Consider the following 57,671-nt stretch of genomic DNA (forward strand, 5'->3'; position numbering starts at 1 on the left):
GGCGCGTTGTTGCAGCTTCGACAATAATGGAGAAGATATCGCTTCACCGCCGCATAACACAGTAAAATTATTTTTAACTGCTAAATGGTCTGCAATCATCGACCACATTGTAGGTGTGGCCTGCATATGCGATGGCTGAATATCATTAATATAATTCACCAAGTACACAGGATTTCTAGCAATATCCTGATGGCAGATGACCAATTCAATTCCTGCCAACAGTGGGCAATATAATTCCAGACCAAAGATGTCAAAACTGATGGTCGTAATACTTAAAAAGCGGTCGGATGCGCCAAACGATAATCGATTAACAAAATCCATGCATAGATTAGCTAGATTTTGATGAGTCACCATTACCCCTTTAGGGCGACCGGTACTGCCTGATGTGTATAAGATATATGCTAATCTTTCGGGTTCGATGACCACGGGATTTAAATCTTGATGAACTCCTGCTTCTAACAAATCAGGTACTGAAAGGCAGGGAACTTCTTGAAATGTAAATTGAGCTTTTTCAGTAATCACCATAGAGACATCAGAGTCTTCCAACATTAATTGCACGCGCTCGCTAGGGTAATCTGGGTCAATAGGCACATAGGTATTTCCAGTTTTTAATGTGGCTAAGATCGCAAAAACCATATGCTCATTGCGATCCATTAAAATTCCGATACGGTGGCCGCTATCTTTTAGTTTTGACTGAATCCCTCGAGCTAATAGATCTACCTGATTTAGCAAAGATTGATAGGAATACGCATTATCACCAACACGTAATGCAACATGTTCAGGTGTTAGAACTGCTTGTTTCGCAATCTGATCTATCACTGACATGGAAGGTAACTGACATTTGGGACCATGTTCGAATTGACTAATGACCTGCCGCTCATACTCAGAAACAATAGGCAGCTCTTCAAATACAGTGTCTGCATGTTCAATGACATAGGTCAGCAAACTCTCAAAGTTAGCTACTTGTCTTACAATACTTGTCTGTTCGAAAAGTTCTGTAGAGTAATCCAATTCAAGAGTTAGCAGCTCACCGTCCTCGCAGAAATTCCATACTAAATCAAACATCGAAGTATGGGTTTGCACCGACCGTCGTTTTGGTTGCGCTGGACCAAATAAGGGGATTTGACCTTCATCAGCATTTTGTAAAACCACCATAATTTGGAACAAAGGGTTTTTATTGATGGAGCGTTCAGTCTTTGATGCCTCAACAATACTTTCAAACGGTAGATTTTGGTGCTCATACGCTTCGATGCAGGTTAAGCGTGTGAGTTTTAATATTTCAGCAAAAGTGTCACAATTAGAAAAGGACGTTCTTAATGGCAGTGTATTTACAAAAAAGCCAGTCATCTGTTCTAAATCAGAAACATCGCGTCCAGCTAATGCAGTACCTAATGTGATATCTGTCTGACCAGAGTATTTTGCCATAAAGACATTCAACACGCTCACCAATAGCATAAATGGAGTCGCTAGATTCGACTGGGCTAATCGTCTTAATTTTTTAAGATTAACCTTAGTAAACGCATAATGATACCGATAACCAACCCCTTTTAGATAAGTGGGTCTTGCCTTATCGGCAGGAAAATCAAAGGATTGGGCGTGTTCTAACTTCTTGGCCCAATAACTAATGCTTTTATCTAATGATTTAGAGCTCAAATTTTCATGAATGACATAGGCTGCATCGATAATTTGAGGCGTTGGCTGAGGTTCAACTATAGGCTCATTTCGCAATAGTTTTTCATAGGTAGTTGCTAACTCAGAAATAATGATTCCTTCTGACCACGCATCTGTAATGATATTGTGCTTTAAGAAAAAGAATACATGCTTTTGTTCATCTAACTTAAATAAGGCAGCAAAAAAGGGTGGTTTATCTTTTAGAGAGAACCTGAGTTGGCAATACTGGCTTAAAGTTGCATCAATATTGCCATAATCAATTGAAATTAGAGGAATTTCATAAGAAAAATAAGCTAGAGCCTCTTGATAAGGTATTCCATTTTCTTGATTAAATATCAATCTAAACGACTCATGCTTTTGAACGATGGCATCAAATGCTTGATTAAATAATCCGATATCAAGTGTTCCGTTTAATTCAATCGCAAATGGTAGATTATAGCTTGTATTATTGGGATTTAATTCATGCAAAAACCATAATCGCTTTTGTGAAGGCGTTAATGGGCCTTTTCGTTTAGAAGCCAGGGGAATGGTCAAATCATCGTTGGTTGTTGAGTGGGATTGAACCATTAAGGCTAGATCGTAAGCCGTTGGTTTTTCAAACACATCACGCGTTGAGCATTTTATTTTGAATTGCTCATTAATTCGGGCAGCAATTTGCGCGGCGATTAATGAATGAACACCAATTTCAAATATATTTTGTTTGATTGAAATGGTGCGTTGCTGCAGAAGCGATTGGATAATCGCTAAAATCGTTTTCTCCTGAAAGGTACTTGGCTCTTCAAAATTTTGTCCCTCAAATACATCATATACCGGCTCAGGTAATTTCTTACGATCTATCTTGCCATTGGCATTGATTGGAAATGCCTCTACGATCATAATGGATTGAGGCAGCACAGAAGCATGAAAATAATGTTTTAAATAATCCAGCAGATGTCTTTTCGTTGTTTGCATTTCAGCATTGAGGGTAACGTAAGCAATGAGGTGTTTATTCCCACCTTCACCGCCAGTTATCACCAGTGCTTGTCGTACCTCTGGTGCTTTTTCTAAGACAATCTCAACTTCTCCAAGCTCAAGGCGAATCCCTCTAATTTTGACTTGATAATCCTTTCTACCGACAAACTCTAGTTCTCCATCAGCATTCCAAAAGGCTAAATCACCTGTTTTATATAATCGAGTGGGGGTTAAATCGCCTTTGAATTGGTGATATATGAAGCGTTCTTCAGTGAGTTCGGGATTATTAAAATATCCGCGAGACAGTCCATCCCCTGCGATATAAAGCTCACCTTTGATGCCCACAGGTTGCATGTTTAAATGATCATCAAGCACATAAGCTTCGTAATTCAACATGGGTTTGCCAATGCAGGTCGATTGTTTATTAGGGTTAAACTCCGACATGGTAGCACCGATGGTTGCTTCTGTAGGACCGTAACCATTAAAAAGTCGAACGGTACTAGCCCAGAATTCCATGACATCCCGAGGACAAACATCTCCCATAACCACTAAAGTCTGCAATGAGTCAATGGATTCACGAGGCATCAATGCCAGCACTGCGGGTGTTAATGTTGCGAAGGAAATCTGCTCATCTTTAATAAATTGGTGCAGTTCATCAGGTGATGTGTGAATTTCTTTAGGAGCAATGTATAAGGTGCCTCCATTGAGCAATGCGCCATAAATATCCCAGCCAGCAGCATCAAAACCCAGTGATGCGACATTTAGAATTCGGCTGGATGCTGATAACTGGCATACTTCTGTTTCAGCACGAACGAGATTAACCACGTTTCCATGTTCAATCATCACGCCTTTAGGGGCGCCTGTGCTTCCTGATGTGTAGATAATGTATGCTAAATCTGATGCTTTGGGCTGCGTTTGTTTTATATTAAATTCATATGAATGTTCCGACTCAAGTAGCTCATCGATATAAATGATTTTTGTTAGTGCTGGATCCACGTTGAAATAATTTATCTCTGATGTAGTACTCAAGCAATATAAAGCATGAGTGTCTTTAACCATAGCTGCAACACGTTCACCAGGATAAGATGGGTCGATAGGTACATAACAATAGTTTGTTTTTAGAACGGCCAAGATGGTTGCAATCACAAGAGGAGAGCGGTCCATAGCGATAAGCACAGGACTATCTATGGGTAAATTTAATGAGCTTAAGTACAGCGAAATTCTCTCCGATAAACCATCAAGCTCTTTATAAGTCCATTGTTCGTCTTTAAATACAATAGCGATGTTGTCTGGATATTGTAATCTTATTTGTTCAAATTGATCTATGATAGAGATTTTTGGCACTTCTAATCTAGACGGGTTAAAACTGCGAATCTCCCGTTGCTCATCTTCTGATAGAATATCAATAGTAGTGCAATCCGCTTCAACCAAGACTGCAAGGTGTTCCAACAAATACTGGAATCGAATATCATTGGAATATAAGTCGAGTTCGGTTCCTGACGAAGTTTTTTTTAAAAATAATAGAGCATCTGGCTTTTCAATCCGGTCTGTTGCCGTGCTTGTATTCACATGGATAAGAAATAAATTCGCTTCTTCAAAGTCTTCGAGTTTAGGTTGACCGACATCATAAGTGCCATCTAAATCCGCCCAACTCAAGGCATGTTTTGCTCGCATCAAACAGGCGCTATCATTAAAGTAGCGTTGCATTAACGATGTTAACAAGCCATGCAAGTTGGCTTTAGATTCAAAAAGATATTTAGTATTTATATCTGCAACAGCAGCGGTATGTTGTTGAGAAGAGAGGCTTGATTCGCCTCTGGCCCAGTCAACAATCAGCTCAACAAGTGATTCTTGCAGGGAATGAATAATCTTCGCAGGCTCACATGTTTCCTTCGCAATTAGATGTCCGCACGTTAGTGCGTCACATTGCCGGGCCTATGAATGGTCCAGTGCGCTAAAGATCCTGCTGCTATTGGTAAACTAAAATCACCAGCACTCAGCGAAGGGGTGATAACATATGAGTTATGACTTAAAACATCATTTGAAAACGAGCTTGAGATGATAAAATCATAGGATCTGCTATGGATTTTATTCACGCAATCGATAAGCTCATTGTCGCAAAAATTAATAATCTCTTCTGATTGAGTACAAACGGTAACTCTGTGGCCTAATGCATTGACTTCAAATAGGATAGGAGTAAATATTGGATCATTTGTCTGGATTAAGATATTAAAATTTTGCATTGTACATCCCTACAAAAAGAGAATATTTATAAAACTGTATCCTGCCTGTCCTACGTATGAACCCCTTCTCCTGCTGGCGGGAGAAGGGATTCTTTAAACCATCAAAAATGGCTTAAAGGCCTCTTGAACACACGGAGTTTCAAAAACCTGAGTGCGTTTTAAAAGATTTATCATTTGCTTGGCAACGATATTTTCTTGATTGATGAAATGGTCTGACCATCCGTCATGCGTATCATTAAGTATGATTTGAATCTGATCGGGAGCGATATTGAGTAAGTTCAGAATTTGTTCATCGTAGGCTCGTTGAAATGATGGATTAAAATACTGATGAATTAATTTGGGCAAAAACGGGCCTATGATTTCTTTTTGTTCAATAGGCAACGCTTCCCAGAAAACGGCCAGCAGATGTTCAAAATAGCGCGCATGCCTACCTTCATCTTGAGCATGGTCTTGCATGACGTAGTAGAATGTTCGCGACATGTTTTTTGCTTTCGATACAGCAATCAAATCATTCGTTAGCGCATGTTCTGCAATACAGGTAGCTATTAATTCAAAATTATCGATGCATTCTGTAGGAAGTTCGGCTTTTATGTTTTTAATCGCATGAGATAACGCAGTTTCTTTTGGCAATTCAAAAGCCGATATGGACGTTTTTTCTTCTACCTGGTGCAAAAAATCCAGTGCGACATAGGCGTGATAACTTTCATCAATGATTACCGACAAGGCATCGTGTCTTATGTCTCTTGAGAACTCGATAAAATAATCATTTTTGGTAATTTTATAGGCTGTTTGATTAATGATATCTTTTTCGATGTTAGCGATGTCATTGAGATATTTATAAAGTGAATGAATTAAAATCGTTTTTTTCACTTCTGCGCCCATCTTTTCAATAAGAGGATGAACACATAACGTTTGTTGTTCTGGTGGAAAATAAAACTCGGGGTTTTCCTCATCTGTTAATAAGCGTCTGGGCTTCGAACGTACAGATGCTGTTCTTTCCCATTGGGGCTGATTTGATTGATAAGATTGAATTTTTTGGTTCCATGCTGGCTGGCTCATAAACATCATCCTAGTAAGTAAAATCCATTTTAGGTTTTGTTGGTGATCTTCTATTTTACATGGTAATAAGAAAAAAAGCAGCGTGTACAATAAGAAGGATTTCTTGTCCATTGACTCAAATAGTTTGATGTAGGTTATGCTCTTATAGATGCCATTCTTGACAGACTCCCGCATAAGCCATCCGTCTGGAGCTTAGCGGTGAATCATTGAGAAAGAGAAAAAGTTCTTTACAGACTTCTCCCTGCCTTAAAGATAATCTTCCGTGTGAATCGATGGGGTGATTAAATACCCCGGAATCACTGATCAAATCGCTGGCTCGATACACAATTATTTATAGGGTCAAACATTCTTTGAATTCGATGGCTTGCTTTCTTGGCATTCATCTTTATATTCTTCTATAAGTTTTTTGTGTAAATTCCTTAATCTATTTTGGCTGTTTGTACCAGAGAAAAATACAGCCTGTCCCGTTTTTTTATAGTTAATATAGTGCGCAACTCCAAAAGTTAATGCGGCAATGAAATTCACAGCAGCTTTTAAAATGTATCGCATAGCTTTTGAGCCAGTACTTCTGTCTTTTCCCAGGACATCCTTACAATAGACATCTTTTGCCTGGTTTAGTTCATCAATTAATTTATTTTTATCACCGGCAAGCTTTGATGCTTCATCATGAAAATTCTCTAGTGCCTTAAAAGAAGTCGCGAAATATTTTTTTGAAAAATATTTCGCCTTTTGGTATTTATCTGGGGCATTATCCAGACTTAAAAATATTTCTTCAACTGCATTATGCATTTTGACAATACTGGCACAGAATTTTTTATTATTTGCCATCATTTTTGCTTGCTTATCAGTGAGAGAATCATTGGCCAGATTAAGTATGGCTACAATTGCATCATTCGACAAATCTTCATGATTTTCCAAAATTATCTTACTTACAACAGCATTAGAAGATAAAATTTTTAAGTGTCTATCTTCTAATTCAATGTTTTTATTGTAAAGAATTTGCGTCAATGTAAAAAAATATTTCGGGTTTTTCACGTCATATTTCTGGATTATCCTTTGTCTTAACTCAAAATAATTTTTAGTAATTTTATTGTAATATTGTCTTCCCTTTAAAGAATCACAGTGTTCCATTAAATTACCAAGAGCAAACATTAAGGGTATTGATTTTGATGGATTGACCACCTTCACGATGTTTATGATATTATTTGCTAACGCTGCGGCAATAATTTGTTCTGAAATCGATAATTTTTCACTTTTTTTAGTATTTTGAACAAGCAATTCCAAAGCATGATTTGGTTTAAAATAATGAGCCAGATAAATTTGTGCTGTTTGAATCAAACAATCTATATCATCTGACGCATCAGGACTTAATCGGAATTGATCAGCAACCCTTGCTTTAACTGTCCCAAAATGGCCAAAGCTATCTCTTGCTTCAATGATGCCTTTTGAAGCTTCTTTAAGTTCCTTATGAGAAGACGTGACAAAATACAGCTCTTCAAGATTGGATAACATGTCCTCATGCTTAACAATTTTGCTGGATGCCAAGGATGCCTGGATAAGTATATTTCTTAATAAGGCTCCATTTGTGAAGTGCTGTTGTTTTATTTCCTCAAGCACCTTACCGCATGAGGTACTGATATATGCGCCAATCCGTAAATCTAAATGTTTTGAATAATCTTCTTTGGCGTTTGATTGCATTTCATCAATTATCTCACTGCCAAATTGTTCTTTTGAACATAAGGCAAACATCCGTCCATATTGCGCCTGATCAGCATGAATCATGCCAAATTTTTGGTGGCTTTCGTGAATAATTATGGATAACTTTCCTTGATAAATTAACTCTTTAACTTCTTCGTCTAAAGCAAGATTTTTATATAGGGTGGTTGTGGCATCAATAATTAATGTTGTTGGTTTAGTCCTTTTCTTATCAATAACATTGCGCTTAATAAACTGATTAATATCTACCCCAGGCGTTAAGCCTTCTGGATTGACAATAGGACCTCCAGATAGCACAAAAATATCTGCATCAGATTTATTGGTCGTTTTCGTAATATAATCAAACTCAAAATAACTCGGTTTTAATACTTTTACAGGTGGAGGATTACCTGAGGTTTTCGTCATTTTCAAGGCTAGTTTCATTGCTAGCGCATACGCATTGGTTCCTGACATGGTAGGGCACGCAATAAACGAAGTTTTATCTAGTTTTTTTGGGTCTAACCCTGATGATTGAAGCATTGTATCCTGGGATTCTTCTAAAAAAGCATCAAATCCCTGATTTAAACCCTCTTTATTATTCTGCTCTAGCAAAGATAAACTGACTTCATGGAGTATCGCATAAACAGCAAATGCGAATTTAGGATAATCATACTCGTAAAAAGTATTTGCCATATCAACCATGCAACTAATACGTTGCACCGCTGCAGGTTTTAAGTTTTTTGGCATTTTTTTTAAAATCTTTACTAAACTTTTGGCAATTTTTTGCGTAGGATAGCGTTTGTTTTCTGCTATTCGAGATAATTTATGGATTATGTTGCTTTTAAATAATTCTTCTGTAGTTTTAGGGAGATTTTCATCTAATTTAGTCGTTTTTATGGGTGATATATTATCTTTATTCTTTTTAATATTAACTGCAATTTCCCAGGGAGAAGCAATTAAACCAGAGGCTCTCAATATGCGGACAATATGATTTTTGTTTGGATTATTTCTTGGAATGGCAATAATCCCAATTGCATGTTCATTATCCTTAATTAATTTTGGTTCCTTTGTCATTCCTGATTTAGGGAAAAAATTCTTTGCTATTTCCTCAACCGGTGTATTCTTTAGTAGAGTGACTGGAATTAAAATATTTTCATCTTTTTGTAATTGAGAAATCTTGAATTCTGACAAAAGTTTTTCTAACAATGCGCCAGAAAGATTGTCATCTCGATGATAAAATGCTTTTTTATGGATATATGGATTTTGAATTCTTTGTTCTGATGCTCCTTGTAATTCAGCAACATGCCTTCCAAACATGATACTGGAGAGAAGGCGTTGCTCATCCTGTGGCTCAATTAGAGAAAGATAGGTTTCGTACGGACTTTTGACAAATGCTTGCTTGATTTTTCTTTTTCGCCAAAGACGTTGAATAGCAGTCGCTGCGCGGTTTTTTTTAAAACTCTCCTGCCCTATTGTGAGTTTATCCTTGCTTCCGAGGTTATTGCGTTCTTTTTGCTCCCTGATTTTTTCTTCTTTTATTAATTCGGCTAGTTTTTTTTCAATAAAGCCATTTAAATCATGAAGAGCAGAGCTGTTTTTGATTAATTTCATGGCTTAAGCAAAATAATCTGTATATTTTTTATATTACTAGATTATTATTAAGCAAATATTAACTTACTAAGCACCTTTGGAAGCACCTTGATTGAATTTGAAGGTGAGTTTCCCAAAGAACCAGCAGTAAAATATCCTAGATGCATTGACGGAAAAAATACTTGTCCGCCTGAAGATATAGGCGGCATACCTGGTTATGAAAACTTGAAGGCAATTGTAGCGAATCCCAATCACCCAGAGTACGAATCAACCCTTAAGTGGCTAGGGCTTGCTCATTTTGACCCATTTGCGTTTGCCCCGAAATCAAGCAGATTTGACAGCCCCCCGAATGTGCTTAAGTATGGCGCAGCGGACATAATAAATTTAAATCATTACCCGACAGACTGAATTTGACCTGACAGACACTTCTGAAAAACCGGCAACTGTCAGATCAAGTTTGAACCACTGCAATTATTCTATTAATTCGCTATTCCCAAACAGCGAACAAGTGATTAACTACAAACCAGTCATCCTGGCTAACAAGACCAAGTCCTTTTTTGGATTAAAGATTTCTCATAATACATTGAAACTTTCTTTATTCTCGTCTTCTTTAGTAATGATAACGATATCTTCTTCGCTATCATTTATTTTTATTTGATTTTTCAAATCCCCAAACTGGTATGGTGTTTCATTGGATTTAATTTGTTGAGTTTTGAAAAAAGAGCTGATATAACTTGTAACCTTAGCCATTGCTGTATAAGTATATTTGCCAAAATAATATTCCTGCTGGCGACGTATTTCCTCATTGATTTCCTTCAGATTATCTGCAATTGATTTAGCAAATTCCGTCAGATATTTCAAAGTTTCCTCATCAATATGTTCTTTGGATTTTGCCAGTTCAGAAATTAATAATTGATAGCGCATCCCACGCTGTATGGGCATAATTAAATGAGAATGAAGGTTCAATTTATTTTTATTTTCTTTATGATTAATAATATAAATATTGATGTCCTTAAAATCCTTTGTTTTATTGATTAATTCTTCGCTATAGGTTTTAAACAATGGCTCATACTGGAGGTAGTTAATATAAAAATTTTTTTTAAGCTTTTCTCTTTCATCTCGCAGAGATAATAACTCTTCTTTATTTACTTCATCTTGTGAAAACAAATCACCCAATTTTTTTAAGTGCGTGATTAAATCATTAGATGTTTTTTGTAGATTTAAAATGACAGGCTTTATTTTTTGTAAAGTCGAATTTTGTTTAATATTTTCCTCAACATTAAGAGAAGCATATAGAATAGTTAATGATTTATTATAAGTCTCTTCAGTACTGATGATTTCTTTAAAGGCAGGGAGATCATTCATTTTAAATTTTTTCTCTTCAGACTTCATGCTTACCTCTGTTATGATCAAAAAATATCTTAATTTATAATAAAATGACCATATTTTAGCATTGTCTATGATTAAAATGAACTATAGTTGCCTATATTGGCTAATTTTGGAGAATATCAGCGCTCTCCACCATGCGCCTTGCGCTACAATAATCCTCATGCCGGCGGTTGGATTTTGCTTCTGGTCACTATTAAAATCAATAAGTTGCCCCCACTTTTCAATTGCCGTTGACAATTCATATAGACACGCTTACTGTTCCAATGTCATCTAAAGGGGCGGAACATCATTAATGAATCATACTCTTCCACTCATTACCACAGTAGAAAAAATGCCAAAAGGAATCGCCCCGCTTTATTGGATGCATGGTTTTTCAACCTTTACTTATGCTGTTCTCTATTCATCGCTAACATTGTTTCTCACTAAACAGCTAGGCTTATCGAATACGCTATCAAACAGTATTGTGGCTCTATTCCTGGTCTTTAATTATGTGCTGCGCTTGCTAGGCGGTGTAATCGGCGGGCGTTTTTTAAGTAACCGGGCTGTATTTCTTATTACCACAGTCCTGCAGGCAGCCGGTATCCTGTTACTGGCATTATCCATGCAATCGTTTCTTTATCTGGGGTTGAGCCTTTTTTTGGTCGGCTGCGGGTTAAATGTCACTGTATACAACAGCATACTGACTCAACAGTTCTCACCAACCGATCCTAAAAGAGACAAAGCCTTTTTTTTAAGTTATGCCGCAACGAATGCGGGCTTTCTCGCAGGATATGTTGTAAGCGGTTTTTTTGATAGCTCGAACCAATATCAAAACCTGTTCTATCTCAACATTATCCCAAGCTTAATTGCGCTGATTTTAATTTGGGCTTATTGGCCGAATCTGCAAGACAGCAATACGCCATTCATGAAAATCAAGAACAATAAAATACGGCATCTGAAAAGCGCTATCGGTTGGGGCATCATATTGTTGCTTATCCCATTTACCTTGCTCTGCTTTCAAACGGCCAACCTGAGCAATAGCGTCGTGATTGGCCTAAGTATCATCATGTTTTTTGTGATTCTATACCTGGGTTTCCAGCAAAAATCCGTTCACGATAAGAAAAAAGTCATGACCTTTTTAATCTTGGCCATTACTTCCATCCTGTTTTGGATGAATTATTTCACAGGCCCAATGGGAGTCACCATATTCATTAAAAATAACGTTGACAGGCAACTATTCCATTATGAAATGGCAACACAATGGATTTTAAATATCAATGCCATTGTCATCATAATTGGGGCACCATTGGTATCAATGCTTCTGAATAAACTAAAAGAGAAAGGATACAAAATTTCAGTTTCCACACAATTTATCTGCGCTTTTCTAATGCTTGCCCTTTCCTTTTTCATTTTATCTGCCGGTATTATTTCAGCCAATAGCCATGGATACATCAGCATCTATTGGGTGATGTGTCATTTTACTGTGCAAGCTTTGGCTGAGTTGCTTATTGGTCCTGTAGGTTATGCCATGATCGGCAGGATTTCACCGCCCCAATTGCAAGGCGTGCTCATGGGCACCTGGATGATGGTATCAGGCGTCGCCGCATCCCTGTCTCATTACTTTTCAAACGCCATGACCAAAACGGAATCCACAAACCCCTTGCTATCCAATAGCGATTATCTCCATGTATTTAACCAATTGGGATTATGGGCATTATTGGGTGCGTTTTTCCTCTATCTGATAGCCAGAAAAATCAAACCTGTTATCGAGCAAACGGTAGATTCTGATGTACCTGAAGCCGTTATTTTTTCCACTATCCCGAAATAACCTATTTGCCGGCCTTTAATCAAGCTAACATCTATTTTAAGGTTTTGCCATAAAATTGTGCTATTATTAAACAACAAAAGGATTTGCTACTGTGATAAAGAAAATACAGTTGTGGCTATACGCCAGCATCGTCTTTTCATGCTTGACAATCATTCTTGGCGCCTCAGTGATGATTGGGTGGCATTCAGGGATCACCTTGTTGCTGCAGTATCAAACCGGCAGCATAGCCATGGTTTATAACACTGCTTTATCCTTCGCGGTACTTGGAATTTGCATCATATTGTTGCTCTTTCATTATTATAAGGCTAGCCGGTTTCTTGCCATATTCATTATTGTCCTCTCCTCCCTGGCGCTTCTTCAAACTATTTTTGATATTGATTTGCACGTAGATGAGCTGTTTTTGAAACATTATTATAACGTCGCTAACCACTTCCCCGGGCGAATGGCTCCAAATACCACTGTTTCGTTTATTATGGCAGGAACAGTTATCCTGATTATTGGGCGGGCTCACTGGACCTTCAAGATGGGTGTTCTGGCATCCGTTTTGACCATTTTTCTGCTGTTTATGTCATTGTTATTTGCAAGCGGCTATGCCTCTTCGCTTCAAAATGCTTATGAATGGAGTCGGTTTACCCCTATGGCACTTAATACAGCCTTGGGATTTATACTGATGTCTGTAGCCATGTTATTTGCTCTGTTATATAGGTGCCGATATCACGGTATGTCTGTATGGCCTGCAATGCCCGTGATACTTGGCCTTGGAATGTTTTTAATTAACAGCCTGCTGGCTTTGTCGGTACATAAGGAACAATATGCCAATCAGATAAGCTCATTGCTGCCATTTGTAATTTTTATACTTGGGACAATATTCACCTTGTTATTTACTTTATTGCTTTATTATGTGCAGCTCGAAAGGAAGCGGGCAAGAGAGGAACAAAAACTCAGGGCACTGACAGAAGCAACACTCGATGCGACAGGTGATGGCATTATTGCCTGGAATCATAAAGGGATTATCACCCATTGTAACCATAAATTTTCCGAGTTATGGCAATTGCCTATGGAACAAGTTCAAGGAAAAACCATTTTATATTTACTGAAGGAGATGTCTCACGAAGCAGAAGATGAGAACAGTTTTCGTGAAAATATGAATACGCTTATCCAACCCGCAAAAAACTATAGCCGCATGACCCTGAAACTCAAAGGAAGCCGATTTTTTGAGGCCCATATGCAAACCCAAAAGACGCCAGATCTACCGTTGGTTCAAGTATTAAGTTTTCATGACGTTTCTGATGCAAAAAATCTTGAAAAAGACATGATGCACCGCAATACGCATGATCTTTTAACAGGATTGCCGAATAAAGCCTTGATAGCGGATCTGTTAGAAATGGCCATTCAAGGCGTCTTACACAACAAACATCAAGTGGGTGTATTTATTATTGATATTCATAAATTTACACAAATCAATGACGTATTTGGCCGAAGCAAGGGCGATGAACTCATCCGTATGATTGCCGAAAGATTAAAAATCGGGATTGGCAAATTGGGCACCTTGTGCAGGCTTGGAGGAGATGAATTTGTCGTTATCGCTTCATTAAGCCATGACACCGACAGTCAAAAAATAATTGATCATATTCTGTCTGCATTAAAACCAAATATTGAATTCTACGACGCTCAACTGACCATATCCTGCTTTGTGGGCGTGTCAATTTGTCCTCAAGACAGTATCGACGCAGATGAACTGTTACGCTGCGCGGATATTGCCCTGATTCGCGCAAAAAAACAGGGAAGAAACTCCTTTGTATTTTATGCCAACGAGTTAGGGGAATATACCTATGAGCGTATGCTGCTGGAAAATGAACTTTATGTTGCATTGGAAAAAAAAGAATTTGAACAATATTATCAACCGTTGATTGAGTTGAAAACCAAAAAAATTTATGGCTTTGAGGCTTTATTGCGCTGGCAGCACCCAAGGTTGGGCTTGTTAACCCCGGATAAATTTATTTCCATCGCCGAAGAGTTAGGCTTGATGAATGATATCGGAACCTATGTCGTAAATCAGGTTTGCCATCAATTGAACCAGTGGCGGCAACAGAGGCTGCCGCCTGTCAAAATATCTATCAATGTTACGGCCCATCAATTTAAAAATAATCGTTTGCTTGACGACATCAATGAGGCTTTAATGCGTTATGATTTGCCGCCTTCATATCTTGAAATTGAATTGACTGAGCAAACGCTTCTCGATTGCTCCAGGGAAATATTACATACTTTAAAAATATTAAAAGCAAAAAACATCCTGATCGCTTTGGATGACTTTGGTACGGGGTATTCCAGCCTCAACTACATTAAAAAATTCCCTCTGGACAAGTTAAAAATTGATAAGTCTTTTATTCGAGATTTGTTGCATAGCGAAGATAATAAAAATCTGCTTAAAGCAATTATTCATTTAGCTGAAGCAATGGAGCTCTCAGTTTTATCTGAAGGAATAGAAAATCAGGAGCAGCTGGACTTTCTTATTTCCAATCGCTGCGTTTATGGCCAAGGTTTCTTGTTTGCCAAGCCCATGCCCTCATCTGCATGCTCTAATTTTCTAAAAAAATACAAACATGGAGTTATTGCTTTCAAACTCGATTGATCCATTTTTTGCTCAATTTGAATGAGAGATTTCGCATGAAATAGTCAAAGCGGCTATTGCTCATACTGGAAAACAAGGTAAGCTATGGGCAGCCTGTAACTGCAAGACAATTTGAAAAAGAAGCTTTCGCCTTATTTAAAAACAGGTTGAGTCAATCAGGAATTGCAAGAAAAGTGAGTATTAGTCAAACCCCAGTAAGGCCAGTTTTAGCGCCTCAATAAAATGTGATTGAATTAATTTTAGCAAAGGAAAATAAAGTGAATTCTTTTTTTCAAGAACCATTGTCTGGTGTCTATGAGGTTAAACAGGAGAACCTGATTTTTAGCAGCGATAAAAATAAACTGGATATCGCTTATTTACAAGAGCAGTTATCCTCTTTCTATTGGGCTGAAAATATTTCCTTACCGCGTTTGAAACGCTCATTACTTCAGTCTCTATGTTATGGATTATATGAGGACACCAGGCAATTAGGGTTTGCAAGAGTTGTAACAGATTTTTCTCAAGAAGCAATGCTATGTGATGTTTTTATTGATCGCAAGCACCAAAATCGAGGCCTCGGTACGTTTTTGATAAACAATGTTCTGGAAAGTCCAATCACTCAAGATTGTTTTCGATGGATTTTGTTGACTAAAGATGCCCATCTTTTTTATCAAAAATTTGGATTTGCCCAAAGTGAGTTAGCGATGCTTCGCTTAACAGAACCCAATTATTAGAATTAACAGCTTGGAAAAGACGCAGGAGTTAGACATGATTGCCCACGTTGGAATTTATGTTGAAAATTTGAAAGATAGCAGTGCCTTCTATACCATATTATTGGAAACAATCGGTTGGAGCGTCATATTTAAAAATGATTTTTGTGTTGCATTTGGTAAAGAAAATACACCTTTTTTTGAGATTTATACAGGGAAGGCTGCTTCATCACCGTTCCATATTGCTTTTGATTGCGCCTCGCAGGAAGAAGTGAACACATTTTATAATACAGCCATCAGCTTAAATGCCAGAGATAATGGGGAGCCAGGTTTTAGAGATTATTTTCCAAATTATTATGCCTGTTATGTGATTGATCCGAATGGCCATAACCTTGAGGGATTATATTTTGGAAAATGAGCAGCTCATTAAATTTGATTTAAACATTCACATGAAACGGTCTTTTTCATCAGAATCTGGACCGAATCTTTAAAGTATGAATTTTTACCCAAGAAGGACATGCAAGTAAAATCCCAAAAACAAAAAAATAAAAGGAGCTTGAGTTTTGCCTCCGATCAACAAAAAATCTTGTAGTCAAGACTGGCTTTTTACTTTTTCTCTGGTAACATTGGTAATTTTCTTCCTGTAATTTTCATTAAAATTATCCTGTGGATAATTTTTTAATCATATCGTCAATTTTTATGATTTCAAATAACGCGATTCATAAAAATCCAATGTTGACAAGGACTTTTGGCGATAATTTCTATTCTCTCTTCATTTAATTTATCCACAAAATCTGTGGATAAATCTGTGAACAGCCTATTAAAAGCCTTGAGAAACAAGCCCTTTTCATAGGTGGCTTGCGATTTTCCAGGGTTTCCATTTGGGGTACAAAGTGCCCGCAGCATAGAAGAACAAAATGAAAGATTGCCAGGAATACATTACACTTGATTATATAAATAAATGGAGTCGAATATCTAAAGCCAGGGAATCGGTTTATGAGCAGATCAGGAAAACAATATTGTCCCAGAGACATTATATTGACTCAACAGGAAGAATCTCATGGAGAGCCAAGCTTCTGTTGCATACCGGAGGCGGGGGCATCAAATGATTTTTTTTCGTTTTTGGGTCGCCTGTTCCGGTCAAATCTTGCCAAATGGACTGCAGGCTTAAGCCCTGCCGCGTTAGGATCCTCCTATTCTACCTGGCTTTGGCAGTTGGCACAGTCTCCTGAAGTGTTATGGGAGCTTGCTTTTTATCCTATTAACCATGCCCATGATTGCATGAATAATATCATCTGTGTTGAGCGCGCAGCTGGAGGCAAAGATGTCCGTTTTAAAAAAGACAGCTGGCAGCCTATGCCTTGGCGCTTGTTTGCAGAAGGGTTTTTGCAAGCCCAGGACTGGTGGGAGCGGGCCACGAATGTCCCAGGGTTGTCAGAGCCTGTGAAGCGCACTGTTTCTTTTTGGGCGCGCCAATGCCTTGACGCAGTCTCTCCGTCCAATTTTGTATTGACAAACCCTGACTTATTCCGTGAAACATTACATTCCGGCGGGCTTAATTTGCTTAAGGGCAGCCAAATTGCCTTTGAAGAGTGGCTTGAAAAGATAACTGGCGCGCCTCCTGCTGGTTCAGAACATTTCATCCCGGGAAAACAGGTGGCCGTTACTCCAGGAAGAGTGGTTTTTCAAAATCGCCTGATTGAACTGATTCAATACGAAGCCCAAACCAAAACTGTCTATAAGGAGCCGATATTGATCCTGCCGGCCTGGATTATGAAATATTATATCCTGGATTTATCGCCACATAATTCCCTGGTGAAGTGGCTTGTAAAGAAAGGACACACGGTATTTATCGTCTCCTGGCGTAATCCTGATAAAAAAGACTGCGATTTAGGGATGGATGATTACTATCGCCTCGGCGCTATGGCTGCAATCGATACAGTATCAGCCATTCTGCCTGAAGCCAAAATTAACCTGATGGGCTATTGTCTGGGTGGCACCTTGGCCATGATTACGGCTTCCGCGATGGAAAGAGATAAAGACCGGCGCATAAACAGCCTCACCCTGCTTGCGGCCCAAGGCGATTTTACAGAAGCTGGTGAATTAATGCTTTTTGTTACAGAAAGCCAGGTGGATTTTCTGAAAAATATGATGTGGGATCAGGGTTATCTTGATACCAAGCAAATGGCTGGGTCATTTCAGATGCTGCGTGCCTACGATTTAATCTGGTCTAAAATGGTACAAGATTACATGCATGGGATGCGGCGCGGAATGATTGATTTAACCGCATGGAATGCCGATGCTACCCGCATGCCGTATAAAATGCACAGTGAATACCTTGAAAAATTATTCTTAAACAATGATTTTGCAGAAGGACGTTTTATGGTTGAAGGTCAACCTGTAGCGGCTGAAAACATTCGGCTGCCAGTTTTTGCAGTGAGCACTGAAAAAGACCATGTCGCCCCCTGGCAATCGGTTTATAAAGTCCATCTGATGACAGAGGGAGATGTGACTTTTGTGCTCACCAAGGGGGGGCACAATGCAGGCATCATCAGCGAACCTGGCCATCCCGGACGTTTATATCGCATTCATCAACATTTGCAAAACGATGCCTACCTAAATCCGGAAGGCTGGCTTGAAATCGCAGAAAAACGGAATGGCTCCTGGTGGCCAGAGTGGCATGCCTGGCTTGTGAAGCAATCTTCTAAAAAACGCGTTCCCGCACCAGGCACAGATGCTTCCCTTCCCCTGGCGCCGGGAAGTTATGTGCTACAAAAATAAAAGGAACCGCCTCTGGGGTTCTTTGCAAAACCTAAATAAAATTAAATGCTAAACTGATAAAAAATTAATAGAGAGAATATCATGCAAGCAGGACATCATCACGCTGAAAATCAGCACCGCCCCCTCAAGGACCACAGCGGGCACCACCAACACATGGTAGCGGATTTTCGCAAGCGGTTCTGGATAGCGACGCTTATCACCATTCCCGTCCTTCTTCTCTCGCCCATGATCCAAGATTTCCTGGGCATCAGGGAGTACCTTGCTTTTACCGGCGACAGTTATGTCTTGTTTGGCCTGTCATCTTTCATTTTCTTTTACGGCGGCTGGCCTTTTCTCAAAGGCATATACAATGAACTTCGCGATTTCAAACCGGGAATGATGACTTTAATTGCCATCGCCATCACGGTGGCTTACGTTTATAGCTCCGCTGTGACATTTGGCGTGCAGGGCAAAATCTTTTTCTGGGAGCTTGCAACTTTAATTGACATCATGCTTTTAGGCCACTGGATTGAGATGCGCTCTATTTTGGGTGCAAGCCGGGCACTGAAAGCGTTGGTTAAACTCATGCCGTCCGAAGCACATAAGATCATGCCGGATGGAGAAGTGAAAGACGTCCTTATTGATGAGTTAGAAAAGGGCGATAAAGTTCTCATTAAACCAGGTGAAAAAATTCCGGCAGACGGTGAAGTGGTGAAAGGTGAAACCAGCGTCAATGAGTCGATGTTAACCGGTGAATCCAAGCCTGTTTACAAATCCAGGGGAGCCAATATTATCGGCGGCTCCATCAACGGCGAGGGGTCTATTCAAATTATAGTCAGGAAAACAGGAAAAGAATCATTCTTATCACAAGTCATTGAGCTGGTTCGTGAGGCGCAGGAAAGCAAATCAAAAACGCAGGATCTGGCTAATCGAGCCGCTCTTTGGCTAACCATTATTGCTTTAACAGGCGGCGCTATTACATTACTGGTTTGGTTGTTTTTTACCGCTGAGGATTTTGCGTTCGCGTTGGAACGGGCGGTCACTGTCATGGTCATTACCTGCCCGCATGCCCTGGGTTTGGCAGTGCCTTTGGTAGTCGCCGTATCCACAGCCATTGCAGCAAGCAACGGCCTTTTAATCCGAAATCGCGCAGCCTTTGAACGGGCACGTAAAATCAACGCAATTGTATTTGATAAGACAGGAACCTTAACAAAAGGTGAATTTGGCGTGACGGATGTTTTAGTCCTGGATACAGAATTTTCAAAAGAAGACCTGCTGAATTTTGCGGCAGCGGTTGAATCCCACTCAGAACACCCCATCGCAAAAGGCATTGTAAAATCCGCCAAAGAACAATGGGAGGTCGAGGCATTCAAATCCATTCCAGGCAAAGGAGCAGAGGGAATTGTTAAGAAAAAATCGGTTAAAGCCGTAAGCCCAGGTTATTTAAGGGAACAAGGTATCAAGATAAATAACAACGAGGTTCAAAAACTGACTGCGGAAGGAAAAACGGTTATCTATGTTCTCCTTGAAAATAAGTTAGCCGGTGCCATCGCTCTTGCCGATGTTATCCGTCCTGAATCCTTCGACGCCATAAAAAAACTTAAAGAAATGGGCATCAAGTGCCTGATGCTGACTGGCGATAATAAACAAGTCGCCGAATGGGTTGCAAAAGAAATTGGACTCGATGACTATTTTGCTGAAGTCCTGCCCCAGGAGAAAGTGAAAAAAATAAAAGAGGTACAAAGCCAGGGATTTCTTGTGGCCATGGCAGGAGACGGCGTCAATGACGCCCCGGCATTGGCGCAAGCCGATGTTGGCATTGCCATTGGCGCTGGAACAGATGTGGCCATTGAAACAGCAGACATTATTTTAGTGAAATCCAATCCCAAAGATGCCGTGGCCATATTGGCATTAGCCCGGGCAACCACCAATAAAATAATTCAAAATCTCATTTGGGCAACCGGATATAACGCCTTTGCCATTCCTGTCGCCGCCGGGGCACTCTATACCTATGGCATTTTGTTATCACCCGCAATGGCTGCGATTCTTATGTCATTAAGCACGGTCATTGTTGCCGTCAATGCAAAATTACTGCGAATCAAACAGGGAAGTTAAATTATCCTGCTTATGACTAATCATTACAATAAGCCCGAATAATGGACAATCAGCTAGAACATAGCCATAACAAAAAAGATATCAAGGAACGAATTGCATCTCCTCATCAGCAAAATTACCTGCGGGACTGGATATACGGCGGGATTGATGGAGCGGTCACCACGTTTGCCATTGTGTCTGGCGTCGTGGGCGGGCATCTGTCGGCGCTTGTGATATTGATTCTTGGGTTTGCTAACTTATTTGCGGATGGCTTCTCAATGGCTGTCAGCAATTATATTGGTACCAAATCAGAAGAAGACCAGTACTACAAATACAAATCTATTGAAGCAAAACACATAGATTTAGCGCCAGAGGGTGAAAAAGCAGAAATCAGAGAAATATTTAAGCAGAAAGGATTATCAGGAACCCTCCTGGATTTGGTGGTTGATGAAATTACTTCCAATAAAACCTTATGGATTAAAACCATGCTTCAGGAAGAGTACGGGCTGCCGCAAACGCCCCGCAATCCGGTCAAAGCTGGGATGTATACTTTTTTTGCCTTTCTTTTATTTGGATTAATTCCATTAGTTCCTTATGTTTTAAAACTTACAGATCCTTTTTTCTGGTCTTGTTTCAGCACTGGAGTTACTTTTTTTATCATTGGGTCAATAAAATCTCTTTGGTCCGTAAAGCCATGGTATTATTCCGGCATGCAAACATTGATGCTCGGCTCTGCAACCGCAACGCTTGCCTATCTCATAGGCCGGTTTCTTCATGCTTACCTTGCTTAACCTGAATGACAACAAACTGGCGGCATGGCTTATTCCGGATTGCGCTTCGGGCTTTTATTTCAGATTTTTCGCGATCGCGAAACACCACATAGAATGCATATAATTAACCAAAAATAGAATAATCATTGCGCAGGTAAAAGGATGAATAGCTATCAACAGACTCAACCGGGATTAAGGGCTTACAAACAAATTGAACTCAACAGCACGAAGAATCTTCAGTTTTTTCTGGATAAACACAGCACCAAGGAAGGAACCTGGGGACATCTGAACGTTCATGAAGGTACTGTTGACTTTGTTTTTCTCGATGGCCAGGGAAATGAGCTTTTGCGCCGTACCTTAAATCCTGAATCGCCAACCTTTGTGATACCGCCCGCATCATGGCATAAAATTGCCTCAACAAGCAAAGATTTCAGGGCTAACTTGCAGTTTTACTGCCAACCCCATCGATATTTTGAAAAAAAATATCGTCTTGCGCCTGTTCATCACGATTTATTGTATATCCTGCAAACCTACCTGCAGGAGCGAGAGGAAATGTCTATTTTGGACATTGGCTGCGGCTCGGGACGAAATCCTTTGTATCTTGCCTTATCCCGGCACAGTATTCTCGGTATAGATAAAAATGAGGGCCTGATTCAAAATATTCGGGATATTGCAGAACAAGAGCAATTATCGAATATGGACACCCTCGTTCATGATTTGAATCAACCGCTGCCCATTAGGGACAAGTGTTTTGACTTTATCTACTCGACCGTGGCCCTGCAATTTTTACACCCCGCCACCATTCAGCCGTTACTGACAAAACTGCAATCGCTGACCTTGACAGGAGGAATGCATTTTCTGGTTTTTCCAATTAAGGCTAAACCCTACAGTTACCCCGATAGTTTTACTTATTTGGCAGAAACAAATGAGCTCTATCATTTTTATCAAGACAGCGGCTGGTCTATTTTAGAATACAGAGAAAAACCAGGCCAATTGCATAAGCTGGATGAAAGCGGCAAGCCCAAACAAGGCATGTTTGGGCTGCTGCTCGCCAGGAAGCATTTATAAAACTTCCAAGGGTGCTGATGGCAAAAAGCCTTTCTTGAATCCGAAGATGCCAGGATGGGAGCAATCCCCTACCTCCCCTCTTCAATAGAAAGCAATTCTTTCAAGGCTATTTGGTTATCAAGAATATCCGCAAGCGTGTACCTCTTTAACACAGCCAAAAAACTTTCTTTTGCCTCAAATAAAATACGTTTTAACTTGCAAACAGGCGCGATGCAGCAGGTTGCTTTTTCCTGATTAAAACAAGGCACCAAATCAAAATTTGGTTCGAGCTTGATAACCAACTCCCCTAAATTAATTGTTGAGGGGTTTTGTGCAATCATAATCCCGCCGCTTTTGCCGCGAATGGTTTTAATCACACCCAACTTTGATAGATTGTGAATGATTTTTAGCAAATGATTGGATGATATTGCATAAGCATTGGCAATATCGTTAATGGTGCATAACTCTTTTCTCAATGCAACATAGATCAATGCTCTCAATGAATAATCGGTAAACTGGGTTAACTGCATATAAAATCACTCTAAATCATTTCTTGACTGGTATTATTTCTTTTTATAAGATGCATTTCAAATACATCTTTAAGGAGTATACCATGCCTGAATCATTATTTGAGCGCTTAGGCGGCCAAAATGCCGTCAATACTGCTGTTGATATCTTTTACCGCAAAATGTTAACTGACAATAGGGTCAGTCATTTTTTTGATGACGTCGATATGGAGCAGCAAATCCTCAAGCAAAAAGGTTTCTTAACTATGGTTTTCGGCGGGCCAAACAATTACAGCGGCAAAAACATGCGCGAAGGCCATCGCCATTTAATCAAGCGCGGGTTAAATGACACTCATGTGGATATTGTCATTGAGCACCTGGGAGCAACTTTGCGAGAGCTCGGCGCTAGTGAAAAAGATATTCAGGAAGTAGCCGCTATCGCCAACAGCGTGCGTGATGACGTATTAGACAGGTGATGCTATGACTGAACTGCATTACCATGAGCAAGTCCTCCATTCCCTGGAGGGAGAGTCCGTGCTTGATTGCCTGTTGCGGCATGAAATCGATTATCCTCATGCCTGCCGCTCGGGTGTTTGCCAGGCCTGTTTGATAAAAACAAGTGAAAGCCCAATCGACTCACAATGGCAGCAAGGCCTGCCTGATACTTTAAAATCTCAAGGATACTTTCTTGCTTGTCAGGCCAAACCGGCGAACAAAATCCATTTGAAAGACCCGGATGCCGCGGAATGTGAACAACAAGCCCTGATTACGGAGCTCTCTCCCCTCACTCATAATGTCATTCGAGTCAAACTGCTAGCGGAACACCTGGAAAGCTGGATCCCGGGGCAATACCTCAATCTAATCAATCCTGACGGCATATCGCGAAGCTATTCCATCGCCAATATACCGGCTAAAGAAGGATATATTGAACTGCATATCAAGCTTCAGGAAAACGGAGCGATGAGCGGATGGTTGCGGAAAACAGCGGTTGTTGATATGGCGATTCATATTCGCGGCCCTTTTGGCAAATGCTATTATATGAATCCTGAAAAATCATCATTTGACATGCTGCTGGCCGGAACCGGTACAGGATTAGCCCCTTTATTAGCCATCGCCAAAACTGCTTTAAGCGAAAAGCATCAAGGCAAAATCAGCCTAATCCACGGAGGATGCCAGGACAGTGACATCTATTATGCTGAAGAGCTGCAAACACTGGAGCTATTTTATGAAAATTTCAAATACATTCCCTGTGTTTTAAAATCCAGTGGGCTTTATCCTGAGGCTGATATTTTCGATAAAACGCTCTCTTGCCTGTCTCCTGACATCAACAATATGCAGATATATGTGTGCGGGCCAAAAGAAACTGTAAATAAATTAAAAACAAAGGTGTTTCTGGCGGGTATTCCTTCTGCAAAAATTTTTAGTGACCCGTTTTTCTGAAACGAAAAACAACGAGGCATAGAAGAGATCTCATCATCCTAAACCATGGTTGCATAACTTGGCAGCAACCTCCCGGTAATGCGTTTTTGTTTTTGCTCTTTTATTTATATTGACTCGATTTTACTCAATCAAACATTCTATCGCTTTACAAGCAGCCATGGAGCCGAAGCAAATTTCCACATGTTTAAAGCTGCTTTGTTTCATTAAATAAGCAGATATCGTCAAAAAATCTAAAACTCAAGCCGAATGACTTGTTCTTTCAGGCAAGAAAATCTTGCAGTCAAGGCTGGTTTTTTACTTTTTCTCTGGTAATATTGACAATTCATTTCCGGCTAATTTCATTCAAAATATCCTGTGGATAATTTTTTACTCATCTCGCCAATTTTTCTAACTTCAAGTAATGCAGTTCATCAAAACCCAATATTGACAAGGGCTTCAGGCTATAATTTCTATTCCCTCGCCTTTTAATTTATCCACAAAATCTGTGGATAAAGCTGTGAACAGCCTATTAAAAGCCTTGAAAAACAAGCCCTTTTCAGGAGTGGTTTGCGATTTTCCAGGGTTTCCATTTGAAGTGCAATGTACCGTGCTACGGCTAGCTAGAGCATGTCTTAATCTGGTTCGGTATCGAATTCTGGCCCGCAAAATTATTTAGCCAGAAAGAATAACCAAAAACAATTCATAATAAAGCCATCATTTAAACACTTTGATTTTACCAAATCCAATCATTGTGTTATATTTTAAGCAATCAGGATTAATTTCTTTCTTTTTATTAAAATTAGAGTCAAACTATGGCAAATAAAGACATCAAAACCCAATCCGGTGAGCATTCTGAAACAGTCAGCATCCAACAAGAAAGCCTCAAAGAAGCTTTGAACAATCTTTATGCTAAAGAGGAGATTGTACGCTATCACATTGAGGGTGAATCCCCTGAAATTAAAAAATACAATGAGCTTTTGACGGATTTATTCTGGCTGAATCAACGACGAGCCAACATCAAAAACCTTACCGGAGAACTGGCGTTTAATCCTTCCCTGCTTTCCAGCAACGAGCCTAAAGAAGCCAAATTGCGTAAAGCCAAAGTGGATTTGGTTAAAGGCACAGGATCTGATTTTGGCTTGCAAATCCAGCAACAGCAGCAACAGCAACAGCAGCAACAACAACAGCAACAGACCACTGTGGCAGTCAAAAGAAAGGCCAGAAAAACCAAACCGGAGGATACGGATGCTGATCTTTTAAATAAAGAAAGCGGCAAAGAAGGGATCTATCAGCAATATCTAACCAGAAGTAATCTGATTGAACATATGGCAGCTTTTAATGCCAAAAGCCACCCTGATAAAAGGCCTGATCTATATAAAATTTGGGATAACCTGGTAGGCCAGGGTGTAGAGCGTATTGTTGATCCCAGAAGAAGAATCCATGGCGTTACCCCTGAGGCCATGGAAAAAATTATAGGACAGTATCATGAGTTTTCTTACGGCCTGGTGCTTGATAATTTACCACCGGGATTTTATATCGAAAGACAGGAAAATGAGGAAGGCAACATTAACCAGGTTTTATGTTACAGCGATAAGCCTGAATACCAACATCAAGACAAAACGACCCCACTGACAATTCAGGTGACCGTCCCGCCTGAGCCGCCTCTTCCCACTTATGCGCAATTAGTTTTACTTAAGCTTCAGCAAACTGAGCCTCAGGCAAATGCCGATCGAATTTTAAGCGTAATGTCCGAAAAGGATAAGCAATTCAAATACCCGGACAAAAAGCAATTGAATCTTTTGTTTGATCAAAAAGCAAAACCTGAGCAGAAAAAAGCTGCTTTCTGGCATTTCTATGCGGATTTGAATTCCACTGTCAGCAATGAAGAGGTTGATAATTTAAAAAAACAATGCGAAACGCTTGGTTTTGAAAAAAACCATTACCAAGGCCTGGCCGGCATTTTACTGAATCAAGGCGATGCGGGAGTAAAACAATTTTTGAATCAATTGGCAGGGCTTGAGTCAAAAGGCCTCTACAAAGAATTTAAGCGCATTTTTCTGGACCATACCGGCAATTATCAACAATTCATGAGCAAGGAAGGCCAGGAAAACCTCGAAAAATTCGCAAAGCTCGCCAGTGAAGAGAAGGTATGGTGGGAAGCTTTAGTCAAACAGCACCACGCCGCGGGCAATCGGGTTGATTTTAATGAATTATTTAATGCCTATCAGTATTTTCTGCAGGAAACAAAAAGCCTCGGAATAACGAGGTTAACCAATTCCTGCCCTTTAACCGATATAGGGCATATGAAAACAGCGCTCGACCGCTGCTTATACATTTTAAAAAATGCAGCTGACCCAAAAGAGCAGATGGCTTACCTGCATGCCCTCGATTTCGGACCCCATGGCGCCTATATGGCCAGCCGTTATGATAATTACGCCATCGTATCAAGCCAGATGGCATTAAGCCCACTGTCCGGGAGGCTCCCGCCTTATCAATTCCCTGAGAAAATTAAAGTTTCGGCTGATTTGGGGAAAGCCCCGCAAATCGGTTACTCAAAGTCCGTATTGACCTCAAATGCAGAAGCCGAGCTATTGGACCCTAATGATCCTAAAAATGCCAAAATATATGAGCAATTTCGAGATAAGAACATTCTAAGAAGTAAAGGACTTCAGGATTATAACTATGCAAGCGAGTTTAGAGTATACCGCTGCCCGTTCCTTGCCGGAACCCCTTATTTAAGGATTGGCCACAGGCAAATTGAAACTCAACATCCAGACTCCAAACAAAAAATACTGGCTCATGAGGAAGAATATCAGTTTTTCGAACCAGGCCGCCTCCCGCCTGCAACCTGGGGAGGTGTTACTTTAAATACCAAAGAATCTATTACCCTTGACCCCCACAAGGAAGACCCGCGCTTTCTCGATTATACCCCCCCTGCTCGTGACCAACTTTTTTATCTCGCTTCGAAATTATCTTATGAGGATATGGTTAAAAATTACTATCGCTTTGTCGGTAAACAGGAAGGTTCCTATCCTCTGGAAATTTATCAGGAAATTGAGAACTTGATTAAAAATGATAAAACCCTGACAGATGAGGATAGATGCAGGTTCCTGAGCGTTTGCGCTTTGGTGACCACCAATGATTCTCTCTCCGACAACCCAGCTCTTGAGGCCAAAGCGCTGCTTGAATCGCTTAAAAATATACAAAATCATGGCGGGGATCTGCTTGCCTATCTCGAAGATATCATCATGCCTCAGGGCCAGGAGCAACAATTTTCGCTCGGGGAATTGAAAAATATTGCTGATTTTATTGCTGCCGGGATAAAGAACGTTGAGCCTTCTGAAGCTTCAAATATAATAGGTAATTCCGTAATACAATTGATGAATTTATACGGAAATTTCCCTGGGAATAAAGAGTCTATCGGCATCATCCTTGACAACATCAAGAAGCAACAGGAGCGTAACCCTGCATTATCAATTGCGGATTATTTAGAGGTACATGCAAAAACAGCCATAGCTATACGCTATGGCTTCGACAACCGAAAAGAAGCGATTGATTTTTGCACCTTATTGTCTTCATTGGACCTGGAGCTTGATTCTAAAACAAAAGACACGACTTCTGTTATATACCTGGGCCTGGAACTGGATGAAAATTTCAGGAAATTAGAGTCCGAGGAAAGATCGCTTCTTGTCTCTCTCTTTAAAGAAATCAATATCGAAGAATCAAATAAATTGCTGTCTATCCCGCAGGTTCAGCAATTAATAGACGATATCAACGATAACAAAATTGTTATAAAAAAACCAATCAATGACGAAAGCCGCGAGGCTTTGCTGGAAACGCTGCGTAACCGCTTTGCCCCGGATACTGTCTTTGGTAAAGAGGAAGTGCAGCCCCATGATTCCCTGCAGGAGATAGTCAAAGTCCTCCAGGGCGCTGTACAAGGATTTGATTTAAAACCATCAGAACTGGTTAAAAACTCGCTTGGCGATAAAGAAAGCCCAATTGTGAAAGGCGTCTCAGACGTTCTTGGTCAGTTTGGTTTACCTGGTTTTTTAAGTAGTCAGTTAAAAAACATAGCACAGCAAGTAGTCAATAACTTAAAGGAGGCCGTTCAACCATCTGTTGAAACAATGGAAGAAATTCTGGCTCATTTGCAGGAAAAGAATCCAAAGATTGAAAAATTGATGGACCAGTATGACCGGCTTGAGAAACAATTATTTGAAGTACTTGATAAGCCGCTTTATTCATTCGGCATAAAAATAACTATTAATGGATTAATTAATAACAAACTGACAGGAGAAAGCTTAAAGAAATTACTGATTCAATATGGCGGTGATGATGTCGAGAAATATTATGATCAGGTCTTAAAAGAAAAATCTCTCCTGTTTCTTGTAGAAAAACCGCTCCAGGATAATTACCAGGGCAGATTGACTCACGCCCTGAACTCCTTACGTACAGGCAAGGACTCTTTTAATCAGTATCTCACCGATTATCTTGGCAAACTGGAATTAAAGCATCCCTTGAAAGAGTCTCTTGGGGAATATAATAAACGGTTTAATAGCGCATATGGCTTCATGAATGAGCTCATCAAGATAAAAAACCGCAGCGCAAAAGATTATGCCCAAGTGATTAACCTTTTATCTGAGAACGATAATTCCCGCACCAAACTGGTGCCATTAGATAAGCTTGGCAAATTGCTGGCAGCACTGAATCAACAAAATAAAGTTCCGATCGCGCATCAACTAACCATTGTTTTTGACGCTTTAAATGAAGTGGATGTTAAGAACATAGGACCCAAGCGTTTCAATGAAGTGATTGAACAGCTGACAGAACTGGCAAAACATAAAGACAGCTTAACCCCTGATGCCTATAAAATGTTGCTGAACCTCTCGTTTAGATATAATGTGAGCAACCAAACAGGGGTTTTCCCCATTGAGGAAATCGCGCAATTTAAAGCGATTAAATCCCTACCTGAGGATAAATCGCAAGCGCTCTTTGATAACTTAATGGGCGTTTTGAACCAGGTCAAATCCAGTACCAGCACTGACAAAGAGCTATCCCTGATGCTGCAAGGCATCACCACCGCCATTAAAGCCAATGTAAGCCAACATCCTCAAATTGCCGATTTGATCATTAACCTGCTAAAAGATTGCAAAGGGTCAGAGGAAGAATTAAAAGCCGTTCACTCATTATTAAGCAAAATACCGGACGAAAATAAAGCTTTGTGGTTTACGGTAATGACCGGAGTAAAAGAGTGCCCTGTGAGCAAGCTCATCCAATTAGAGCAAGGTTTAAGCGAGCAGAAAGAGCTGTTACCTGAAGTTGCTTCTTTATTCCAGTATCCCCCTTATCCGTCTGCAGACGCATTGATAGATAATTTGGCAAAAGGAAAAGAAGTAACAAGGCAATTCGTTAATCATTTTGATAAAGACCCGTTAGGAGGCCGCAAGGAAGAAGGCTCTCTTGACAAGCAATTTGCAACAGACCGTGTCCTCCCGGTCGTTACAGAAATCAAACAAATGCTTGAGGGCACAGCATTAAGTTCAGACGAACAATGCAAATTGGCCGAACAACTCGTCTATGTCAATGCCATTGGCAAAGATTATCCAATTCAGATAGGCAATAAAACCTGCCAAAATTTAACTGAAGCTTCCCGCGCTGAATTACGTCAATTTTCTGATTTTCTGATTCAATCATTACGTTCGCCGAATAAACTTCACGGCAAGGATTTTGAACAGAATCAGTTAAAACTCATTGCCGTTATGCGGGAAATGTATTTTCGCAGTACAGGTAAATTCCCCCGCACCACGCAAGTTCTCGCCATGATAATGTCAGTCAATGAAATCGATGACAATATCCTGATGCAAATTAACACAGGTGAAGGCAAGGGGATTACGACTGCCCTGCTTGCGGCCTTGCAATGGGTTAACGGTGGCACAGTGGATGTCTGCACGGCAAACCGAGGCTTGGTTGAACAGGATTATTACGGCAAAGGAAATGTGAATTTCTTTGATTCATTGGGTATTGCCTCATCGGTCGTTTATGCCGATTCGGAATATGGCACTTATAAGCCTGGCGGCATTAATTATACGACGGTCGCTGACTTGTCTTTATACCGCGCGCGGGCAAATTTGGAAAATGAACCCTTAAATATCGTAGATGGCAAAGAAGTCCACAATGATGTGGTACTTGATGAGTCTGATTATATTATTTTAGATGACCGCACCTTGTTTAATTATGCCATAGGCGCTGTAGGCGGCGGTGACAGCACTAAAAATCCCTATGCCTGGATTTACCCGCATATCAATGAATTTATTAATTCACAAGCATTCAAAAATTTGGAAGGTAAAGATGTCTGGACCCGCGAAGAGGATATCCAAAACCTGAAAATTTATCTCGATGAAAAAGCCGACACTTTAGAAAAGAAAACCCAGTTAAGTAACCTCACCGATAAGAAATTTGATAACTGGCTGAATGCGGCCTGTGCAGCGCAACAACTGTCACTCGGCAAAAATTTTATTATTGGAAAAGAAAAACGAATTATCGATGATCTCGAGCGCGACGTGTCAGTTGCCGTTCCTTTAATCAATAATATTCCCCAACAAGGCGCATCCTTTAGCGATGGCGTGCAACAATTCTTGCAAGCGCGACTGCAAAAAGAAAATCCAAATACTATATTCCCGATTGATGCGGAAATGTTGTTTGTTTCTACTGAATCCTGTAAGAATTTTATTGACCACTATCATCGCTCCGGTCGAATTGTGACCATGACAGGTACTGGAGGCACTAAAGAAGAATTAACCGAGCAGCGCTTTAAATTTGGCATTAAAGCATTCAGTATCCCGCCCTATGATGCCAATAAACGTTATGAATATGAGCCTCAGGTAAAAAAATCGGTTGATGCGCAAGTTCAGGCAATTAAGTCCGCAATCAGTGAAGTGACGAATTTAGATGCGGAACTCAGTACTCAACCCATACTCCTCATTACGAAAGACATTAATCAACTGCGTGAGATGCAAAACAGGATGCAGGATTTATCTCCGCCCTTTACCATCAATGTGGTAACTGGCGAGGAAACTACAGAAAAGCGTGAAGATCTAGTGAAGGCTGCAGGGAATCCAAATACAATCACCATCTCTACTTCTTTGCTTGGCCGAGGTACTGACTTCAGCCCCAAGCATCCAGACGGGCTCTTTGTTATCCAGACTTATTTGGATAAAGACCGGGATACGCAACAAATTGTAGGTCGCTGTGCCCGTAATGGGCAACTGGGTAAGTATCGCGCCATTTATGAGGAAAACGGGTTGCTGCGCGAATATCAAGCCAGTTCATTAACCAAGATGAGTAAAGAAGAGCGCATGGCAGCAATTAAAGGCATGCAGCGGCAGATGAATCAGGATGGGGCTATTGAACGTCATTACCTGCAGGAAGTCGATGCCATCAAACAGGTATTGTTGAAACAATTTGATCATTGGTACCATCTGATTCAAAATGAGTTCTCCCCTCAGGAAATGCCGCCTGACATTAGGCAAAATTTACTATCGCGTCGTGAAGAATTAATCAATGGCTTGGGCGATCAATGGAAGCTTCGCCTTGAGGCTTCCGATAAGGAAAAGAAATACCCCAATCCCTATATTCGCCGTGATGCAAAAGGTCAATTAATCACCCAAGATTTAGATACAGCAGTAAAAGAATTTGAACATGATGCCGTTGAATTTTGGAGCGACATTAAGAGCAAGCTTTTGGAAATTACCAGGGACAATTTAAAAAAAGAAATCAATCAGTTTCGCGCCCAATACTTGCATGACGTTGATATTTCTGCTGAATTAAAAGCCCATCATCTCAATATGCGGCAGGAAAGAAAAGACATTGAGAAAGACAAAAAAACATCTGTACAAAATGTAAAACATGCGTTGGATACAGACGGGATTTTTCTTGAAAGAACAGATGCAACAACACTGAACGAAGATCAAAGGAAAACCTTACAGGAACGGTCGAATCATTATCAATTGAATTTGATAAAAGACGAGTTCAACGAAGTTATCAATAAGTTACCTCTTAAACAAGCCGAACGGAATAAATTAGTCATAACATTTGATGAAAATGATGATTATCTTGCCAAGATAAAAAAAATCACTGCTGCTTTTGAAACATATCGAGGCATGTTCGCCAAAGACTTCAGCACTTCAGCTAAAATTCAAGCCGTTGCGATTCAATTTCTCGGTTTCTGTAAGAATTTAATTGACAAGACCCAATTACAACCGATGGAGCAGGACACCATTAAAAGCTCAATGGCTTTAGTGAACCCATATATTAAAGAAACAACAAATCAAATATGCAGCGATTTGGAACAAAGTTTATCCTGGGCCAAAAAAGAAAATCAAAGCTGGGATTATTGGCTGGAGCGCGGCGCTGTTAAAACCGCAGCAGCTGAAATTCTGAAAGCGACTGAGGCGCTTAAAAACGCAAAACCGGATGAGCAACAAGCAAGAATTAAAGACTTGTATAAGGTTTTACAAAAAGAACAAGTTAAATTAAATTCACTCTGGTGGTTTCCCTCTTTTGGCCATAAAGACACCAGAAAACTGATTGCAGAGAGCCTGAAAAAAATGAACTCCCTGCAAAAAACTGCCGCCATTGACCCGGCCTTCAGGTTGGCAGGGCGGGAAGAAGCAGTGCGCGAATTGTTTTTGGATAAATTCAACAGCTCCTTAAGGAAAATAACCCAAAAAGATTCCAGTCTTTTGGGCAATGAAGTGATGCGCATTATCAGCGAAAACAAAAGCCTGTATGTTGTCTACGAATTGCAGCATTGCATCAAGCGTTTTCAAGAACAGTACCCCAACAATAAGTCTTTGCAGGCCTTGCATAGGGATATAAGCAAAAACATTCACGAGATTGAGCAGAAACATCCTGATTTATTAAAGGAAAGCGGCTTTTTTGCAATGAAAGAAAAGCAATTACAAAAGCAGTTAAAAGCTTACCAGGGTGCGGCAATAGAAAACGTGAGCCTCGAACGAGGCCACAACGGTTTTGAGGGATTCTATCATTTAGTCATTAAAGGAACAGGTTTAAATGAGGCATTACTCGAAGGTTTTACACGCATAAATAACAATACACTGCAAAGGCTTGACGATCTTCTGAAAGAAATTAACAAACAAAGAGAAGAACTGGAAATAAAGAACAAAGAAATTCAAGAGATAAAACAAAATATTACAGAGATAATTCCAGGCGAGGGAAATATCAGTGCTTTAAGAGCCATTCATCTTTCCGAATCAACAAACATCAATCATGACATTCAAAACAAGATTAAGGAGTGTAACCAATATATCGAATTGATCAATCTTCAAGAGCCTTTAGCCAGGCAATCTTTCCCTGTAAATTTACCTGCAAAGGCAATTCAATTAAAAGAGCAATATGAAACACTTGAAACAATGAATTTTGCTGAAGTGACTCCTAAAAAAGCCCAGCAATTTTCAGGTTCAGTGCAGGAAAAAATTCATTCTATCGCCGAAGACAAGCAGAATCTGGAGCGTGAGCTTAAGCATCTTGGGGAACAAATCCATCTGTTAGAAACAAAACACAAGGAACTTCAGGAAACACAAAAACAAGAATCTAAAAAAACTGGCCTTTCATGGTTTTGGTCAGCAACTAAACAATTTATTAATGAGAAAGTTTTAGGTTCTGATACAGTAGAGTCTCTAACTCAAGAGATTGATGAACTTAAACAAAAACTCAAGAAAACCACAGAAGAATTAGAGATACTGGGTAAGGCGTTTAAAGATCAAAAACCACAGCTGCTGGATCAGATTAATCAAGAAATCAAGCAAGAAATAACAAATAAATTAGCCGACAAAGCCTCAGAAGTAAAAGAGGCGCTTTCTAAAGAAGAAAACAAAAACAATTCTTCCCTCTACACATTGAATAAAAAATCTGAATTTTTAGTCAATAAATTCGAGGCTGAAAAAGAAAAAACTGGCCTGGCCAGCAAAAAATTCAAAAGCATGGATGAGATTTTTGATTTTGAGGATAAAATTAGAAACGTACAAAAACCCAAACCGCAAAGAGAGCAAAAAAGTTCACTGCAAATAAACAAGCGACCAGAAGAGGTCGCGCTGCCTGAAAATACTAACCTCAATTTACATTAAATGCTGAATCCTGCTTTACTTGACAACCTGCGAATAGAAAATCCATACACGACAAAATTCTGCCATGTACAGAGCGCCTCCATTTGTTGAAAGAAAAAATAATTAAACGTCAAGACTGTTTTTTTAAAATTTCTCTGATAATATTTAACGGCTTGTCGTGTATCTGCCTTTTTGTAAGTTGTGGATATTTTTTTTACCCTCATGTTTATTTTTTAGGTTTTTTTTCAGAATATTAAAAAAACCTAATGAATACAATGACATAGCTAATAGTTTAATGCGTTTGCTTTCTGGTTTATCCACAAATTCTGTGGATAAGATTGTGGGTAGTCTAGTATAACGTATGGTAAATTTTCCCCCTTTTTTCTCATTCGCATGCGGGGGAAACCAAGAGAGGGTGCGATGCTCTAAAGTCATTTTTAAATTTCCAGCGCATGCGTATTAATCTAATGGCTATTATCTTTGAATCATATCAAAAGGAGAATTAAGACATGTTGGTTTGGATTGCTATCGCGCTTTTTATTACTGCCGCTCTTTTGGGTTTAAGAATATTACTTGCAATCCTTAAAGATAAACCGACCCCTAAGCCGTTTGTATTATCCCACGGACCTTTGGCGGCATTGGCTATCGTGCTGCTCATCATTGAAGTGGTTCGCGGCAATACGGATGGTTTGCTGATAACCAGTTTAATCATTTTTATTCTGGCAGCAATCGGCGGTTTTACTTTATATACATTAGACATGCTGAAAAAAGATATTCCCAAGCCCATCGCCATTGCCCATCCCATAGTTGCTGCCACAGGCCTGGCTGTTCTTATCTTTTATGCCTTGCAATAATAAGCAATCCTCACCCAGTGTAAATCTATTTTTTACCAGACGGCAGGTTCTGTATATTTTGTTCTAAGCAGAGAACAATTTAGTCAATTTGTTTGAAATAAAATCATTACATCGGTATACTATTCAATTTTTCTGACCAACAATTTGTTTAATAGTTGGTCATGTCAGACTTTATCAGAGGTTTTTCCATGACTTCCCAAAGCGAAACCGCTAAAAAATACTTATATGCAGGACATGAATATTATCAACAAGGGGAATATCAACTTGCCGAAAATCAATACAGCCTGGCAATTGATGAAGACCCAAATCATGCGGAGGCTTACTACAAACGTGCTTTTTGCCGCATCTGGCAGAAAAAATTTTCAGGCGTCAAGGAAGATGAAAATCAATTGATTCAATTAAAATCGGAATATATTAATAATCTAAGGCAGCTTTCTATCGCTTACCTGGCAGCCCTAGCAGCCCGGCTTTCCAACAATTATATGGCTGCTGAACAACATTTAACAACAATTCTTGGGCTGGATCCTGACAATGTGGGTTCTATTGCGAACCGAGCCGGATGCCGTTTAGCGCAAAAAAATTTCACAGGTTTTGAGGAAGACTGCATGCGGGTAATTAATCTAAATTGCCAAAACTCGCTTTATCAAAATGCGCTGAACATGCTTAGCCAATCCTGCACATACCTGCCAGAGAGCTTGCAGTGCACCAAAATTAAAATCATGGCTTTGATTCATTTTAAACTCAATCAACCCAGTGAAGAAAAAACCATTAAACGTTTGTTATCCGTTGTCAATGACAGCAAGGCAGTCGCGAAAGATGCCGTTGATATCTTTGCGTTTTTCTTGAAACATGGCTTAATGCAGGCCGCAAAGCAGGTCATGCATACCCTGGAGGTGAAAAAAGATGCGTTTTTTAGTCAGGATCCTGAACAGCAAGCCAGGTTCGCAAACCTAAAAGATCACTATTCAAGATTCACTTTTAAGTCCCCTCTTTATCAACAACAAGAAAAGCGCCATTATACAGATATCTGCATCATTGCCGAAAAAACTCAATTCGTGAAGCTAAGCTGATTATCGTCTGTACAACTACAAGTTAATGATAGATGCGAGAAAACAAGAATGTTGTCCGTTCCTTTTGTGATCTTCACTTTAGTGATACAGAAATAACACCAGATAAAAAAACCAGTGGTTATTTCCAATCATGATATCTAAACTAAAAAAAGATTTGGATTTCAGGCACTAAAAGGTGAAACCTGAAAAAAGACAGGAGTCAGCATGAATAACCACAGCTTTTTTACTCGCTCCATAGCAAGGCTTGAAAAAGCTGCGTCGTATATCAATATAGATAAAGATGCTTTAGAAAAACTAAAGCGCCCAAAAGCCAGTTTGCAAGTCAGCATTCCTATCAGAAAAGATGATGGGGAATTAAACATTTTTGATGGTTTTCGAGTCCAATATGAAAACGCAAGAGGGCCGGGAAAAGGCGGAATTCGTTACCATCCCTCCGTCAATATGGCTGAAATTCAGGCGCTTGCTTTGTTAATGACTTTAAAATGCGCTGTTGTGAATGTCCCATTTGGCGGCAGTAAAGGGGGAATTAATGTTTCAGCTAAAGAACTCAATCCCCGGGAACTGGAACGGCTGAGCCGAAAATACATTGAAATGATCGCCGATTTTATCGGACCTGAAAAGGACATTTTAGCGCCTGATCTTTATACCACGCCTAGAATTATGAGCTGGATGATGGATGAATATTCAACCATCGTGCGGCATTCATGCCCCAATATCGTTACTGGCAAGCCCATTGCCCTAAACGGCAGCGAGGGCCGCAGCACCGCTACCGGCAGAGGCGCTTATTACTGCATTAAGGAACTGGAAAAACAAAAAAAATGGTCGCCTGGGGAGATTGCCGTTGCGATACAGGGCTTTGGCAATGCCGCGCAACCCGTCGCTGAATTGTTATATGAAGACGGATATAAGATTGTAGCGGTTAGTGACTCAGGCGGCGGTGTATACAACTCAGACGGGATTGACATCAAGGACTTAATTCACAAGAAAAAGCAATTAGAATCCGTTCATGATGTGTACTGCAAAAAATCAGTCTGCGAATTGCACAATGCCTCAAGCATCAGCAATGAGGAATTGCTAACCCTGGATGTCGATATATTAATTCCTGCGGCAATTGAAGATCAAATCACTAAAAAGAATGCAAACGATATTCGGGCAAAAATCATCATCGAAATAGCAAACGGGCCAACCACCCTGGAAGCAGACGCTATCCTAAATTCCAGGAATATCCTGATTGTGCCAGATATTCTCGCCAACGCAGGAGGCGTTATTGCCAGTTATTTCGAATGGGCACAGAACAAATCAGGCTACTACTGGCAATTGGACACAGTGAATCATCGCTTAAACCATACCATCACTAAAGAATTCAATCATGTATATGATCTAATGAAGAAGCATAAAACAGATATGCGCAACGCAGCCCATATCCATGCTTTAAACCGTTATTATCAAGCCCTTGCCTGCGAAGATTCCTATCTGGATATTTCACCAAAAGATTAATTTTTAGCCTTGATTTAAATGACTCCGCTTCTTCCCTAATTTTGGATAATAATGGACAAAAGAATTAAAAATTGTTTTTTAACTGAAATTTTGGCATAATTTTTAACAAAATTATATATTGGGTGAACATCATGGCTAAAACAACTATTAAATCATCATCTCCAAAGAATCAATCGCCAAAAGAATCCACAGATGGCGAAATAGATAAAATTGAGAAAAGAAAAAGAAGAAATAGAATCACAGCTCAACAATCAAGAGATCGGAAAAAAGCGGAGCTTTTGCATCTTAAAGAACAAAATGAGCAAAAAGATATAATCATTCAGAATCTTCTGGCAGAAGTGGGAAGATTGTCGCAAGAAAACTGTATGTTAAAAGCAAAAGTTAGTGAGCTTAATTCTACATCAAATCAATCCCAACAATTCCAAACCACCCCCCAAAACACAAATCTTAGCCAATTCTCAATGTTTCAGCATTCCGTAAACCCGAAAGAAGAAGTGCTCATTGATCTGCTGACTGATGACGAAATGAAAGAGTTATTACAATATGCAGGTATTTCCGAGCCACCAAAACAAAACTAATTCAACTAATTCAATTCACCCCAGTGCTTTTCTTCCGCGCTTGCGGAAGAAAAGTTGGGGATGGGGATGCGCTCCTCGCTCTCTTTCAGAGCTCTCTAAAATAGAGCATTTTTTGTAAGAGTGGTTTGATCTTGCTCTGATTTGAGTTGTTTGTCCTGAAAAAATCCTAATCCCTTCTTATTCAAATAAACAATTCTCTTTTTACAGGCGCAAGAAGATTGCTGCTGGTGATTGATAAATTCATTAAGATAGCTGCAAACTGCTTCAAAACCTGCCTTTGAGGCCTTCCTTTGCGCGGATTTTAGGATCTCTATATCAAAACTCTCATGGTTTTTGCATAGATATTTAACAACATGCAAATGCCCTCTTTTTGCTGATAATAACAAGCCATTTTGAATTGAACCTTTACAGGGTTTATTGCTATCTAACGTCATTAAGAGAGTTATCGGGAAAAGCTGGCCAAGCGCGCATGCCCTTTCAAATATTTTTTCAATCGCCATCCTTGAAGGGCTATTTTTATTCAAATTCAAAAGAAGCGCCAGCTCCGTGTATTTTTTATTTTTTGCGGCAAGGTTTAAAAGCGATTCAATTTTACAGGCAATCAGATGACATTCTCGTAAATTGCCGATAAGCTTTACAGCATTATAATTTCCGGCACCAAAGGCATGCTCAAGACCCTTGATTAACACCGAATTACAGGGAGACAAAGTATTCAAATCAGCTAGAAACTGTAAAACTTCCAGCTGATTTTTTTCTGCGGCAGCCAGAAATGCTTTATCAATTATTTCCTGTTTCAACAGATCGCAATGTTTTTCATACATTTTTTTAAGAAAATTAGCTTGTCCGCAGGAGGCAGCTAAAATCATTACGGATTTAAATTTTTGCCTGTCAATGCGCTCAGGCTTGAAATTGATAAATAATTCTACCATTTGCCATTGTTTTTTGATGGCAGACAGCTCAAAAACATTACTCAGGCTTGTAGAAGAAATTTCGATTTTTTGATTGTTTAAAATCCATGCGACAAGACTTGTGTTATTTTCTTTCACTGCCGTAATAAATAAACTCGCAATTTTATTATCTAAAATGCCTTTCTCATGAGAATACTTTTCTTCCAATTTACCTATGATTTCACAGCGCGTCTTTTCATCATCAAGGCTTACTAAAATAGCAAACAAAATGCGTTCATACGCCGTTTCCTGATCTGTTTCGAGAGAAGGTTTCACCTCAAGCATATTGGTAAAACGATCGAGACGCCATGTTTCTCCTTGTTGAATCAATAAACATCGAGCAACATAACCCTGCAGCAAATACTTATCTTTAGGTATGTGATGAGAAAACCTGAATAAATTTTTTAAACATGAAACAGTATTTTTCGCCTTAACCCAGGCATCTTCAATGATATGATAATGTTGAATTAAAAAAGGATATTGGCTTGTTTGGCTGATTAAGCAATCATTAAAAGCGGTCTCTGCATCCTTGCATTTTTTTTCAATGACTTTAATTTTGCCTCTATATTTTTTCATGCATTTGTAGATAGCGTCATCATCCAACAATTGCGGCTGGGATATCAGGAGATCGAGAATATTTTCATAAATTAAATCAGCAATTTTTTGATTGCTTTTAGAAAATTCATCAAGCAGTGAAAGCAATGAAGGGAGAAGCTCATAATGCGAGCTCATTTCTTGGCTCATTTTCTGTAAATATTGCTGCACTTCGAGAAAGCCGATTTTATGACAAAGATCTTTTTTGTAAGGAATAAAATGAAGAATTTCCGGAACTTTGTTTTCTAATAATTTTTCAAACTGTTCGTCAGAAAGAAATCCACAAAAAATTGGAAGCAATTCAATGTGGCTTACAGCCAGTTTTCTAATAAGATGAACAAGCTCATCAACGGTTAGTTTTTCCCCAAAAATTTTCTTTAAAAAATTATTGCAAATTATATTTTTTTGTTGTGCATGGGATGCAATTGCAGCCACCAAAAAATCATTACCGAAGAGATGATATAAAGCATTAAAATTGTTAATACTGTATGAAAAGTCATAAACCGGTTTCTGCAAGGTTATTTCTTTTAAATTCTCTTCCCTCTCAAGAGAGCCAACCAACGAATATGCATTAAAGCCTTCCATGCCAGAGCTTATATCCTTTGCAATTTTTATAAGCTCTTTTCCTTCCGAATAGCAGCCCAAAAGTTCATAAAATCGTCTTAATTCGTTATGTTCCAAACCTATTTCCGGCAAGTTGTATAACAATAGATCATGAAGGATTCCAGATTCAATAAGCGCGTTGTTTTCTACCTTACGCTCTAAAAAATAAAGGGTGAACGCAGCATATTTCTCGATATTATCGATATATTGTTTGCAAAAAGGGACGATTCCCAAAGGATTCTTTTGCTCTTTTAAAAGAAGTTTAAGCTCGGTTAAATAGTAATGGGTTAAGGTCTCAGAAAATTTGAAAAAAATATTTTTAGCTAATTGACTGCTTTTATCTTGATATAATGATACGGCCTTTGCTTCGTTGTAGTTTAGATACGATAAAAATAATTTACAGGATTTCTCGTCATGGAACTTTGTTTGTGCCAGGCTTTTAATTGATGAAAAAAGAAAATCCAAACCTAACTCAACCTGGGTGCAACTGCCTTGCTTTTCCAGTTTTTCCAGAGAAAAATCAAGAAAGCGGATAAAGTCTTCTTGCTGGAGAATAGCGATTAAAAGTTCAGAGATTTCATTGATGTGATCGGAGGATATATATTTTGATGGCGCGTATTTTTGGGAACGGTATTTGTAAAGAAGTTGACGTAATACTGTCTCAGCTTGATTTTTTTCGTTTTGAACCTCCGAAAGCGATACTATTTCAGGGTGGATGTCTTTGTCGCCCTCACTCGTGCGCAACCAGGAAAATAATTCGTAGAGCATCATTATCGCTCACTTATAAAGCCCTGACATAATTTATTATTAAAAAAAGTTGGCTATAGAGTCAATCAATGTTCATGTTCTCTTAATGTTTTTTTTGTATAATCTTTTTTAAATCATTAATTGGAGGGCAATTATGGCAATTACCCGGGAATCTGAACATCTGAGCCTTGCCAGTTTACAAAGCATCCATCCAGATTTAACAGGGCATCAACATAGATTGCTTGCTTTGGTGAATCATCAGGCAGCTCAGGATAACATTGATCTCTCCCGCCAATCGCCGAATATGCTCTCTTTGCTCATGCAAAAAATTAAATCGAGCCCACCTCGCCAAGATAGTGAAGAGCAAGCCCTAAAGCTCTATGCATTATTGCGCGAAGAAATGCAAAAACAAACATACCTTAATCAAAAAATGCATCGAGAACAGGGCAACTATACAAATCTCCCCTTGCATCAACGCGCTTTAAAAGACGAGATGCAGGATCATGATATACAGCGCATGATGCCGGAATCTACTGCCGAGATTGAAGTATTTGCTCCTGTAAACCGCTTTGATTCATCTACGGAAGCAGTCCAGGAAGGCATTAAATCGGCCCTTGCCAAGCAAGCAATAACACACCTCTTTATTCCTGTAGGTCCCGGCCACTGGCGCGGCCTTTATGTGACCAAACCTTGTGACAATCAGGATCAGTTTCAGCTTGAAATATTTGACCCATATGGGCCTGCCAATGCTACAGCCATCACTGGATTTGCAAAAAAATTGCTCGAAAACTGCGGTATTGACGACAATAAATTGACCATAACTCACAAGGGCCCTATCCACCCTCAAAAAGATGGATATGCCTGCGGCGATTTCACCTGTGCCTACAGCCATAAAAAAATGAAAATACTGGGCGCTAAACATTATCACAATGAATTAATTTCTACTTTGGATACTTTCGGGAATAGCAATCATGCCCTGCGTAAAGTTACCCGCAGCCTGACAAGCAAATTGATGGGCGAAGAAAAACAACATTTATCTGAGCCGCATCAGTCTAAATCGCCTGAACAATGTCTCAAGCAAGAAATCACCCGGCTCAAAAAGAGCATGGACCCAGTTGAAAAACAAGTATATGAATCAACCATAGCTCTCCCAAAGAAAGCTGCTGTAAGTTACAGGCATGAGGTCGCATCGCTTATTAAATGCCGCGATACCATTTTTGATAAGGCCAATATGGCGATTCAAAAGGAACGGACGCAATCGTTAACTGATGAAGAATTAGCGGCCAAATTACAGGCCGAAGAGCTTGAAAAAGCAGGTTTTCGGCGTCAATAGATGCAGAGCATTAAATTTACGCTTTGAGTCAGCCTTGCAAATACCGCCAGCTGATAATTCCTGCAGGTATGTATTTTGCCTGTCCTTCCCTGCATTGCCCTTGCCCACTCCCCTCCCAAGCTATTCGTAGCTGTAAAAACTGCTGCTTTTCATTCATCACAGACAGCAACCAGTGGTGGCTGCTTCGTATTTTTCTTTCTAACCTGATATTCAGGCAAGAATATTCTTTAAGATCGTTAATATAATATTGATAATTTTCCTGCTTGAACAAAAATCTGCAGCCTTTGCCCTCCTTCAGTTTTTTTAATGCTGATGCAAAATCTGGCTCGGAACAAAAACAGCCTCGTTCTTTAAGAAATACCTTGGACTGAATTAACAAATGGGCAACAGTTTCCAGTGCATAAAACTCCTGGTGATTGCTCGTAAAATGACTGTTGGCTTTGGCATATAAAAATATGGACTGGAATAAAGATAGAACTAATAAAGACAATAAGGCCATCATGGTGACTGTCGAAAGGAGTATCATACCCTTGTCATGCCCGCAACTTCGTATCAAACTGGATGTTTTTGCCATGATTCAGATCCAAAATAATTCGAACCAGGATATTGTCTTTTTTGCGGAGAAGCTGTACCGCCAAGTCATCCACAAAAGGCGCTAATTCATCGAATCGATTCCGTCCATAATAGAGGGCATTTTGGTTTTTGACTTTCCGTATAAAATATTTTTCCTCTAGCCACTCGCCAATATATGCAGGCTGCTGGTAATTGAATATTAACGGGTTCATTAAATCCACAATCTGCCCGTTTCCAATAGCTTTTATACTTTTAACCACCGAAGTTTCAGCATGATAGCAATCAGCTATGAGGATTGTTTGGCCAGCTTTTAAAATCCTTGTTTTTGTTCGTACCTGATTGGAGTCTGAAATGGCACTTATTTCGTCGAACTCTTCATGCATGCGGTTAATAATAAGCATGGTGGCTGGCTTATGTTTTATTGCCAGAGAAAAAAGCGGTTTGCCTTGAACATCACTGGTCAGTAAATGCGGAATTGTAAGGCAGGGTGTAAACCCAGCACGACGAACACTGTCCCGCATCAAATCGATAAGAAGCTGAACTTCCGTATTTTGACCAAGCCATGCTTCAATTTGTTGATGTTCTTTTTTTATCCCAAGATACTGGTTCACCAGAGCCAATAGAATAAAGCTTGATAAAAAAAGACTAATGAGTATTTCAGGTAAGCCAAATCCTCTAGATCCTGCTGCAATTTTGGCAATTTTTTTGACGCGAGGGCTATGTCTCTCTTTCATAAAGCCTTAACTCGCGGCTTAATCGGCATTCATCAGGCAAAGAGAATTTACACTGAATACCAAGCTTTACAGTCGTTTTTAATTTTTTGCGGATAAGGGAAAAACCATTATCGATTTGCCGGTGATTGGCGTCATATAAATACTGTTCTGACGCATTATCCAGTTGCAAAAGCGTATTGGTTTGCCGGGTTATCTGATTCAACAGCTGGTTCGCTTGCCATTGTTGTTGAAGCAATGCCAAAGAAGCCGTGCTCATTAAAAGCAGTGAAATCAGAACTTCGGCCAATGAAAATCCTTTCTGGCGATCCATATACTAATCCTGAGGTTGGTTTCGGTTAAAGAGTATCTCTAATGATGAAGTTTCGCAATCATTATGGTTGCCCAAAAAAATTTATTTTGCCCTCATCAAAAGCATTGGCAAGCAAGGGCGAAGGTTGAATTTTTTTCCTGGGAAGATCAGTCAATAAAGTTGCTTTTGCCTGATGGTTCGTTAATATGATTACAGAATACCTGCTAATTGGATAGAACCATGCCATGTGATTTTCAATTGTTGCCGCACGAGGGGATAAAAACCTTATCGCCCTATATTCCTGGCAAATCCATCGAAGAATTGGCGCGCGAGCAAGGCATCAGCGATATTATCAAGCTCGCCAGCAATGAAAATCCATTAGGTTGCAGCCCGCGAGTTAAAGAGGCGCTTTCTTCTCTCACCAGCCAGAAAATTTCAGCTTATCCAGATCCCATGAACCATCCCCTCCTCGGCAACATTGCTGACAGATTGGGAATAGATCCCAACATGATTACGCTTGGCAATGGTTCTGATGCGCTTTTTCCATTGATTTTAATGTGTTTTGCGCTACATCGTGATAAAGAAGTTTTGGTACCTGACTACAGTTTTATTGCTTATCGTATTTATGCAAAATCATTAGGCATACCGGTTGTGAGCGTGCCAATTAAAACAAACTGGGAAGTCGATATTGATAAGCTGATTGCTGCCTGCCATCCCAATACAGCGCTCATTTTCCTGGCTAATCCCAATAACCCGACAGGTACTTTTGTTAAATTAAACAGCATACAAAAGCTTCTGGACAACATTCCAGAATCAACGATACTTGTTCTTGATGAGGCCTATCATGAATATATTGAGGCAGAAGAAAGCAAACACTCCATTAGATTACTGGAAAAATACTCCAATCTAATTATCACGCGCACATTTTCCAAAGCCTATGGACTTGCCGGCTTACGGGTTGGTTATGCAATAGCCCATCCGGATATTACATCCATTCTTTTACGGGCAACGCAGCCTTTTGCCCTGAACCAGGCGGGATTGGCTGCAGCCCTTGCAGCGCTTGGGGATGAGGCATTCATTGCGGATACAGTACAAACCAATGATCGGGGGCTAGAGCAATTAAAACAGGGCCTGGCCAAATTGCATGTGCCTTTTATCGAGCCATATGGCAATTTCATTACCATTAATTGCCAGCAGGACGCAAAAGGCATATATCAGCATTTATTGCGTCACGGGATCATTGTGCGTCCCCTGCATCCATACGGCATGGCTCATTTTTTGCGCGTGACAGTAGGTACAAGCGAACAAAATAAACGCTTCCTTGATAAGCTCGGCATATGTTTATCCAGCACACATAGCGCTTTACGCCTATAAAGCTTGCGGCTTGACTGCACCGCATCCATTTAGCCATTGCATTTAAGCTCAAAATAATGCCTAATTTCACTTTATATTTCCCTGTTATCCTGAACCTGGAGTGTGATACATGAAAAGCGATTTAAGCAGTAAACACTGCGAAGCCTGCGAAGGAATAGGAGAAGCATTAAACGCTTCGCAAATTCAAAATCTGCTGCCTCAGCTTAAAGAAGGCTGGCAGGTCTCAGATGATCAAAAAGCAATAAAAAAATCTTTTTCTTTCAAAAATTTTTACGAAACCATGGCTTTTGTCAATGCCATAGCCTGGATAGCCAATGCAGAAAACCATCATCCTGATTTGCAGCTAGGCTATAATTATTGCAAAGTGCTTTATACCACGCATGCCTTAAATGGCCTGACTCAAAATGATTTCATCTGCGCTGCAAAAATAGATAAATTGCTGGAAGCTTGAAACGTTACGGAAAATATGAATTGTAGAATCGTAGCCCGGATTAGACGCAGTCGTAATCCGGGATTAGGCATTCAATCTCTGAGATACTAGGGCCGCTCATCCGCTTCTTTACGCTGGGAGGGCAAGAAATCTTTGCGATCAAGGCCTAGCACCACAGCCAAAGCGCCAGCCACATAAATGGATGAGTAGGTTCCAACAACTATACCGATTATCAAAGCAAGCGAAAATCCATGGATAGCCTCGCCGCCATAAACAAACAGCGCCACCACGACAAACAAGGTCAATACAGAAGTCATAATGGTACGGGATAAAGTTTGATTAATGGAGATATTCATGATTTCAATGGGGCTTGCACGGCGGATTTTAATAAAATTTTCCCGTACCCTATCGAAGACTACAATGGTATCATTGAGCGAGTATCCTATGACTGCGAGCAATCCTGCCAATGCTTTTAAATCAAATTCAATGCCAAACATGGCAAAAACCCCGAGTATCAGCACGGGATCGTGCACCAGAGCAACAGCAGAGCTGATTGCCAGGCGATACTCAAAGCGCATGGCGATATAAATCATGGTGGCAAGCAATGAAACGATGATTGCCAAGGCGCCTTTGGTTGCCAATTCCTTTCCAACCTGCGGGCCTACAAAATCAACCCGTTTTTTCACGGCTCCCGGCAATACTGACATAATGCGTTCAACCAGGAGGGTCTGATCAATGTCATCATGGGGCGCGATACTGATTAACACATCCTTTGAAGTGCCATAACTCACAACCTGGGCTTCTTTAAACCCAAGATCATACAAGTGGTTGCGTATCGCAGGTAAATCGGCAGCCTTGGGAAAAGAGACTTCAATTTGAGTGCCGCCTGTAAAATCCAAACCCCATTTTAAACCATTGATGGCTAAAGCCGCGATTGAGCTCACAAAAATAAGCAGGGATAAAAGCGCAGTCCATTTGCGCGCGCCCATAAAGTCAACATTTGAATTTGGATTAAAAAACTCCATCTAGTATTCACCTCTTGTTTGGGAAAAGTTCATTCTCACCAATTGACTGTTTTTAATGATTTTAAATCCCGATTGATAATGTTTTAATTTTACGCCCGCCATAATACCAATTTACAATGGCGCGCGTGAAAGTAATTCCTGTCAGCATCGATGTTAATAAGCCCAGACTGAGCGTAATGGCAAACCCGCGTACAGGTCCTGTTCCCAAAGAAAAGAGCACCACACCGACGATTAAGGTTGTGATGTTTGCGTCGAGAATAGTTGCAAAAGCACGATCATAACCTGCATAAATCGCTGCCTGCGGCGATAAGCCATGGCGTAATTCCTCGCGGATTCGTTCATAAATCAGAACATTGGCATCCACAGCCATGCCAACCGTCAGCACAATGCCGGCAATACCGGGCAAAGTCAGCGTTGCATCAATAATAGATAACAGCGCGCACAATAAAACCAGATTAAGCAATAAGGCAATATTGGCCACCAGCCCGAAAAAGCGGTAGTAAACCAGCATGGTTATTAAAATTAACCCCATGCCCACTTCGAGCGAAATAATGCCGCGGCGAATATTTTCTTTGCCGAGCGTTGGCCCGACAGTCCGCTCTTCAACAGGGTAAATTGCGGCAGGCAATGCGCCAGCGCGCAACAACAAAGCAAGATTACTGGCTTCTTTACTGTCCTTAAGCCCTGTTATCTGGAAATTATTGCCCAGCGCGTTTTGAATCACAGGCGCGCTGATAACCCGCTCTTCACGAACAGTTACTCTCTTTTGAGCACCCTTTTCTTCAATGACGCTGGTTTTGCTTTCTACAAACACAATGGCCATTCGTTTGCCGATGTTTTCACGCGTCACTTTGGTAAAGAAGGATTCACCGCCTCCTCCGAGCTGAACCTGGACCGCGGGAGTTGCGGTCTGTTGATCAAAGCTCGATACCGCGCTGGTTATGGAATCGCCGCTTAAAACAACCTGGCGCTTCAACAAAATTGGCTCACCATCCATCATATAAAGTTTACTGTTAATAGGAACAGCGCCGGTTTGTTTCGCGAGGTAAGGATCATGTTCCTGATCTACGAGATGAAACTGGAGCGTTGCCGTGCCGCCAAGAATCTGCTTTGCCCGTGCCGCATCCTGGATGCCGGGCAGATCTACGGCTATGCGGGTTGCTCCCTGTTGTTGCACCACTGCTTCGCCAACGCCAAGCTCATTGACCCGATTGCGCAAAATGCTCATGGTTTGCTCAATGGTATTTTGGCGAATAGAATTGAGTTCACTGGCGGTTAAGGCTGCGGTCAAGGCATGAGTGGCCTGCGATTTTGTAAATGTTAAACCGGAATGTTTTTGCTTTAATGTTTCTGTGGCATTGTCCAAAGCCTGCGCATCGCGAAACCGGATAGAAATTCCTTTATCTACAATATAGCGAATGCCGGAATAGCGGATGCCTGCTTCCCGTAAATCCTGGCTAATGCTTTTCATTAACCCTTCATAGCGCCGGTTAACCACGCTGTCTATGTCCACTTCCAGAAGAAAATGCACGCCACCCCGCAAATCCAGACCCTGTTTCATCGGCTCTGCCCCTATTGCGCGCAACCAGCCAGGAGTCGATGGGGACAAATTCAGTGCAACAGTATAGTCTTTATCCAAACCATTGCGAATCACATCGCGAGCCAGCAATTGGGTATCGGTTGAGTTAAAACGCACTTCAATCCCATCATCGCCGACAGAAATAGAGCGATAGCTGAGACTTGCCTTATCCAGCAATTCCTTGACTTTTGCTTCTAGGTGATGCGCGTCAATCGGTGTTTGCGATGATACCTGGACAACCGGTTCTTCACTGTACAAATTAGGGATCGCATAGATCAAACCTAATATGGTTACAATAACCAACATCAGATTTTTCCACAGTGGATATTTATTTTGCATTTGTCTGGCTCTATGACTGGCTTATATTGATTTAAGAGTTCCTTTAGGTAATACGGCACTGACAGCATTCCGCTGAAATTTGACCTCAACACCTTCAGCGATAGAGACTTTAATATATTGCTCATCCAGATCAGTCACTTTCGCGAGCATGCCCCCTGACGTCACTACTTCATCCCCTTTTTGCAGCTTGCTGATTAATTCACGATGTTCCCTGGCCCGCTTGTTTTGCGGCCTTATCAACATGAAATAAAACAGCACAAAAATAGCAATAATCATAATCAGGGAAAAAGTCCCATCCGCCTGTGCCGAAGGTGCGCCAGGGGCTGCTGCCAATGCATCACTGATAAAAAAACTCATGATATACTCCTGATTTTATTAATGGCTTTATAGGAATGTCCTAGTGTGCGTGACATAATATCGGTATTTAAGGCTTACGTAAATCCAATTTGCCAATGCTTAACAAGCTTTCTACATAAAAAATATTGTGTTGAATTAAAAATCGTTGCGCCAGAAGAGGCGTATGCGCTAAAAGATGATGCAGATAGGCTCTGCTTAACCCCTGCCGGCAAGTGGGACAAGGACAATTTTTCAGAATGGTTTCAAACTGCCTGGCATATTCTTCCTCGCGGATATTGATGATTCCGGAAGAAGTGTAAACTAACCCAAGGCTTGCGTCCCTTGCCGGCTTATCCGATTCGATATATTGAACACCAAGCGAGTTTAATTTTTCCAATGTGCTTAAATCAAAATCTCCCACAACATAACAAGCTCTGTCTGAATGATTATCATTAGGAAGATTTAATGCATCATGGTAAATGCCATATGCCTTGTTCTCTTTTATTTTTGAATCTTCAAGCACATCGTTTTTGGGAAAAAAAGGGAATGTCGCCTCGGGAAGCCATTGCCAAACCAGGTCATTAGCCAAAAAAGCGCCATGCGGCAAAACCACCATGTCCGGCTCAAGCCTCAGAACAAGTGCCAAAATGTCTTTAAGCGAAAGGCTTACAAGTTTTCCATCCACCGGGGAACGAACTGTATACTCCTTATTTTTTTTATCAGGCACCAATGCGGCATTGAGGACAACCTGGCCTTGCCAACCAGCATAAGCCGCCAAACTGCCCAAGTTTTCAAGTAATTGATAACCAGGCCTTATGAGTAATGAATCCAAATGAAAAGAAACAGTTTTAACCCCGGCCTCAAGCCAGTTTTTTGCCGTCAGGCAACTTCCCGCGGATGTCGTTAAAACAGGTATCATTGGAAACCCTTACAATAATAAACAAGCATCGCCATAACTGAAAAAGCGATAACGTTCTTCAACAGCAATCCGATATAAATTCATCGTTTCTTTATAGCCGATAAAAGCTGAAACCAACATTAACAGGGTAGATTCAGGAAGATGAAAATTGGTGATTAAGCCATCGCAGATTTGAAATTGATACCCCGGGTAGATAAATATATCTGTATCACGGCTGGCCGGATACAAAATTCCATTTTCAGCGGCGCTTTCCAAACTGCGAAGCGCTGTGGTTCCAACAGCAATCACCCGTTTCTTTTTTGCTTTTGTCTGATTCACCAAATCACATAACTCGGGGGCAACAGAAAAATATTCCCGATGCATTTTATGATCTTTGATCTCTATGCTGCGCACTGGACGAAAAGTACCCGCGCCGACATGCAAAGTAGAAAATCCAATCTTTATGCCTTTGTTTTTCAGCACGCCCAGCAACTGATCATCAAAATGAAGTCCTGCTGTCGGCGCTGCAACCGAACCTTTGTGTTGCGCATATACAGTTTGATAACGGCTTTTATCCAGCATTTCATCCTGGCGGGAGATATAGGGTGGCAATGGGATATGGCCAATTTGCTCAAGCATTTCCTCCGCTTTCCCGTTGACCTTGCAATGAAACAAATCATCATCGCGAGAAAGCACTTCAAGTTGCCATTTATCCTGTAAGGTGACAATACTTCCTGCTTTTGGCGGTTTGCTTGCTTTAATGTGAGCTAAAAAACAATCCTCGCCAATCAACCGCTCAACCAGCAATTCAACTTTACCGCCGGAAACCTTTTGGCCGTATAGCCGTGCAGGAATCACCATGCTGTTATTCATGACCAGCAAATCACCGGGTTCGAGAAGATCGGTAATGGCGCTGAAGCCCAGGTGGGCAATTGTCCCTTTTTGCCTCTCATAGGCAAGCAGCCGCGAGTCGCTGCGGTTCGGTAACGGGTATTGGGCAATCAATTCCTCGGGTAATTCAAAATAAAAATCTTGTCTTTTCATTTTACAATCTGTTATAAAAACACAGGAATTATACATCAATAGGTTCGATAAGCGATCGTTTGTTCCGTGATTTTATTTTAAGAAAACAGTATCTATTGACCATCATCGGAATACAAGGAGCAAGCCATGATAAAAAATTGATTTTTATTCATGGCACCTATGCTAAGATGAAAACCTCTTTTACTAATCGTCATGGAGAAAAACATGGGTCGAATTTTAAAAACACTCAGTATTGGGACTCTAGGCCTCACCGCAACGCTTGCAATTGCTGCCCCCCAGAAGTTAATTACTCATAACACAACAGATTATGAATCCAATGCCTATGTTGCAGGCATTGTCCCTTCAACGCATCCTACAAAAGCGCACAGCAAAGGGGTTGTTTCCTGGGTTGAAGTCAGAATGGCATGCTTTGGCCATGATGCGGGCGGCAAATGTTCTGCCTTAATTAAAATGGAAACCAATACGTCCCATCCTGTCGATATCGGCTGGGTCACTCTGGATTTGAATACCGGTGAAATAACGCCCAAAGTCGTTACCGGAAACGGTTATCGCTTAACTGTGAATGGTATCGGCGAGACAACGCTCAGCAAGGATTAATCCTTTACCAGACAGGATATAATGCCCGGATTTGGGCATATATCTTTTTGGTTCGCCTGCCGCTATGATGTCACAAACCCTGCCATATACCAGACTCTTTTACATCCCACTGAAGCACCTTATCTTGTGCTTCCCATACAGTGTTTAAATATTGAATTTAAGGTAAAAATTAAATACAATAATGCTTTTATTTTTGCATTAAAGAGACTAGCCATTATGCCCAGAGTGGAAATCAACTATGTCACCGAAACTCAAACTGCGGTACAAACCCAGTTAGACACAAAAATAGCTGACGATGGGTCATTCACTCTGGTGGGGAAAACAGAATTTATCCGCTTGTTTAATGAGTTATATCCAAACACAAGTTATCAGACCAAAGATTTGGAACGGCTATGGCATCAAATCATTGGCAATCATCCGCGTGCCCCTGAAAGCGGTCAAAATCCAGATGTGCACTATCTGACAAAAGATTCTGCCGAACTCATCATCAAGCATTTTGCGCTTTTTAAATCAGGCCTTGATTATCAAAACCTGCCCAAAGGTTTTTTTCTGGCGAAAAATCCCAATGGCGCAGGCATCCGTGATGTGTTGCACTACAATGAGTTTGTGGCTAAGAATCAGACTCACATCAGCCCTTTAGCAATCACGGTAGGCCCCAAAGACAGTCAGGAAAAGGTTAAGCCTAAAAGTTTTCCAGAACCGCAGGCAGACTGGTATGCTTTTTTGCTTAAGAAAAGCAAAGACCAAAACAACGAGAAACTCTGCAGCCAAAAAGAATTAGATGACGCCTTTATTCATTTTTCTAATTTTATTAAGCATAAAAACCTTGAATTTCATAAATTTGATTTTAATACAATTCAAGGGGATGTTAATCCCATCGTTTTGCTGGGACGATGGTATGCCGTGCTTAACAATCCCAATTTGAAACGGGAGGATCTGGAAGTGCAGTGGCAATTATTGCCCAGGTTGCCGCTCGCCACAGGATATGAAGCCATTCGCGTTTTAACCGACCACCGCCGCTCTAAAAATCCCTGCGGGTTTCTTTTGCCTGAAATGGAACTGACCAATTTAACAGATTTTACCGGTACTTTTGCGGGAGCTAAAACAGTTTCTGATTACCACGACATTCAATCTGTTCGGGATTTCTGGAGATACATCAGTTTTCAGCCGAAAAGAAATACCTTGCGTTTTTACCAGGAGGCCCTCAAATTTATTGACAAGATGGCCGTAGATCATCAACGCCTCCCCATAATGCGTATGCTGGCTGGCGGCACCACAGGTGATAATCACCACCCGGAAACGCGCACGGAAGAAGATGAGCTTAAAATTTGGCACAATGTTTGCCAATTGATCGATAACATTGAAAACTTGACAATAGTTACAAAAGCGATAGCCAGGAAAAATCCAGGCAGTTTAAAAAACAATTTTATTCACCATATCACACGCCTCGCCGAACAGCCCAACATGGCCTTTCTCGAGGCGATGGCTCAGCACATCACCAATTACATCCAAAAACTTGGCGCATCCGACATCCCAAAGATTTTAATGGGCTTTGATCCCCTGAAAGGCCTGGAAGAGTTATCTGATAAGCTCAACCGGGTCATTGGACGTTACCATACTGATTTTTATCTCGGCTCGCGATTTTATCTGGTCAACCGCCAATGGCAGGGCGATATGACTATTAAAAAATACACTGAGCTGCAATCTGAAATCCAAGGCAATATGAAGTGGATAGTCCCTCACCTCAGTACCTTTACCATTCGCTCAAAAAATGATTTACAAGAAGTAGCAGAAGCGCTCGGTGATTTGCAAGAAACCGCACAGCTTAAATTTGTGATGACAGTTTTCAGGGATGCAACAGCCCCCATAGACAAAAAACAATTGCTGGAATTGATTCAAACGCTCAAACAAACCAATTTTACTGAACGTGACTTAACTACAGATAACTACATACAGTTGCTTGATATTTTATCGGGAAATTTTAAATCCTCTTTTCCAGAGAATTATTTTGAACAAAAAAAACAACAGGTGCTTGATGCCAAAGAAGGCTTAAATACTGAACAGGCCGCGCTGCTAGACCATTATGAATTCACCGAGACGCAAAAAAAATCTATTTCCCAGATCGAATCAGCCATGGTTCGGCATAACCATTTCGTTTCAACAGAAACCTTACAGAAACTTAATGATAAATTTTCCCTGCTGCAAGAATTGATTCTTCCGGATGAATATACCCTGTTTCTTAAGCGGCTAACCGATATACGTGAACATCATTTTTCAAGCGATGATCTGGATGACTTGCTGAGCACGCTGATTCAACAAAAATCATTGCAGAGCTTTAACACCGTTTTTCTACAGCAGGTTATCTCCCCCTGCACAAATGGCAACTTATTTGGCAAAATCATTGCGCACATGCGCTCTGCCGCTCATATCAGCGGCAAAGACTTGAACATTGATCCGATTAAACTTCATGAAACAATGGCGCGCATGTTTTTGAAATTGGCCAATGATGAACTCGAAAACACAGGGGACGCTGAAAAGCGCATTAAAGGATTTATCGATACCATGATTACCCTGATTGAAGAGCATCCTCATACGCAAAATCAGCTTCTTGAGGTATTGAATCAAGTCAAGCCGCATGAGATAAAAGGATTTTTGCCTGAAGCAGGCAACGCGCTAAAAGCACTTGAAACTTTGATCAAAATTTTCCCTGCAACAGCGAATTCTTCAGCCAATAAAGAGAATATGCTTATCTTTTATTCTCTTGTATCCCATAACACCCAAACACCTAAACGCCTGGTTGAAATCATCGACATGCTGAAGAAAGGAGAAGACGATTGCAAGCGCTTTTTCCTCACCTATATTTCAAGATTGCTTGACAGGGAAGAAAGCTTGGAAGACATCAGTGACTTGATAGATTTATGCATAGAGGATAGCAATCATCTCAAAACCCTGCAGGAATTTTGTTTTCTTCCTCCCTACCCAAGCATCCAAAGCGCCCTGGATTGGCTGGAAACTGATTCATTCAAGGAAAATTATGAAACCTTTAGCATCAAGCCTTATGGTGAGCGCGTTACGGAATACACTTTTAATTTTCGCCACTATAAAAATCAGCGTTTGAAATTTAAAGGCATCTCAGAAGATTTATTTACTGATCAGTTGGGCCAGGACTTAAATGAGGAGCTGAAAAAGAATCGTTCTAAATCAATGCAGAATTTACGAAACGAGCTGGAAAACTATCGCGGAAAAATTTTGACAAGCGCTGACGAAAAACGGAAAGCGCTCACGCTTTGTGTTGAATTTTTGGCAAGAACCGCCCACCAGGCAAAGCCAGGAAGCCGAGAAGGCGCTATCTCTCAAGAACTCAATACAACCCAAATCATGACGCTTTATGCCATGATGATGCAGGATAATCCGAAAGTATTGAACCAGATTGATACTGGTGAAGGAAAATCAAGAATCATGATGGTGCTGTCTGCCTTAAATGCCCTGCAAGGAAAAACTGTTGATTTTATCACCAGTGATTTGCAACTGGCGGAAAGAGATTATTTCGATTATAAACAGTTTTTTAATGCACTTGGCGTCAGAACTGGTCTGATTACGTTACAAACGCCACCTGCGCTCTACCAGAAAGGCGGCGTCAATTTTTCGGATAACGCCCAGCTGCTCTTGCTGCGCAACAAAAGCGATATTGATGGTTCACCTTATGATTACCTGGATGAAAACCGGGAAAATCGCTGCCTTCTACTCGATGAAGTGGATCATTTCAAACATGACAAAAATAAAGATGCATTCAACTATGCCAGTAAATCGAAACGGTTGTCGGGTTATTTATGGGTTTATCCGCTTTTAGTTGGCTTTATGAAAGCCGAGCTTGAAAATATGCCAAAAGATCAAAGCGAAAAACCTGACTTCAAGCCGCTCATCGAGAAGTTCATGAGTTATGTATCAATCCATGATAATGTGACGACTCACCAGGCAAGCCTTGCATACCTTAAGAAAAATGATCCAGACCAGCTTTTGATCTGGCTGCAGGCGGCTTTTACTGCATTGCGCATGCAGCCACAGAAAGATTATGTTGTAACGGACGCGGAAGATAAAAAACTATATGCGGTGCGCGATCATGAGGGATTCACCCGTTATACCCGTAAAGTTCTGGTATTGGACAATGGCAGGTCCGTGGAAGGAAGCACTTTTGCCGACGGCGTGCATCAATGCCTCTGTGCTATTGAGAATGAAAAAGCAGGCTCCGAGCAATTTATTATTTTGCCCGAGAATGAGACGCAACGCTCATCATATGCCAAAACTTTCATGGGCCAGTATGACAACCTGTTTGGCGTAAGCGGCACAACGCGCTCTGACGCCCCACTCTCTAACGAGTCAATCAATAAAGATAACTACCATTATCTCATCACACCCAGGGAAAAACCCCTGATTCGTGAAGATTTAAACATCTGGGCTGCAAAAGATGAGGCACAACAAATAAGCTTTATCAAGCGGGAAATCTTGAAAGCCGTTAAAGAGAATAAATCTGTTTTGCTGGCCTGCCGGGACGATAAGCAAAGCGAGCGAATATACAAGGCGCTTTCTTCTGATGAAAGCTTAAAAAAAGCGGTCAAACAATGGCAATATCTGCACAGCCTGACAGCGCCCGCTGATGAAAAAGCGATTATCCGGCAAGCCGGAACCCCTGGTTTCTTAACCGTGACCAGCATTGGCCTTTCGGGAAGGGGCGTGCACATCAATACTAAAAATATGGAAACCATAGCTGCATTTACGCCGCCTTTGCCAGATGAAATTCAACTGAAAGGACGCAGTGGACGATTTGGACAAGCTGGCTCTTATCGTATGATCGTCAATTTATCCGATCCGGAACAACCACTTAATGGCAAAACCTACAATATTGCCAACGAAGTCGATAAAGCTCAAAAAACCATGGCCATATCAGCAGCGCTTGAAGAAGAAGTATCAACAGTATATGCAGAATTTCTTGAAAAAATTCATCAGGCATTTTTGAGCGAATATGCGAAGACAGAAAAAGTCGATCAGTTACCCTTGTTAAATCAATGGCAAACTTACCTCGGCAAGCTCCAGAAAGACTGGGAAATCAATAGAATCAACCTATTGACCTTGATGAAAGAAGAAAAGAAAGATGAATTTATTTCGGAGTTTAAAAAATTTGCTACTAAATGGAAAAAAGAAATTCCAGTAAAAAAGAAAGGATTGATTCAAGTCGAAAAGAGCGCGGAAAAAGCCTATCAAAGTTATCTTGCCCAAAAAGGTTTTTTTAAGCATGAGCGTTTACCGATTAAAGTCCAGCGAGACTATGATCCAGCCGATGACGGCCAGGCACGCATTTATTCTTCTCTCTTTGCCCAAACAAGGGCTGTTTTAAGAGGCGAGCGTTCCATTTTCGCCGATTTTTATGCCTGGCGTGATGGGCGTGGCGAATTGTTTCCGGATTTTATGGCCACTTTACGGGGTGAGCGCCCAATATTTGCCAACTTGCGCGCAACGATTGCACGTCTGGTTGAAGAGTTAATCACCTGGTATCAGAATACGTTTCGCTCCGATGAGAATAATGAAGTTGAACCTATCCTGGCAGAGCAACCCCTATTTTAGGGGATTAATAGAGTAGCCCGGATTAGACGCCGTCTAATCCGGGCTCATTTGTGAAATGTCTCCCGCATTACGCTGCGCTAATGCGGGCTAAAGTAATTATTTAGTCGGAGCAATTTCTTTATCGATTGTCCAAACAGCCTGTATGCCGACTAAATGGGCATG

38 protein-coding genes (1 of these 38 only partly in view) are annotated in these 57,671 nt (G+C 40.5%); 21 read left to right on the forward strand and 17 right to left on the reverse strand.

The features are described from left to right. The 4 genes from Llon_RS05045 to Llon_RS05060 form a co-directional block, all read right to left on the reverse strand. A partial coding sequence (locus Llon_RS05045) for a non-ribosomal peptide synthetase (protein WP_193391624.1) occupies positions 1–4,329 on the reverse strand: 4,329 nt, incomplete at its 3' end. A 206-nt stretch (positions 4,330–4,535) separates the two neighbouring features. Continuing rightward, a complete protein-coding gene (locus Llon_RS05050; protein ID WP_058528964.1) occupies positions 4,536–4,865 on the reverse strand; it encodes a hypothetical protein in 330 nt (109 codons plus the stop codon). Positions 4,866–4,958: 93 nt separating this feature from the next. Further along, complete coding sequence (locus Llon_RS05055) at positions 4,959–6,035, reverse strand: diiron oxygenase (protein ID WP_162261941.1); 1,077 nt, start codon at positions 6,033–6,035, stop codon at positions 4,959–4,961. A 228-nt stretch (positions 6,036–6,263) separates the two neighbouring features. Further along, complete coding sequence (locus tag Llon_RS05060) at positions 6,264–9,230, reverse strand: hypothetical protein (RefSeq protein ID WP_058528966.1); 2,967 nt, start codon at positions 9,228–9,230, stop codon at positions 6,264–6,266. Between the two features lie 87 nt (positions 9,231–9,317). Here Llon_RS05060 and Llon_RS05065 point away from each other — a divergent pair, with 87 nt between their 5' ends. After that, positions 9,318–9,617, forward strand: coding sequence for a plasmid pRiA4b ORF-3 family protein (locus Llon_RS05065; RefSeq protein WP_058528967.1), 300 nt, complete (start codon positions 9,318–9,320; stop codon positions 9,615–9,617). A gap of 165 nt (positions 9,618–9,782) precedes the next feature. Here Llon_RS05065 and Llon_RS05070 read toward each other — a convergent pair whose 3' ends face one another. Continuing rightward, positions 9,783–10,601 (reverse strand): RhoGEF domain-containing protein, encoded by an 819-nt coding sequence (locus Llon_RS05070; RefSeq protein WP_058528968.1) that lies wholly within the window; start codon positions 10,599–10,601, stop codon positions 9,783–9,785. Positions 10,602–10,890: 289 nt separating this feature from the next. On the opposite strand from Llon_RS05070, the gene Llon_RS05075 reads away from it, so the two are divergent. The 8 genes from Llon_RS05075 to Llon_RS05115 all read left to right on the forward strand — a co-directional run bounded on the left by Llon_RS05075 (position 10,891) and on the right by Llon_RS05115 (position 22,418). After that, on the forward strand, positions 10,891–12,405 hold the full coding sequence (locus Llon_RS05075; protein WP_058528969.1) for a peptide MFS transporter: 1,515 nt from the start codon (positions 10,891–10,893) through the stop codon (positions 12,403–12,405). A gap of 91 nt (positions 12,406–12,496) precedes the next feature. Then, positions 12,497–15,037: a putative bifunctional diguanylate cyclase/phosphodiesterase gene (locus Llon_RS05080; protein WP_237758262.1), complete on the forward strand. Its 2,541-nt coding sequence runs from the start codon at positions 12,497–12,499 to the stop codon at positions 15,035–15,037. A gap of 257 nt (positions 15,038–15,294) precedes the next feature. Then, the gene (locus tag Llon_RS05085) at positions 15,295–15,750 is read left to right on the forward strand and encodes a GNAT family N-acetyltransferase (RefSeq protein ID WP_160149075.1); all 456 of its coding nucleotides are present in this window, start codon (positions 15,295–15,297) and stop codon (positions 15,748–15,750) included. Between the two features lie 34 nt (positions 15,751–15,784). Then, positions 15,785–16,144, forward strand: coding sequence for a VOC family protein (locus Llon_RS05090; RefSeq protein WP_058528971.1), 360 nt, complete (start codon positions 15,785–15,787; stop codon positions 16,142–16,144). A gap of 578 nt (positions 16,145–16,722) precedes the next feature. Further along, complete coding sequence (locus Llon_RS05100; RefSeq protein WP_058528973.1) at positions 16,723–18,507, forward strand: PHA/PHB synthase family protein; 1,785 nt, start codon at positions 16,723–16,725, stop codon at positions 18,505–18,507. 81 nt (positions 18,508–18,588) lie between these two features. After that, complete coding sequence (locus tag Llon_RS05105) at positions 18,589–20,601, forward strand: copper-translocating P-type ATPase (RefSeq protein WP_058528974.1); 2,013 nt, start codon at positions 18,589–18,591, stop codon at positions 20,599–20,601. A gap of 41 nt (positions 20,602–20,642) precedes the next feature. Beyond that, on the forward strand, positions 20,643–21,371 hold the full coding sequence (locus Llon_RS05110) for a VIT1/CCC1 transporter family protein (protein ID WP_058528975.1): 729 nt from the start codon (positions 20,643–20,645) through the stop codon (positions 21,369–21,371). A gap of 141 nt (positions 21,372–21,512) precedes the next feature. After that, positions 21,513–22,418, forward strand: coding sequence for a TehB-like domain-containing protein (locus Llon_RS05115; RefSeq protein ID WP_058528976.1), 906 nt, complete (start codon positions 21,513–21,515; stop codon positions 22,416–22,418). Between the two features lie 68 nt (positions 22,419–22,486). On the opposite strand, the gene Llon_RS05120 is transcribed toward Llon_RS05115, so the two are convergent. Next, complete coding sequence (locus tag Llon_RS05120) at positions 22,487–22,927, reverse strand: Rrf2 family transcriptional regulator (RefSeq protein ID WP_058528977.1); 441 nt, start codon at positions 22,925–22,927, stop codon at positions 22,487–22,489. Between the two features lie 83 nt (positions 22,928–23,010). On the opposite strand from Llon_RS05120, the gene Llon_RS05125 reads away from it, so the two are divergent. The 3 genes from Llon_RS05125 (at position 23,011) to Llon_RS05135 (ending at position 34,470) form a co-directional block, all read left to right on the forward strand. Next, the gene (locus tag Llon_RS05125; RefSeq protein WP_058528978.1) at positions 23,011–23,379 is read left to right on the forward strand and encodes a group I truncated hemoglobin; all 369 of its coding nucleotides are present in this window, start codon (positions 23,011–23,013) and stop codon (positions 23,377–23,379) included. 4 nt (positions 23,380–23,383) lie between these two features. Then, positions 23,384–24,343, forward strand: a complete 960-nt coding sequence (locus tag Llon_RS05130) for an FAD-binding oxidoreductase (protein ID WP_058528979.1) — start codon at positions 23,384–23,386, stop codon at positions 24,341–24,343. 791 nt (positions 24,344–25,134) lie between these two features. Continuing rightward, on the forward strand, positions 25,135–34,470 hold the full coding sequence (locus Llon_RS05135; protein WP_058528980.1) for a hypothetical protein: 9,336 nt from the start codon (positions 25,135–25,137) through the stop codon (positions 34,468–34,470). A gap of 144 nt (positions 34,471–34,614) precedes the next feature. Here the strand turns inward: Llon_RS05135 and Llon_RS05140 are convergent, their stop codons facing one another. Then, positions 34,615–34,884, reverse strand: a complete 270-nt coding sequence (locus Llon_RS05140; RefSeq protein WP_058528981.1) for a hypothetical protein — start codon at positions 34,882–34,884, stop codon at positions 34,615–34,617. Between the two features lie 74 nt (positions 34,885–34,958). On the opposite strand from Llon_RS05140, the gene Llon_RS05145 reads away from it, so the two are divergent. The 4 genes from Llon_RS05145 to Llon_RS05160 all read left to right on the forward strand — a co-directional run bounded on the left by Llon_RS05145 (position 34,959) and on the right by Llon_RS05160 (position 38,448). Continuing rightward, complete coding sequence (locus Llon_RS05145; RefSeq protein ID WP_065238273.1) at positions 34,959–35,303, forward strand: hypothetical protein; 345 nt, start codon at positions 34,959–34,961, stop codon at positions 35,301–35,303. Positions 35,304–35,491: 188 nt separating this feature from the next. Then, positions 35,492–36,373: a tetratricopeptide repeat protein gene (locus Llon_RS05150; protein ID WP_058528982.1), complete on the forward strand. Its 882-nt coding sequence runs from the start codon at positions 35,492–35,494 to the stop codon at positions 36,371–36,373. A gap of 204 nt (positions 36,374–36,577) precedes the next feature. Continuing rightward, positions 36,578–37,870: a Glu/Leu/Phe/Val family dehydrogenase gene (locus Llon_RS05155; protein ID WP_058528983.1), complete on the forward strand. Its 1,293-nt coding sequence runs from the start codon at positions 36,578–36,580 to the stop codon at positions 37,868–37,870. A 131-nt stretch (positions 37,871–38,001) separates the two neighbouring features. Beyond that, entirely contained in the window at positions 38,002–38,448 is a 447-nt protein-coding gene (locus Llon_RS05160; protein WP_058528984.1) for a hypothetical protein, read from the forward strand. Between the two features lie 95 nt (positions 38,449–38,543). Here the strand turns inward: Llon_RS05160 and Llon_RS05165 are convergent, their stop codons facing one another. After that, entirely contained in the window at positions 38,544–41,363 is a 2,820-nt protein-coding gene (locus tag Llon_RS05165) for a hypothetical protein (RefSeq protein WP_058528985.1), read from the reverse strand. Between the two features lie 130 nt (positions 41,364–41,493). On the opposite strand from Llon_RS05165, the gene Llon_RS05170 reads away from it, so the two are divergent. Then, a complete protein-coding gene (locus Llon_RS05170) occupies positions 41,494–42,672 on the forward strand; it encodes a hypothetical protein (RefSeq protein ID WP_058528986.1) in 1,179 nt (392 codons plus the stop codon). Positions 42,673–42,700: 28 nt separating this feature from the next. Here Llon_RS05170 and Llon_RS05175 read toward each other — a convergent pair whose 3' ends face one another. The 3 genes from Llon_RS05175 to Llon_RS11260 are packed head-to-tail and all read right to left on the reverse strand — an operon-like array spanning position 42,701 to position 44,289. Then, positions 42,701–43,246, reverse strand: coding sequence for a hypothetical protein (locus Llon_RS05175; protein WP_131754647.1), 546 nt, complete (start codon positions 43,244–43,246; stop codon positions 42,701–42,703). Next, positions 43,206–43,979, reverse strand: coding sequence for a PulJ/GspJ family protein (locus Llon_RS05180; protein ID WP_058528988.1), 774 nt, complete (start codon positions 43,977–43,979; stop codon positions 43,206–43,208). The genes Llon_RS05175 and Llon_RS05180 overlap by 41 nt, the downstream gene beginning before the upstream one ends. After that, positions 43,963–44,289 (reverse strand): type IV pilus modification PilV family protein, encoded by a 327-nt coding sequence (locus tag Llon_RS11260; RefSeq protein WP_058528989.1) that lies wholly within the window; start codon positions 44,287–44,289, stop codon positions 43,963–43,965. The genes Llon_RS05180 and Llon_RS11260 overlap by 17 nt, the downstream gene beginning before the upstream one ends. A 219-nt stretch (positions 44,290–44,508) precedes the next feature. Between Llon_RS11260 and hisC the strand changes: the two genes are divergently transcribed. Together hisC and Llon_RS05195 are read left to right on the forward strand one after the other, a co-directional pair. Next, positions 44,509–45,642 carry a histidinol-phosphate transaminase gene (gene hisC, locus Llon_RS05190; protein WP_058528990.1) on the forward strand — a complete coding sequence of 378 codons (1,134 nt, stop codon included), beginning with the start codon at positions 44,509–44,511 and terminating at the stop codon, positions 45,640–45,642. Positions 45,643–45,751: 109 nt separating this feature from the next. Beyond that, positions 45,752–46,093 (forward strand): 4a-hydroxytetrahydrobiopterin dehydratase, encoded by a 342-nt coding sequence (locus Llon_RS05195; RefSeq protein WP_058528991.1) that lies wholly within the window; start codon positions 45,752–45,754, stop codon positions 46,091–46,093. 86 nt (positions 46,094–46,179) lie between these two features. Here the strand turns inward: Llon_RS05195 and secF are convergent, their stop codons facing one another. From secF to queA, 5 genes are all read right to left on the reverse strand, one after another. Then, positions 46,180–47,097, reverse strand: coding sequence for a protein translocase subunit SecF (secF, locus tag Llon_RS05200; protein ID WP_058528992.1), 918 nt, complete (start codon positions 47,095–47,097; stop codon positions 46,180–46,182). 61 nt (positions 47,098–47,158) lie between these two features. Beyond that, entirely contained in the window at positions 47,159–49,015 is a 1,857-nt protein-coding gene (gene secD, locus Llon_RS05205; protein ID WP_058528993.1) for a protein translocase subunit SecD, read from the reverse strand. Positions 49,016–49,036: 21 nt separating this feature from the next. After that, positions 49,037–49,372 (reverse strand): preprotein translocase subunit YajC, encoded by a 336-nt coding sequence (gene yajC / locus Llon_RS05210; RefSeq protein WP_058528994.1) that lies wholly within the window; start codon positions 49,370–49,372, stop codon positions 49,037–49,039. Between the two features lie 67 nt (positions 49,373–49,439). Next, the gene (locus Llon_RS05215; RefSeq protein WP_058528995.1) at positions 49,440–50,270 is read right to left on the reverse strand and encodes a tRNA guanosine transglycosylase family protein; all 831 of its coding nucleotides are present in this window, start codon (positions 50,268–50,270) and stop codon (positions 49,440–49,442) included. Positions 50,271–50,279: 9 nt separating this feature from the next. Further along, positions 50,280–51,293, reverse strand: coding sequence for a tRNA preQ1(34) S-adenosylmethionine ribosyltransferase-isomerase QueA (gene queA / locus Llon_RS05220; RefSeq protein WP_058529110.1), 1,014 nt, complete (start codon positions 51,291–51,293; stop codon positions 50,280–50,282). 204 nt (positions 51,294–51,497) lie between these two features. On the opposite strand from queA, the gene Llon_RS05225 reads away from it, so the two are divergent. Both Llon_RS05225 and Llon_RS05230 read left to right on the forward strand, forming a co-directional pair. Continuing rightward, positions 51,498–51,890, forward strand: a complete 393-nt coding sequence (locus tag Llon_RS05225; protein ID WP_058528996.1) for a hypothetical protein — start codon at positions 51,498–51,500, stop codon at positions 51,888–51,890. Positions 51,891–51,911: 21 nt separating this feature from the next. Continuing rightward, the gene (locus Llon_RS05230) at positions 51,912–57,509 is read left to right on the forward strand and encodes a hypothetical protein (RefSeq protein ID WP_058528997.1); all 5,598 of its coding nucleotides are present in this window, start codon (positions 51,912–51,914) and stop codon (positions 57,507–57,509) included. Positions 57,510–57,605: 96 nt separating this feature from the next. Here Llon_RS05230 and Llon_RS05235 read toward each other — a convergent pair whose 3' ends face one another. After that, positions 57,606–57,671 carry the end of an OmpP1/FadL family transporter gene (locus Llon_RS05235; protein ID WP_058528998.1) on the reverse strand. Its footprint extends 1,317 nt past the window's final position, so 66 of the gene's 1,383 nt are visible here — the last part of the coding sequence; the start codon falls outside the window, past its right edge — the gene reads right to left on this strand; its stop codon occupies positions 57,606–57,608.

It is taken from the genome of Legionella londiniensis (assembly GCF_001467825.1).
Lineage (GTDB): Bacteria > Pseudomonadota > Gammaproteobacteria > Legionellales > Legionellaceae > Legionella_A > Legionella_A londiniensis.

Coding starts and splice junctions, on each gene's coding strand:
- Llon_RS05110 (WP_058528975.1), top strand. CDS start 20,643: ATGGACAATCAGCTAGAACATAGCCATAACAAAAAAGATATCAAGGAA.
- Llon_RS05090 (WP_058528971.1), top strand. CDS start 15,785: ATGATTGCCCACGTTGGAATTTATGTTGAAAATTTGAAAGATAGCAGT.
- Llon_RS05145 (WP_065238273.1), top strand. CDS start 34,959: ATGTTGGTTTGGATTGCTATCGCGCTTTTTATTACTGCCGCTCTTTTG.
- Llon_RS05155 (WP_058528983.1), top strand. CDS start 36,578: ATGAATAACCACAGCTTTTTTACTCGCTCCATAGCAAGGCTTGAAAAA.
- secF (WP_058528992.1), bottom strand. CDS start 47,097: ATGGAGTTTTTTAATCCAAATTCAAATGTTGACTTTATGGGCGCGCGC.
- Llon_RS05175 (WP_131754647.1), bottom strand. CDS start 43,246: ATGGCAAAAACATCCAGTTTGATACGAAGTTGCGGGCATGACAAGGGT.
- Llon_RS05135 (WP_058528980.1), top strand. CDS start 25,135: ATGGCAAATAAAGACATCAAAACCCAATCCGGTGAGCATTCTGAAACA.
- Llon_RS05180 (WP_058528988.1), bottom strand. CDS start 43,979: ATGAAAGAGAGACATAGCCCTCGCGTCAAAAAAATTGCCAAAATTGCA.
- Llon_RS05165 (WP_058528985.1), bottom strand. CDS start 41,363: ATGATGCTCTACGAATTATTTTCCTGGTTGCGCACGAGTGAGGGCGAC.
- Llon_RS05150 (WP_058528982.1), top strand. CDS start 35,492: ATGACTTCCCAAAGCGAAACCGCTAAAAAATACTTATATGCAGGACAT.
- Llon_RS11260 (WP_058528989.1), bottom strand. CDS start 44,289: ATGGATCGCCAGAAAGGATTTTCATTGGCCGAAGTTCTGATTTCACTG.
- secD (WP_058528993.1), bottom strand. CDS start 49,015: ATGCAAAATAAATATCCACTGTGGAAAAATCTGATGTTGGTTATTGTA.
- Llon_RS05195 (WP_058528991.1), top strand. CDS start 45,752: ATGAAAAGCGATTTAAGCAGTAAACACTGCGAAGCCTGCGAAGGAATA.
- queA (WP_058529110.1), bottom strand. CDS start 51,293: ATGAAAAGACAAGATTTTTATTTTGAATTACCCGAGGAATTGATTGCC.
- yajC (WP_058528994.1), bottom strand. CDS start 49,372: ATGAGTTTTTTTATCAGTGATGCATTGGCAGCAGCCCCTGGCGCACCT.
- Llon_RS05170 (WP_058528986.1), top strand. CDS start 41,494: ATGGCAATTACCCGGGAATCTGAACATCTGAGCCTTGCCAGTTTACAA.
- Llon_RS05130 (WP_058528979.1), top strand. CDS start 23,384: ATGACTGAACTGCATTACCATGAGCAAGTCCTCCATTCCCTGGAGGGA.
- Llon_RS05125 (WP_058528978.1), top strand. CDS start 23,011: ATGCCTGAATCATTATTTGAGCGCTTAGGCGGCCAAAATGCCGTCAAT.
- Llon_RS05070 (WP_058528968.1), bottom strand. CDS start 10,601: ATGAAGTCTGAAGAGAAAAAATTTAAAATGAATGATCTCCCTGCCTTT.
- Llon_RS05075 (WP_058528969.1), top strand. CDS start 10,891: ATGAATCATACTCTTCCACTCATTACCACAGTAGAAAAAATGCCAAAA.
- Llon_RS05050 (WP_058528964.1), bottom strand. CDS start 4,865: ATGCAAAATTTTAATATCTTAATCCAGACAAATGATCCAATATTTACT.
- Llon_RS05100 (WP_058528973.1), top strand. CDS start 16,723: ATGAGCAGATCAGGAAAACAATATTGTCCCAGAGACATTATATTGACT.
- hisC (WP_058528990.1), top strand. CDS start 44,509: ATGCCATGTGATTTTCAATTGTTGCCGCACGAGGGGATAAAAACCTTA.
- Llon_RS05140 (WP_058528981.1), bottom strand. CDS start 34,884: ATGACTTTAGAGCATCGCACCCTCTCTTGGTTTCCCCCGCATGCGAAT.
- Llon_RS05120 (WP_058528977.1), bottom strand. CDS start 22,927: ATGCAGTTAACCCAGTTTACCGATTATTCATTGAGAGCATTGATCTAT.
- Llon_RS05225 (WP_058528996.1), top strand. CDS start 51,498: ATGGGTCGAATTTTAAAAACACTCAGTATTGGGACTCTAGGCCTCACC.
- Llon_RS05060 (WP_058528966.1), bottom strand. CDS start 9,230: ATGAAATTAATCAAAAACAGCTCTGCTCTTCATGATTTAAATGGCTTT.
- Llon_RS05055 (WP_162261941.1), bottom strand. CDS start 6,035: ATGGACAAGAAATCCTTCTTATTGTACACGCTGCTTTTTTTCTTATTA.
- Llon_RS05215 (WP_058528995.1), bottom strand. CDS start 50,270: ATGATACCTGTTTTAACGACATCCGCGGGAAGTTGCCTGACGGCAAAA.
- Llon_RS05115 (WP_058528976.1), top strand. CDS start 21,513: ATGAATAGCTATCAACAGACTCAACCGGGATTAAGGGCTTACAAACAA.
- Llon_RS05160 (WP_058528984.1), top strand. CDS start 38,002: ATGGCTAAAACAACTATTAAATCATCATCTCCAAAGAATCAATCGCCA.
- Llon_RS05105 (WP_058528974.1), top strand. CDS start 18,589: ATGCAAGCAGGACATCATCACGCTGAAAATCAGCACCGCCCCCTCAAG.
- Llon_RS05230 (WP_058528997.1), top strand. CDS start 51,912: ATGCCCGGATTTGGGCATATATCTTTTTGGTTCGCCTGCCGCTATGAT.